Below are 57,671 nucleotides of genomic sequence, written 5' to 3'. Positions count from 1 at the left end.
TGAGCAACCGGCTTGCGATAGTGTTCCGTAAATGGTAGTTCCTACAGTACTGGTTACGCAGGTTGTAGTTGGATTAACGGTTAAAGCAATAGCACCACTGCAATTGTCATTGATTGGAGCAACAGGGGTGGTGATACAAATGTTGAAGTTCCCTCTGTAACCAGCTCCGTTTCCGTAACTGTAAACTCTTACATAGTAAGTGGTTCCGATGGTCAATCCGGTAAAAGTATTGGTTTCAGTTGCTGTTGAGCTAGTGTTGTCAATACATCCTAAACTTGTTAATCCTGAACATGTTCCTTTGTATAATTGGAATACAACGTCTGTGAGTGTAGAAGGGGTCACTGTCACAGTATGTGAAGTAGCTATTGCGACAAAGCTGTACCAAACATCGTCGTCTGCCGTTCCTGAACATCCTGCAGAAGATTGTGAGGCACCAATTGTAGTTCCGTTTGTAGAAACCATACATGTTGCCGTTGTGTTTGTTGTTAAGTTGATGGCCGTAGCACAATTGTCATTAGTAATACTTGTAGTGATTGAACCTGTAGTGTAAGCACTTTGACAACCGTTGCTGGCCAATATTCGGTAATAATAAGTTGTTCCTGCAGTTAATCCCGAAACGCTAAGGGTAGTTGTTGGATTCGCTACTGTGAACGGAGAGCCCGGAATGTTGTTAGTATATCCTGCATTAGTAGTTATTTGAACGGTATAAGTTATGGCTCCTGATGTTCCGCCAACCGGTGCTGTCCAATCTAAATTAAACGAAGTGGTGGTAATGCTTGAAGCTGTAACTCCTGTTGGTGAACCCGGACAAGTAGTGCCGCTTCCAACCAATGCTCCCGATGTATTGTAAACAGGACCTCCTGTACAGTATGTAGGGTTAGTGTAAGCATATACGTAGTAGTAATAAGTGGTGTTTCCGGTTAGTCCGGTACTTGAAATGTTATATGTACTTCCGGACTGAATAAATGTTAACCCTGTTCCTAAAGTTGCAATGTTGGCAGCATTGTATATGGTTCCGTTAACCGGTTGGCTGGGAGGTGTAGCACTGGTAGAACGAACCACTAAAAATCCATCCGCTGATCCCAAGAAAGAAGCCGGATAAGTGGAAGAAGTTATGGCTCCGTTGGTAAAGTTGAACGCTTGATTTGCAGGTGGTGTACATGGGTTAGACAAAGTGGTAACCGATCCCGTTGCAGAGGGGCTTTCACAGCCATTGTTAGCCGTGATTTTATAGTAATAAGTAGTATTGCCGGTTAAATCATCTATATCCAAAGTTGTAATCGGATCCGGTACTGTAAACGGAGAATCTAAAATATTATTGGTAAATGCTGCATCAGTAGTAACTTGGATAGTGTAACTAACTGTATTGGCATTACCTCCAATTGAAGAAGTCCAGTTTAAAGTAAAATTGTTTTGGTTTATATTGGTTGTGGTTACTGAACCTGGTACAGCCGGACAGGTTACAGCATTTCCGGTCAAAGGTCCTGAAGTATTGTATACCGGTCCTCCTGAACAAGAAGTGTTATTGTAGCTGTATATGTAATAGTAGTATTTTGTATTACCTGATAAACCTGTGCCTGCAATTGTAGTTGAACTTCCCGATTGCATGAAAGTCAATCCTGAGCCCAATGTGTTTACGGTTAAAGCGCTGTAGGTAATCCCGTTTACCGGTTGGCTTGGTGCTGTAGCGCTGGTTGAAGCAATGACTAAGTATCCGTTAGCAGTACCGGTAAATATAGCCGGTATTGAAGTTGAGGTTACGGTCCCGATTGTTAAGTTGTTTGCGGCAGGAGGAGCCACACAAGCAGCTGTTAATGTAGTAACATTGCCCGTCAAATAATTGCTAGAACAACCGTTATTGGCTACAATTCTGTAGTAATAAATGGTAAGTGGGTTCAATCCTGATACTGTGTAGGTCAAAGCTGTCCCAACGGCAAAAGGAGACCCCGTTATTGGCGTGGTGTAAGTGTTGTTGGTGTAAACTTCTAACGTATAGTTTACCGTTGCTGCAGACCCACCTGCTGATGCCGTCCAACTTACCGTAAACCCATTACCTGTAACGGAGGAATTAACCGGGGCTGTTGGTGCTGCAGGACAAGTAATAGCACTGTTTGTTAAAGGAGCAGTTGTATTGTAAACAGGAGCTCCAGTACAACCGTTGTTATAGGAGAAGATATGGTAATAGTACTGTGTATTGGCTGTTAAACCCGAATCAGTAAAGGTAACGGCATTACTGGTAACAGCACTTCCCTGAATAACCCGGGTTGTTCCCGGAGTTAAAGTAGTCAGGCCAACAGCATAAGTAGTCCCGTTTGTTAAAGTAGGAGGGGTAGCACTAGTACTTCTCACAATTAAGTAACCGCTGGGTGCCGGACTGGCAGCCGCGAATGAACCACTTAAGCTGGTACTTGTAACCGATGACAAAACCAAAGTTGTTGGTTGTGCAGCAGGTGCGGCGCAAGAGGTTGTTACCGAACCTGTAACGTAGGCACTTGAACAACCGTTATTAGCCAAAATTCTGTAATAGTATGTAGTGTTAGTGTTTAAACCCGAAGCCGAATAACTCAAAGCAGTTCCAAGGGCAAAAGGCGATCCGGCAATATTAACCGTGTAAGCAGCATCAGTGGTAATCTGAACTGTGTAAGTAGTGGTATTAGCACTACCTCCTGTCGGGTATGCCCAGTTTAGTGTAAATCCGTTTCCGGTAACACCTGAGGTCGAAACAGTGTTTGGAATAGCAGTACAAGTAACTACATTATTGGTCAACGGACTGGTAGTGTTGTAAGCGGCTCCTGAACATGAAGTGTCATTATAAGAGTAGATATAATAGTAATATTTAGTGTTTCCTGCCAAAGAGTTGTCTGTAAAAGAAGTACTGTTGTTTACCGAAACCACAGTAGCTCCGTTGATGGTGTTTCCAACATTATATGCGGTTCCGTTTACAGGACCCGGACTAGGTGCCGTGGCACTGGTGCTTCTAACTACAAGGTATTTGTTTGGAGTAGGAGAAGCTGCCGTAAAACTTCCCGATACACTAGTGGCACTTGAGCTGCTCAAAACTAAAGAAGTAGGTTGTGCGGTTGGAGTTGAACAGGCTGAGGCAGCAGTAACACACAAGCTGCTTAAGGTCATGTTTGAATTGTTAGTACCCGCATTTACAACCTTGATGTAATATAAACCATTGTTCAATAAACTTGTGATGGTTTCTGTTTGAGCTGAATTGTTGGTGTCATCATTATTAGCACAATCTACAATAGTTAGTCCTGAACAAGAACCTGAAGCGGAGATTAACATTAAAAATAAATTGCGATCTGCCGAATCTGCAGTGATAGTGATGGTTTTTGGTCCACCTGTTACGGTAAAAGAGTACCAGCGTTCTCTTTTGAAAACACCGGCCGTAGTACAACTGGCTGAACTCATTAAAGGAGAGTCTTGTGAACTGTCTGAAACAGAACCACTCAAGCAGCTTCCGTTTACAGTAATTGCAATTGCATTAGAGCAGGAAGTTTGTGAGTGTGAATCTTGTATGTTCAATATCATTACCATAATTAAACTAAGTTTAATCAAGGTTGTATTGAACAACTTGAAACTAATTTCTCTTGATGTTAAGTAAAAATTTTTCATCTCGGGGTTTGTTATATTATTTTTTTAAAATAATTTCTAATCCCATTCTGTAAATGACTTACTGTAATGTCCTCTTTTATTTTGCATAAAGACAGAATCATTAGCAATAGTTTAAATAGAATTGAAAAAGAACGTTTTGTTTATTTGACATATCAAACGTATTAGAAATATCGTTTAAGTGCAAAAAAAATCGATGAAATGCATTATTTAAGCATTTAAAGTAGTTTTTAGATTACAAATATGATGTAATTTATGTCGGAAGTTCAAAAAACATAATATTTTGAAAAAGAGGATACTTCAAAAAAATTAATCCCTATTTTTGGATTTTGTTTCTGTATCCAGTTTTATTCGGTTAATACAAACAGCATGAGGTATTTAGTGTCTGCATTGTTTTTTTTATGGTCTTATTGGGCTTTTCCGCAATCTGAATTTGCGAAGGCAGAGAAACTTTTCAACCAAGAGAAGTATACATTGGCCAAACCTTTATTTGAAAATATACTGAAAGAGACTCCCAATCATCTAAAAACATTAGAATATTTAGGAGATATAGAAGGATATAATAAATCATGGGATACTGCTATGATGTATTACGGAAAATTAAAAACTCTCAATCCGAATGAAGCTAATTACTATTATAAGTATGGTGGGTGTCTGGGAATGAAGGCTAAAGAAGGTAGTAAACTCAAAGCGCTTGGTATGATTAGCGATATTAAAGCTTCCTTTGAAAAAGCCATCCAACTCAATTCCAATCATATTGATGCACGCTGGGCACTAATCGAATTGTATCTGCAACTGCCCGGGATAGTAGGAGGAAGCGAGCGCAAAGCCGAAAAATATGCAGGAGAACTGTTGAAGATTTCACCAGTTGACGGTTATTTAGCCAAAGGCAGAATAGCAGAATACTTTGAGCGGTATAAAGAAGCTGAAAAATACTATACCAGAGCTCTGACTATTGGAGGCTCTAAAACAACGTATCAAAAATTAGCCGATTTATACAAAAACAAAATGAACCAACCCCAAAGAGCAAAATTATTATTAGAAACCTATCAGGATAAAACAAAGTCTTAATTCATGCGTACACATTTTATAGCTATAGGAGGTGCAGCCATGCACAACCTCGCGTTAGCACTACACCAAAAAGGATATCAAGTTACCGGTAGCGACGATGCCATCTTCGAACCTTCCAAATCAAGATTAGAAAAAAAAGGATTACTACCGTCCGAAATGGGTTGGTTTCCTGAAAAAATAACCTCTGACATAGAAGCCATTATCCTCGGAATGCACGCCAAAGGAGATAATCCCGAGTTGTTGAAAGCCAAAGAACTGGGGCTGAAAATTTATTCGTACCCGGAATTTTTATACGAACAATCCAAAAACAAAACCCGCGTTGTTATTGGCGGCTCTCATGGGAAAACTACCATTACTTCTATGATTCTGCATGTGATGCATTATCACAATATTGAAGTAGATTATATGGTTGGCGCACAATTAGAAGGATTTGATACGATGGTTCATTTAACCGAAAACAATGATTTCATCGTTTTGGAAGGCGATGAATATTTGTCATCTCCTATCGACAGAAGACCTAAATTTCATCTTTACCAACCTAATATTGCCTTACTCTCCGGAATAGCCTGGGACCACATCAATGTGTTTCCCACCATTGAAAATTATGTGGAGCAGTTTGAGATTTTTGTGAATCAAATTACCAAAGGCGGAATTTTGGTTTACAATGAAGAAGATCCTACAGTAAAGAAAGTGGCTGAAGAATCAACCAATACCATTCGAAGAATGCCGTATCACACGCCAAGTTATTCGGTTGAAAACGGAGTAACTCTACTGGATACTCCCGAAGGACCTATGCCTATAGAGGTTTTTGGGGCGCACAATCTCAATAATTTAGCCGGCGCCAAATGGATATGTCAAAATATGGGAGTAGATGAGGCCGATTTTTATGAGGCCATTGCCAGTTTCAAAGGGGCTTCAAAACGATTAGAGAAAATAGCCGAAGGCAAAGGAAAGGTGGCCTATAAAGATTTTGCCCATTCTCCAAGCAAAGTGTCAGCCACAACCCAAGCGGTAAAATCACAATATCCCGACAGAAAATTGGTGGCTTGCCTCGAGTTGCATACCTACAGCAGTTTAAATGCCGAATTTCTCAAACAATACGAAGGAGCATTAAACGCGGCCGATGTAGCTGTAGTATTCTATTCGCCTGATGCGGTAAAAATTAAACAGCTCGAAGAAGTGACCTATGATCAGATTGCAGAATCTTTCAAGCGCGATGATTTAATTATTTATACTAATCCATCTGAGTTTAAGGATTTTCTTTTTAGTTATGACCTGAACAATTCCGCTTTGCTGTTGATGAGTTCGGGTAATTATGGCGGATTGAATTTTGATGAAGTAAAAACACTAATTGTTTAAAATAAAATTCTTACATTTATCATTGTTTTACTTTTAAAATAAATGATGAGTGATCAAAGGTTTTCCATAAAACAATGGGCAGAAGATGATAAGCCCCGTGAAAAGCTGATGCTGAAAGGCAAAGCTTCTCTGAGTGATGCCGAGTTGGTTGCAATACTTATTGGTTCCGGAAGCCGCAACGAAAGCGCGGTGGGTCTGAGCAAAAGAATTTTAGCCAGTGTCGATAACAACCTGAATGCGTTGGGAAAATTGTCATTGAAACAATTGATGGAATTCAAAGGAATAGGAGAAGCAAAAGCCGTAACCATAGCAGCAGCCTTGGAATTGGGAAGAAGAAGAAAAACCGAGGACACTCCAGAGTTGCATAAAATAACATCGAGTAAAGCGGTTTTTGAACTGATGCAGCCTCTTATTGGTGAACTGGCTCATGAAGAGTTTTGGGTGTTGTATCTCAACAATTCGAACAAAGTGATTTACAAATCGCAATTGTCTAAAGGAGGGATTACCGGAACTGTGGTAGATATTCGATTAATTTTCAAGACCGCATTGGAACACTGTGCGACTTCCGTAATTTTGTCACACAATCATCCTTCGGGAAAATTGCAGGCCAGCGAAGCCGATAAAGAAATTACCCAAAAACTAAAACTGGCCGGAAACCAACTGGATATCAAAGTCCTTGATCACGTTATCATAACTGAAAAAGGATATCTCAGTTTTCAGGATGAAGGCATTTTTTAAACTATGAATGATACCATTACCGATGTTTTTTTTGATTTAGATCACACCCTTTGGGATTTTGATTCCAACTCAGTGCTGGCCTTTGATAAAATTTTCAAGCAACACCATCCAACCATTGAGACAAAAGATTTTATAACCGTTTACGCTCCCATCAATCAAGCTTGCTGGAAACTGTATCAGGTTGATAAGATTACTCACGAAGAATTGCGGTACAATCGGTTAAAGCTTTCGTTTGATGCCATGAATTACAGCATATCCGACGAACAAATACACAAAATTGCCCACGATTATATCGAATTTCTACCCGATAATAATCAACTGTTTGACGGAGCTCTAGAAATTTTGGACTATCTGTATCCTAAATACAACCTGCACATTATTACCAACGGTTTTGCCGAAGTGCAGCATAAAAAAATCACCAATTCGGGTATGGCCAATTATTTTAAAACCATCACCAATTCGGAAATGGCCGGCGTAAAAAAACCACATGCTTCTATATTTGAATTTGCCTTATCTTTGGCTAAAACCCAAAAGCAAAATGCCATTATGATTGGTGATTGCATCGAGGCCGATGTAAACGGTGCTATGGCGTTTGGTATGAAAGCTATTTGGTTTGATCAGCATGAAACTCACGCTCCGGATGGCGTAGTAACGATTAAGCATTTATCAGAATTAAAAGAACTATTATAACATGAAAAAAATAGCGTTGTTCCTCTTCATAGCAGTTACAGTTTCTGCATTTTCGCAAAGCATTAATGATTATCAGTATGTTATTGTGCCGGCTAAGTTTGATTTTCAAAAAGAAAACGATCAGTACCGGTTGAATATCCTGACCAAATTACTATTGCAGAAATACGGATTTAAATCCTATTTAACTACAGAGGAATTGCCGGCTGAAATAGCTGATAAGCGTTGTTCTGTGCTGTATGCCGCTTTAGAAAAAGACAACAGTTTTTTTATGACTAAAGTAAAAGTAGTTCTCAAAGACTGCAAGGAAAAAACGGTATACGAAACTGCTTTTGGCTCTAGTCGCGAAAAAGAATACGTGGTTGCTTATAACGAAGCCTTACGCGCAGCCTTTCAATCGTTTGACAACTTAAATTACAAATACAGTGGAAAAGAAGAGAAAACTGAGGTTCCACCGGTTGTGCCCGTAACACCAAAACCCGAGATGCCATCTTCAAGTGTTGAGAATACTTCCGGAGTATTCTTTTTTGCTCAACCAACTGTCAATGGTTTTCAGGTGGTAGACAACGAGCCAAAAGTTATCATGCGGTTGTTTAATACCTCACAGAAAAATGTTTTTATAGGGGTGAAAGGAACCATCAACGGGGTAGTGCTTTTGAACAATAATCAATGGTTTTTTGAATACTACGAAAACGGTAAATTGATTTCAGAACCTTTGACGTTAAAGTTTTAATTGCTCTGTAAATTCACCATTCTTAATATCCGTATTTATCTTTCCATCTGTTTTTCAGAAAAGTACGCAGCTCGTTTTCACGGGCATTATTTCCCGGTTTGTAAAAAGTGGTATTCCTGAGTTCATCCGGAAGGTATTCCTGTTCCGAAAAATTGTTGGCATAGTTGTGTGAATACTGGTATTCCTCCCCATAACCCAATTCCTTCATTAGCTTGGTAGGTGCATTGCGCAAGTGTATCGGAACCGATAAATCACCAGTTTGCTTAACCACAGCCTGTGCTTCTCCAATGGCCATGTAGCTGGCATTGCTTTTAGCCGAAGTTGCTAGATACACAGCACACTGACTCAGTATGATACGGCTTTCCGGATACCCAATCGTCGATACCGCCTGAAACGTATTGTTGGCCATGATAAAAGCCGTAGGGTTTGCGTTACCAATATCTTCGCTCGATAAAATCAGCATGCGTCTGGCAATAAATTTTACATCTTCGCCACCTTCAATCATTCGGGCCAGCCAATATACTGCTCCATTGGGGTCGCTGCCGCGTATCGATTTGATAAAAGCCGAAACAATGTCGTAATGCTGCTCTCCGGTTTTGTCATAAAGTACCGTGTTTTGCTGCACCAATTCCAAAACTTTTTCATTAGTGATGATAATTTCACCTTCAGGGCTTGCGTTTACGACCAGTTCAAAAATATTTAATAGTTTGCGTCCGTCGCCACCCGAAAGTCTGAGTAAGGCCTCGGTTTCCTTTAGTTGTATTTTTTTTGACGCAATGATTTTATCTTCCTTCATGGCCCTGTTGAGCAATGCCAGCAAATCTTCTTTCGAAAACGGATTCAGAATATACACCTGACAACGTGACAACAAAGCCGGAATCACCTCAAAGCTTGGGTTTTCAGTAGTGGCACCAATCAGCGTTACCCATCCTTTTTCTACCGCGGCCAGCAACGAATCCTGTTGCGATTTGCTGAAGCGGTGAATCTCATCAATAAACAAAATAGGATTTTTAGCCGTGAATAATCCGCCGCTCATTTTGGCCTTATCAATCACCTCGCGTATGTCTTTTACGCCACTGTTAATAGCACTCAGTTCATAAAAAGGGCGATTACTTTGTTTGGCAATAATCTGTGCCAAGGTAGTTTTGCCGGTGCCCGGCGAGCCCCAAAAAATCATAGAGGGAATTACGCCCCGCGCCATTTGTTGTGTCAACGAACCCTGTTCACCCACCAAGTGTAATTGGCTGATGTAGTCTTCTAATCGTTGCGGTCTGATGCGTTCGGCAAGTGGTGCTTCCATGGTTAATTTGAAAATGGATTGGGGTTTTCAAAAATCAATAAGGCACAAATTTACTTATATTAGATTGTTATTTTTACAATTTTCAAATTATCTCGTCTTCAAATTTTCAAATTGGTATGACAAATTAGCACTACTTTTAGTTTGGCTGTGTTTTTGAACAATCATTGCAATACAGCAATTATTATGAACGATCATCATCATTTCAAATTTACGCCTTCGGTATGGATAGTACCCGCTTTACTGCTTGTGGCCATGTGGACTGTTTTTTTTGTCGAACGAAGCTTTAACGTAGATTTGACATCACACGGTATTTTACCCCGAACGGTTACAGGATTGCAAGGCGTTATTTTCAGTCCGTTTTTGCATGCCAATTTCAATCATATTGCCAATAATTCTATTCCGCTTTTTATCCTTACGGTGGCGCTTATTTATTTTTACCGCAATATTTCGTTAAAAGTATTGGTGTATGGGATACTGCTCTCGGGCATCATTACCTGGGTTATTGGCAGGAGTTCGTTTCACGTAGGAGCGAGCAGTTTGATTTATGTTTTGGTTTCTTTCATTTTTTTTAAAGGACTCATGACGCAGTATTACCGTTTAATGGCTTTGTCGCTAACAGTGGTAATGATTTACGGTGGGCTGATATGGTATGTTTTTCCCGAGGTAGATCAACAGGTTTCCTGGGAAGGTCACTTAGCAGGGCTCATCAGCGGGTTTGTGTTTGCGGTTTATTTTAAGACCCCCGATTATGTAAAGGCTACCCAATACCCTTGGGAGCAACCCGATTTTAACCCCGAAGAAGATATGTTTATGAAGCACTTTGATGAAAATGGTAATTTTGTGAATACGGCAGAACCTGAGATGGTGGAGGAAGAAGTTCCGGCAAGCCCAATCAATTATGTGTATGTGTTTAAAGAAACGACAGACGAGGATAAGGAAACCCCATAACCGGCTCTTTAGCCCCGATTGCAGAGAAAATAAAAAAGCTTCCGGTTCGGAAGCTTTTTTATTGTAACGTAAAGCGGGAATAGGGAGGACTGATAAGTCCCAAGCCATTCGCTTCTTATTGACGTTGTCGTACAGTTTCGTAAAGAAAGGCTCCGCAAGCCACGGAAACGTTTAAGGAACCTATGCTCCCAAACATAGGTAACTTCGCTTTTTCATCTACGATTTTGAGTACTGATGGGTTAATGCCGCGGTCTTCGCTGCCCATGATTATGGCTACGGGTTCGTTTAGTGACACGTTGTATAGGTTGTCTTCGGTTTTTTCGGTGGCGGCTACGGTTTTGATTCCGCTGCCTTGTAGGTAAAAGATGGCGTCTTTGATGTGGTCTACTTTGCAAATAGGTACATTGAACACGGCACCTGCCGATGTTTTAACGGTATCGCCGTTTACGGGGGCGGAGCCTGTTTTTTGGACTATGATTCCGTCAACACCTGTACATTCCGCAGTTCTGATAATGGCTCCGAAGTTTCGGGCATCGCTGAGTTGGTCTAGGATTAAGAATAGGGGAGTCTTACCGCTTTCGATGACGCTTTCAACCAGTGTTTCGAGTTTTACAAAGATGATGGGAGCTATTGAAGCTACAGCACCCTGGTGGTTGTTGGCGGTTAGACGATTTAGTTTTTCTACGGGCACATAAGTGAAATTGATGCTGTTTTTTTTCATCGTTTTCATCAATTCCTGCATTAATTCACCTTGAGCATCGCTTTGTATGAATACTTTATCAATTTCCTTGCCGGCATTAATGGCTTCTATAATGGCTCTGATTCCGAAGATTTGATTTTCTTTTTCCATGCCGCAAAGATATAAAAAAACCACCAGTGAAGACTGGTGGTTTCTATTAGCTTGTTTTTTTAGAATTTAGTCTGCTTTTGTATAAACTGAATCTCCTTCATCACCATAACCGTTGACCCAATGGATTGATAATGTTCCATCAGGATTTACAGTTCCTGAATAGGTCACATCAGTTCCGAAAGGTTCTGGAAATACACCAGAAATTACTCCGCAAACGTCATTAAATGTGCCTTCTACTTCAAAGTCTAATCCGTAAATGTCATACCATAACATATATACACCACCGAAAGCATCTGATACAGTATAATTACCACCACCATTAGCTGTTATTGTTACAGTGTATGGGAAATCAGTTATCGGATTTTCATCAGGAGTCGGTCCTGAGTCTGTAGAAAAGCCAGAAGTTAATACTGTATAAGTACCAGCTAAATCAGATGGACAAGATACGTTGTAAGCTTGTAAAACTTTAAAAAGATTTGAATTGGATATGTCAGCTCCATAATTAGCAGAACCGTCATCATTTAAAATTTTAATAACTGTACCATTTTTAAGAGTAAGTTCAGCCGTTACTTTTAAAACGTCACCAACTGCTAAATCTTCGGGTCCGTTTAATTCTGTGAATGCATTAAAAAGATCGTTTTGCGATAAATTAAATGTTGCAGGGAAAGAAGTCACGCTGGTAGCAAAAGTTGCTTTGTAGACATTGTCTCCTTTGAAATAAAACAACATTATGTTTGCAGAAGCAACATCTCCAAATCCAATGTCAACAGTGAATCCTAAATTGATAGGTTCGTTGTCATTTACAGCCACTAAGTTAATAAAGGCATCAGTGGTAGCAATCTTTCTTATATCTGGTGTTGCACCATTAGTAGTAGAAATGACTGAATCACCACCATCCTTTTCACACGATGCAACAAACATCACGAGAAATAAGGAAACTAATATTAATTTTATTTTTTTCATTTTAATTTCTTTATGTTAATTATCCCAAAATATTTTATAGGTTGCCGGATTTTTTTGAGCAGGTGCATTTGCATTTGAATTCAACTCAGATTGTGGCCAATAGAATGATAACTGGAATGGATTGTTCTGTACTGTTTGAGAATCAATAAGTGGGAATCCATCCCCATTGTTTAATTGATATTCGGGCGATGGACCAAGAGGATTAGCTAAAACTGGATATCCAGTTCTTCTATAATCTGTATATTGATCCATAGGGTCTCCAAATGTTGCTACCCATTTTTGTGTCATAATGATTTCTAATTTTTTTGCTGCAGAAGCGGAGTTGAATTCTGTCATTATATTATCAATGAAAGTTGCTACTTCTGGGCTACCAGTTAGAATTGGAACAGCTTGATTTGTTCCGCTGTTCGCAACTACCTGATCTACTTTAGCAAAACTTGCCGTCATTGCATCTTGTAGTTTTCCAGCAACATTACCACTCAATTTTCCAACTTGAATTAATTCGGCTTGGATGTATAAAAACTCATCATAAGTTAATATTCGGTGAGGAGCCTTTCCTTTTCCACTAAATGCTGTGTTTAGTGTTTCAACTGATCCTCCCAGTCCGTCATCATATCTGCCGCCACAAGGGAATATTCCCGGATATGTATATGATTTTTCAGCACTCTTATCTCTGTCCGGACCTGTACTTCCGAAACGAATACTAAAGAAACCTGTAGATGCATCCCAATAGTCAGCACCAGGATCCCCAGTTACTGTGTTTCCTTGATCAGGAGGGAATTCACCGGCAGTTAGTTGATTATAAAAATAATAATGCATTCTTGGGTCAGGATTTCCAGTGTGGATGTTCGGATTTACACCTTTTAATATTTCATAAAACCAAGGACTTTGATATGCGCCAAATTGAGTGCTTTCGTAAGCTTCGATGAATAGCTGATTTCTTTCATTCGATGGTGAGATTGCATCATATCTATTGAATTGGAAGTCGTCTGCATTAGAACTGAAGAAATTATTCTCTGCAATTAATGCATCAAAGCCTGCTTGGTCAAAGTCAGATGTAAGTCTGGTTTGATTATAAAGTTTTAATTTGAGTGTATTTGCAAATCTAATCCATTTGTCAGTGTCTCCTCCATAGTATAAATCATCTACTCCAGGCTTTTCAGTTCCTAAATTGCTTGCAAGATTTATTTTTGCTGTTTCAATTAAATCAAATATAGCAGCATATATTTGTTTCTGGTCGTCAAATTTAGGATTAATAATTCCTGAGGTTGCCAACTGTGTTGCTTCGCTAAAAGGGACATCTCCCCATAAGTCAACAGCATATGACATAAGATATGCTTTATGCATCTGTGCTACGCCGACGTATACCATGTTTCCCGTGTCGGTACCTTGTCTGATGATGGTTTCAAAATCAGTCAAACCAAGATAAATGGCATCCCAGTCATTGTTCATATTGATATTGTTAACTTTAATACCATATTGGTCTTCTTCTTCTCTTGACGTCATTTGATGTGTGTAAGTAGAAAGAAGACGTCCTGTGTTATTATTGAAATCTCCTACTAAAGCAGTGCCTACCTGAGCATTAGTTAGTAAAAAGTTTAATGGCGCGGTTGTAGGGTAGTCGGTATCTTTATCAACATCTAAATAATTACTACAACTTAGAAAAAATGTTGAAAATAAAGATAAAACTACAATAACTTTGTTGTTTCTTATTTTATTGATGAGTTTCATTTTTATATTTATTAAAATGTTAAATTAACTTTGAATCCATATCTCTTAGCTGTTGGTGCTGCAGATGTTTCAATACCCTGTAGGGTAGTAGAACCATAACTTGTTGTTTCTGGGTCAAAATTGGTATATTTAGGAACATTAGGTGCAAAATACCATAGATTACTTCCAATGAGACTGAAACTAATTTTACCGAAAGGTGTTTTTTTCAATACAGATGAAGGGACATCATAAGTTAAACTAAGTTCTCTTAGTCTGAATACTGTTCCATCATATATAGAAGCCTCGTCCACACTATTGATACCAAAAGTGTTACCTCCGGCAGGTGAAAAATATAACTCATTCATACTTATCTGAGTTGTATTTGGAATTTGATTACCACTTCCGTCTAGTATTGGGGTACCATCATTATTACCATAATAACCCGGTATAACGAAAGTTCTTTCTCTATCTTCAGTGTCTTTAGTAACTCCTCGTCCTAACAAACTTTGAATAGTTACTGAGCTTATGTCTCCACCTTGTTTCCAATCGAATTGGGATTTTAAACTAAATCCCTTGTATGCAAAAGTATTGGTAAAACTAACTTTAAAATCAGCATTTGGATCACCAATTATACCTAATTCTGGGTCTTGAATAATACCTCCTCCGGATGGATTAATTAAATAATTTCCATTCGCATCACGGGCAAATTTTGTACCATAAAACACCCCGAATGATTGTCCAGGAATGGCATATGCTACTTGGTTTGGATCAAGTTGTATTCGGTCTAAGCCTTCTTTTAGTTCTGTCACTTCGTTTTTGTTTTTTGTGAACATGGTATATAATGTCCACTTAAAGTCATTCGCTTTAACTGGAACTAAAGTAAGTCCTAATTCAATTCCTTTGTTTTCAATAGAACCAGCATTAGTATTGTACTGTTGATAACCACTTGAAGAAGGAACAACAATAGGTGTAATCAAATCAGTTGTTTTTTTGTTGTATAATGTTAAGTCAACCACTATACGTTTGTTAAAGAATTCTAAATCAGTACCAAATTCAAATTCAGAAGAAAATTCAGGAGTTACTGATTGATCTCCTAAAGAAGTTGGATTTCCAATTACGGGATTTCCGTTATAAGCATTACCTTGCGTATATGCAATTCTCGTGAACTCTGCATCAGCATCTCTACCTACTCTGGCAAAACTGGCTCTTAATTTTGCGTATGTCAATATTTCGCTTTTCATTTGTAAAGCATCTGTTACTATCAATGAAGCACTTACTGATGGATAGAAGTAAGAATTATTCTTTTTTGGTAATGATGAACTCCAGTCATTTCTGCCGGTGGTATTTAAAAATAAGTAGTCTTTGTAATTTAATGTTAAGTCCGCAAAAACACCAACGTTTCTTTTCTGAGCACGTTCATCAACTAAATTTTTAATACTGGTTACATTTCCAAATGTGAAAATATTTGGAAGTACAAAATCTATACCTTCATTAACTTCTCTGGAAAAGTTGTTTTGTAAAACGTTATTCCCTAAAATGGCAGCAAAACTTAAGTTTTCAGTTAATTTATAGTCAAAGTTAAAAAGTAAAGACGACTCAATGTCTTCATTGATGAAGTTGTCCTTTTTCAAATCACCTAATCCGTTGTTAGCTCTTGAACCTATATCGCGAATCTCATCTCTGTTTAGGGTATATCTGTTTACTCCAATTCTGTATGAGGTAGAAATGTGATCGTTAAATTTATAGTTCAAATTTAAACCAGCCACTACTCTATTAGTTTTTGTGATAATTTGATCATGTTGCCAAGACCAAAGAGGGTGGTCAAATTGGGTTCCATTTGGAGTTACAGAAGCACCAGTTACAGGATTTGTGTAAGGTAAGTTAAAATCCCAGTTTCTTGCTAAAAACAAGGTTCTAGCAAAAGAAGAGGAAGCTCCGTCGAATTGATTTTCCCCAAAGAATCCACCAATTTGTTTTGTTTTAGAGAAACTCATGTTGGCTCCTGCTGTTAATCTGTCATTCAATTTAAAATTTCCACCTGCAGACATTGATGTTCTGTCATAAGAATTATACGGGATATAACCGTCTTGTTTCATGTCAGATATTGTTACACTAAAATTTCCATCTTGACCTGAGTAGTTTAAGCCTACAGTTCGATCTAGAACAGTGCCTGTCCTGAATAAGTCTTTGACGTTATTTGGCTTGGCAACATAAGGGACTGTTGGACCAAATTGATCAGGAAACGCAGCTAATAATGTAGGCCAAGTTGGAATAGTGGCTAATGAATCAAATCTGGGACCCCACGAACCATTAGCATTCGAATAATTAAAATTGGATCCCGCCCCATAAGTGTTTTGATAATCAGGTAAGTTTGCTATGTTTTCAAAATAAGTTCCCATACCAACATTTACACTCATTTTTTCATTTTTTCCGGATTTTGATGAGCCAGATTTTGTTGTGATAACGATAACTCCGTTCATGGCTCTCGAACCATATAGAGCCGCAGCTGCTGTACTTTTTAGTACGTTGATGCTAGCTATGTCATTTGGATCTAGAGTAGATAAAGCACTTTCATACCCCCCTCCGCCGGTTATTTGACTTGAACTAGTTATTTGATCACTGCTATAAGCAACTCCGTCAACAATTATTAAAGGCTGGGTGTTTCCAACTAATGAATTAACACCTCTGATGGTAATTTGATTAGAAGCTCCGGCAACTCCGGTAGAAAAATTCACATTAACCCCAGCTACCTTTCCTGATAGTGCTCTTGTTAAGTCAGGTTCTGCAACTTCTGTTACATCACCACTTTTAACTGAGGAAACAGCATATCCCAACTTTTTAGGATTTCTTTTGATGCCAAAAGCAGTAACCACAACTCCTTCCAATTCAACTGCATCATCCTTCATTTTTACGTTAATCGTTGCAGAAGACGCAGTAATTTCCTGTGTTTTCATCCCGACGAAATTAAAAATAAGAGTTTGATTCGGACTGGCTTTGATTGAGAACTTCCCGTCGAAATCAGTTTGGGTTCCCAGTTTAGTTCCTTTAACAAGAACGTTAACTCCCGGAATAGGTAAACCGGCGTTATCCGAAACAACACCTGTTACTACCCTCTCTTGTGCAAAAGAGATTTGCACCAACAACGCTATGAATAGCGTCAAGAATCCATTTAACTTTGTTTTCATTATTTAATTTGGTTATAATTAGTCTTTCAAAATTCTTAAAATAATCTTAAAAATCCTAATATAAGTGCAAGTTTTTAATGTTAAAGTTCATAAGTTCTTAAAAATTAGCTCTAAAACTAATGTGAACTATAGAATTGGATAGTTTAACAGCTTGATTATTTGTGCTTCCGGTGGCATAAACCATGTTAAAAAGTCCGTTTTTAGAAAGTAATCCGAAACCAAATCCCAGTCCGAGCAAGTTGGTCTTGCTGTTAGTGGTGTTGTCTTGTAGTTGGCCGTAATCAATGATGGAGTGGATGTAGAGGTTTGAGGCTAGCACGTATCTGTATTCGGTCAGTAACGAGTTGAAGATGTTGCCCTGGAGACTGTTTTCGTTGAATCCCCGTATCGAATTGATTCCGCCAAATCGCTGAAGTTCATTAACGATGTAATCGTTGCTTTGCAGATAAAAATTTTGAGTTTTGAGAGAAATTATATTTTTTTCGTTCAGGTACAGGTTGTGTTTCAGGTTCAGGCTTGCAAAAAATTGATTGTCTGAAATCAGTTTGGTGGTTCTTTTGCCAAAACCGGTTTTGAAATTCAGTGTGGTTTTTTCGGGGAATAGAAAATCATCGTTTTTTAAATCGATGAATTCCAATGAAGTGGTGGTGAACGAATTGTTAAAGTCGCTCAGGGTTGTTGTGTTTGAGTTTTGGATGTCGCTCGACTCTGTTGATTGATAGCCTAAATACAGTCGGGTATTGTAGTTGAAATAATAACCCAGATCAATTGAAGTCCGCGTATTTTGAAATGTGCTGTCTTGCTTGAAAATGTTTAATTCTGTTTTGAGTCCGATAGGGCTTTTAAAAAGATACGGGATTTCAACGTTCAGGTTGAAGGTTTTTTGATCTTGTCCGTTGCTTTTCCAATATAGTGCAAGTTTTTCGCCTGAATTCAGAATGTTATTTAAAACCAAATCAAGATACCCGCTGAAGACCATTTTTTTATTTTCGTCGTTGGTGAAACCAATGTAGCCGTCAAACGTATTGGCTTTTGTTTTTTCTAAATACACATAAACTTTGGTAGAATCCTTGGTGAAAAGGATTTCAGGATATTTACTCTGTTTAACAAATCTGAATTTATCAAAATCATTGTAGAGTTTATCCAGATTCTTTTGATTGAAAATTTTATTGCGGTAAAGGCGAAGCATGTTTTTTTTGTGTCCGTCCGGAAATTTATCATAGCCTTTTATGACAATGTCGTTCAGTGTTCTTTTGACCTCTTTCGTGACTGAAAGGTCGGCTATGATGCAGTCGTTCTTTTTTTGAAGATTTGTCAATTTGACTTTAGCCATCGAAAAACCGTTGCCTTCTAATTTTTTCAATACAGCGTTCAAAAAGTTTTCCGTTTCCTGATACGGGAGTAGTAAAGTGTCATTTTTCAATGGGTAATTTGCCGGTATATTTTCCTGAAATTTTATACCTATATATATGCGTGCATAATTTATTCGTTTTCCAAGCTCGAATTTGAACAAAAAAGTAGAGTCGTTAAGTTTGGAGTTTTCGATGATTTGACTTTCGGTAAAGCCTGTTTTTATTATCTTTTTGAGAAGTGAATTGTTTTCGTCAACAATAGATTTGATGTTTTGATGCTTTGAAATATATCCTATGCTGTCAATTATTTTTGTTTCTTGATTGTTTTGTCCGCTGATTTTGAGATAGAAATTTTGTGCCGAGAGAGTTCCGCACAGAAGGTAAAATAAAAAAAAGAAGAAAATCTTTTTCAACTGAAAGTATTGTTTGCTTCAAAATAACGCAAAAAATCTGTTTTTATTGCGGTTAATCGAATCGAAAAACAATTTGTTTGAAAATTAATTAATTACGATTTGTTTCGTTCAAAATAATTACTACATTTGCAACCCCTAAAAAAGCGGGATTTTAATAAATAAAGAAATTTTAGTATTTAATTATGCCAACAATTCAACAATTAGTAAGAACAGGAAGAACTCAAATCACTAAGAAGAGTAAATCGGTTGCTTTAGATTCTTGTCCTCAAAGAAGAGGTGTTTGTACGCGTGTTTACACTACTACTCCGAAAAAACCAAACTCAGCGATGCGTAAAGTAGCGCGTGTACGTTTGACTAACGGAAACGAGGTGAATGCCTACATCCCTGGAGAAGGACATAATCTACAAGAGCACTCGATAGTATTAGTGCGAGGCGGAAGGGTAAAAGATTTACCAGGAGTTAGATACCACATTGTGCGTGGTGCACTTGATACCTCAGGTGTAGCAGGAAGAACACAAAGAAGATCTAAGTACGGTGCTAAGCGCCCAAAAGAAGCTAAAAAGTAATTTTAAAAACTTTTAAAGAAAAGACATGAGAAAAAGACAGGCCAAAAAAAGACCTCTTTTACCAGATCCAAGGTTTAATGACCAATTGGTTACCCGTTTTGTGAACAACTTAATGTGGGACGGTAAGAAATCAACAGCTTTCAAGGTGTTCTATGATGCTATTGACATCGTAGAAACTAAAAAGAACAATGATGAGAAAACTTCATTAGAAGTTTGGAAAGATGCATTGACAAACGTTATGCCTCACGTAGAAGTTCGTTCGCGTCGTGTGGGTGGAGCTACTTTCCAAATCCCGATGCAAATCAGACCTGACCGAAAAATTTCAATGGCGATGAAATGGATGATCCTTTATGCTCGCAAAAGAAATGAAAAGTCAATGGCTGCTAAATTAGCCTCTGAAATCTTAGCTGCTGCTAAAGAAGAAGGTGCTGCTGTTAAAAAGAGAATGGATACTCACAAAATGGCAGAAGCAAACAAAGCATTCTCTCACTTTAGATTTTAATATTTAAGAAATGGCTAGAGATTTAAAATATACAAGAAATATAGGTATTGCGGCTCACATTGATGCTGGTAAAACAACCACAACAGAGCGTATCTTATTTTATACTGGTAAAACCCATAAAATTGGTGAGGTTCACGATGGTGCTTCAACAATGGACTGGATGGAGCAAGAAGCAGAAAGAGGTATTACTATTACTTCTGCGGCTACAACTTGTGAGTGGAATTTCCCAACTGTTCAAGGAAAAGCTATTCCTGAATCTAAGGCTTACCACTTCAACATCATCGATACTCCGGGACACGTTGACTTTACTGTAGAGGTAAACCGTTCATTGCGTGTTTTGGATGGTTTGGTATTCTTGTTTAGTGCGGTTGACGGTGTTGAACCTCAATCTGAAACCAACTGGAGATTGGCAGACCAATACCGAGTTCCTCGTATGGGATTCGTAAACAAAATGGACCGTCAGGGTTCTAACTTCTTGGCAGTTTGTCAACAAGTAAAAGATATGTTGAAATCTAATGCTGTTGCTATTACTTTACCAATCGGTGAGGAGCAAGATTTCAAAGGGGTAGTTGACTTAGTGAAAAATCAAGCTATCATTTGGCATGATGAAACTCAAGGGGCTACTTTTGATGTTGTTGACATTCCGGCTGATATGGTTGACGAAGTAAAAGAATATCGTTCTAAACTTATCGAAGAAATTGCTACTTACGATGAGAACTTGTTAGACAAGTACATGGAGGATGAAAATTCTATTACGGAAGAAGAAATCAACAAAGCTTTACGTGCTGCAACTATCGATATGGCTATTATTCCTATGTTGTGTGGGTCTTCATTCAAAAACAAAGGAGTTCAGTTTATGTTGGATGCTGTGTGTAAGTACTTGCCGTCTCCATTAGATAAAGAAGGTATCGAAGGTATTCATCCTGATGATAAAGATTTATTAGAGGAAGATCAAAAGAAAATTGTTCGTCGTCCTGACGTAAAAGAGCCTTTCGCTGCTTTAGCATTTAAGATTGCAACTGACCCTTATGTTGGTCGTTTGGCGTTCTTCCGTGCTTATTCAGGTCGTTTAGATGCCGGTTCTTATATCTTGAATACTCGTTCAGGAAACAAAGAAAGAATTTCTCGTATCTACCAAATGCACGCGAACAAACAAAATCCAATCGAGTACATCGAAGCTGGAGATATTGGAGCAGCAGTTGGATTTAAAGATATCAAAACCGGGGATACTATGTGTGATGAAAAACACCCAATTATCCTTGAATCAATGAAATTCCCTGATCCGGTAATCGGTATTGCTATTGAGCCTAAAACTAAAGCTGACGTTGATAAAATGGGTATGGCTTTGGCCAAATTGGCTGAAGAGGATCCAACGTTTACTGTTAGAACAGATGAGGCTTCAGGTCAAACGATTATCTCAGGTATGGGTGAGTTACACTTGGATATCTTAGTAGATCGTATGAAACGTGAATTCAAAGTAGAGGTTAACCAAGGCGAGCCTCAGGTTGAGTATAAAGAAGCGTTTACTAAAGCTGCACAACACAGAGAGGTTTATAAAAAACAATCGGGTGGACGTGGTAAATTTGGTGATATCGTATTCCGTTTAGAGCCTGCTGATTTAGTTGACGGTAAACCTTTCGTAGGATTACAGTTTGTTAATGAGGTAAAAGGAGGTAACGTACCTAAAGAATTTATTCCTGCTGTTGAAAAAGGATTTAAAGAAGCTATGAAAACAGGTCCTTTAGCAGGATATACTGTAGACAGTTTGAAAGTTACTTTATTAGACGGTTCTTACCACCCGGTAGATTCGGATGCTTTGTCTTTCGAATTAGCTGCTAAGATGGGATACAAGGAAGTAGCGAAAGCTGCAGGTGCTGTTATCCTTGAGCCAATCATGAAAATAGAAGTGATTACCCCTGAAGAAAACATGGGAGATATCGTTGGTGATTTGAACAGAAGAAGAGGACAAGTGAATGATATGGGTGACAGAAATGGAGCCAAAACAATCAAAGCTAACGTTCCATTATCTGAAATGTTTGGTTATGTAACTACGTTGAGAACATTGTCTTCGGGTAGAGCAACTTCTACAATGGAATTCTCTCACTACGAGCAAACTCCTGCAAACATTTCTGAGGAAGTAATCAAAAAAGCAAAAGGTAACGCTTAATTTTTATCAAGATGAGTCAAAAAATTAGAATAAAATTGAAATCTTACGATCACATGTTGGTTGATAAATCAGCTGAGAAAATCGTAAAAACTGTGAAAAGCACAGGTGCTGTTGTAACAGGTCCAATTCCGTTACCTACGCACAAAAAAATATTTACCGTATTGCGTTCTCCGCACGTGAACAAAAAAGCGAGAGAGCAGTTTGAGGTAAGTTCATACAAAAGATTGCTAGACATCTATAGTTCTTCTTCGAAAACTATCGATGCTTTAATGAAACTTGAATTGCCAAGTGGAGTTGAAGTAGAAATCAAAGTATAAGTATACAAATTTCTGAAATGAGTATCAGGAGTAGATTTATTTCTGATACTTATTTCTTTATTGAATTAGTAAAATAATAAACATTAAATAATTATTAATATGTCTGGGTTAATTGGAAAAAAAATCGGCATGACCAGTATTTTCGATGAGAACGGGAAAAACATTCCTTGTACGGTAATCGAAGCTGGCCCTTGTGTCGTTACCCAAGTCAGAACCAATGAGGTTGACGGGTATTCAGCTCTTCAACTTGGTTTCGATGACAAAGCAGAAAAACATGCTACTAAAGCTGACTTAGGTCACTTTAAAAAAGCCGGTACATCTGCTAAGAAAAAAGTCGTTGAATTCCAAGGATTTGAAGAAAATTACAAATTAGGTGATAACATCACTGTGGAAGTATTCAGCGAAGGAGAATTTGTTGATGTACAAGGTGTATCAAAAGGAAAAGGTTTCCAAGGGGTTGTTAAGCGTCACGGTTTTGGTGGAGTTGGACAATCTACACATGGTCAGCACAACCGTTTGAGAGCACCAGGTTCTGTAGGAGCATCTTCTTATCCATCACGTGTATTCAAAGGAATGCGTATGGCAGGAAGAATGGGAGGAGATAATGTAAAAGTTCAAAACCTTAGAGTTTTAAAAGTAGTGGCTGAAAAGAACCTACTTGTAGTTAAAGGAGCGATTCCTGGACACAAAAACTCTTACGTAATCATTCAGAAGTAATGGAAGTAAAAGTTTTAGATATCAACGGAAAAGATACTGGAAGAAAAGTACAGCTTTCGGATTCAGTATTCGGCATTGAGCCAAATAATCACGCAGTATATCTTGATGTTAAGCAATACTTAGCCAATCAAAGACAAGGAACTCACAAAGCTAAAGAAAGAGCTGAAGTAGCAGGTTCTACGCGTAAGATTAAAAAACAAAAAGGAACAGGTACTGCACGTGCAGGATCAAAAAAGAGTCCATTGTTCAAAGGTGGAGGAACAGTTTTCGGGCCAAGACCAAGAAGCTACTCTTTCAAATTGAACAAAACTGTAAAAAGATTAGCTCGTAAATCGGCCTTCTCTTTAAAAGTAAAAGAATCAAATTTAGTAGTTGTTGAAGACTTTAATTTTGATACACCAAGCACCAAAAATTTCATTAACGTTTTGAAAGCTTTAGGGTTAGAAAACAAAAAATCTTTGTTCGTGTTGGGTGATTCAAATAAAAATGTATATTTGTCCTCACGCAATTTAAAAGCGTCTAGCGTTGTAACTAATTCAGAGTTAAGCACTTACGAAATTTTAAATGCTAATAATTTAGTTCTTTTAGAGGGTTCTTTAGAAGGAATTGAAGAAAATTTAAGCAAATAATTAGACCATGAGTATCATAATTAAGCCTATCATCACTGAAAAAATCACCAAAGAAGGTGAGGTTTTCAATCGTTTTGGTTTTGTTGTTGACAAAAAAGCAAACAAAGTTCAGATTAAGAAAGCGGTAGAAGCTGCTTACGGAATTTCGGTTGTTGAAGTTAACACGATGAACTATAGAGCTGATAGAACTACTAAGTATACAAAAAGTGGTTTGATTAGCGGAAAAACAAATGCTTACAAAAAAGCAATTGTACAAGTAAAAGAGGGAGAAACAATAGATTTTTACAATAATATCTAATAACAATGTCAGTTAGAAAATTAAAACCTATTACCCCGGGTCAGCGTTTTAGAGTTGTGAATGGTTTTGACGCCATTACGACTGATAAGCCGGAGCGCTCTTTGTTAGCACCGATAAAAAACTCAGGAGGTAGAAATAGTCAAGGAAAAATGACCATGCGTTATACAGGCGGTGGTCACAAACAAAGGTATCGTATTATTGATTTCAAAAGAACAAAAGTGGGAATTCCTGCTACTGTGAAATCAATCGAGTACGATCCAAACAGAACAGCTTTTATCGCGTTATTGTGGTATGCAGATGGTGAGAAAACATATATTGTTGCTCAAAACGGATTGCAAGTAGGACAGACTGTAGTGTCTGGAGAAGAAGCAGCACCTGAAATCGGAAACACTTTGCCGTTGAGCAAAATTCCGTTGGGAACTGTAATTTCTTGTATCGAATTGCGTCCTGGACAAGGAGCTGTTATTGCTCGTTCTGCCGGAACATTTGCTCAATTAATGGCGAGAGACGGAAAATATGCTACTATTAAGATGCCTTCAGGTGAAACAAGATTAATCTTGTTGACGTGTTCGGCAACCATCGGAGCAGTTTCTAACTCTGACCACCAATTGATTGTGTCTGGTAAAGCAGGTAGAAGCAGATGGTTAGGTAGAAGACCAAGAACAAGAGCTGTAGCGATGAACCCGGTTGATCACCCAATGGGAGGTGGTGAAGGACGTTCATCAGGAGGTCACCCACGTTCTAGAAAAGGTCTACCGGCTAAAGGTTACAGAACTCGTTCTAAAGTTAACCCGAGCAACAAGTATATTGTAGAACGCAGAAAGAAATAATTAGATAGACATGGCACGTTCATTAAAAAAAGGACCTTTTGTTCACTATAAGTTAGATAAAAAAGTTCAGGAAAATATTGCCGGCGGTAACAAAGGTGTGGTTAAGACTTGGTCTAGAGCCTCAATGATTACTCCGGATTTCGTTGGACAAACTATCGCAGTTCACAATGGTCGTCAGTTTGTTCCGGTTTATGTAACTGAGAACATGGTAGGACACAAATTAGGAGAGTTTTCACCAACAAGATCTTTTAGAGGTCATGCTGGAGCAAAAAATAAAGGTAAAAAATAAGAAGCAATGGGAGTTCGTAAAAGAGAAACTGCAGACGCAAGAAAAGAGGCTAACAAGTCTATCGCATTTGCTAAATTAAACAATTGCCCTACTTCACCTAGAAAAATGCGCTTAGTAGCAGACTTGGTAAGAGGTCAGAAAGTGGAAAGAGCTTTGAATATTTTAAGATTCAGCTCAAAAGAAGCTTCACGTAAATTAGAAAAATTATTATTATCAGCTATCAATAACTGGGAACAGAAAAATACTGAGGGTAATGTAGCGGAAGCAGGCTTATTTGTTAAAGAAATCCGTGTAGACGGCGGTATGATGTTGAAAAGACTTCGTCCGGCTCCGCAAGGAAGAGCACACAGAATTAGAAAACGTTCGAACCACGTAACTATCGTGTTAGGACAATTAGATAACACACAAAGTAATTAATAAACAGTATGGGACAAAAGACAAATCCAATTGGAAATCGCCTTGGTATCATCAGAGGATGGGATTCAAACTGGTATGGTGGAAATGATTACGGTGACAAAATCGCCGAAGATTATAAAATCAGAAAGTACATCCATGCTCGTTTATCAAAAGCTAGTGTGTCAAAAGTAATCATCGAGAGAACTTTGAAACTTGTAACCGTTACTATCACTACCGCAAGACCTGGTATCATTATCGGAAAAGGCGGTCAAGAGGTAGACAAGTTAAAAGAAGAACTTAAGAAAGTTACTGACAAAGAGGTTCAAATCAACATCTTTGAAATCAAAAGACCTGAGTTAGATGCTTATTTAGTTGCAACAAGTATCGCTCGTCAAATTGAAAGCCGTATTTCATACAGAAGAGCTATTAAAATGGCTATCGCTGCAGCAATGCGTATGAATGCTGAGGGAATCAAAGTTTTGATTTCAGGTCGTTTGAACGGAGCTGAAATGGCACGTTCAGAGCAATTCAAAGAAGGAAGAATTCCTCTATCAACTTTCAGAGCCGATATTGACTATGCTTTAGGTGAAGCTCATACTACTTACGGTAGAATGGGTATCAAAGTATGGATCATGAAAGGTGAGGTGTATGGAAAAAGAGATCTTTCTCCACTTGTAGGTATGGATAAAAAACAAGCCGGTCAAGGTGGCGGAAAAAGTGATGCTCCACGTGGTGGAAAATCAAACGGAAAACCAGGCCCTCGTAAAAGAAAGTAATTTTAAACTAAAGAAAAATGTTACAGCCTAAAAGAACAAAATACCGTAAGGTACAGAAGGGTAGAATGAAAGGTGTTTCTCAAAGAGGACACGAGCTTTCTAATGGAATGTTTGGAATTAAATCAGTACATGAAACAGGAATGTTCTTAACTTCACGTCAAATTGAAGCTGCGCGTATCGCTGCAACTCGTTTTATGAAAAGAGAAGGACAGTTATGGATTAAAATTTTCCCGGATAAACCAATTACCAAAAAGCCTCTTGAGGTACGTATGGGTAAAGGAAAAGGAGCCGTTGAATACTGGGCTGCTGTGGTGAAACCAGGAAAAATCATGTTTGAAGTAGGTGGTGTTCCGCTATCTGTTGCTAAAGAAGCTTTGCGTTTGGCAGCACAAAAACTTCCAGTTAAAACTAAGTTTGTAGTTGCTAGAGATTTCGAAGCATAATCAAAGAAATATTATGAAACAATCAGAAATTATCAATCTATCTGCAGCTGAGTTGCAAGTAAAACTTACTGAGTTGAGAAAAGCTTACATGGATTTAAAATCTGCACACGCTATTTCTCCAATTGCCAATCCACTTCAAATCAGAAGTGCCAGAAGAGCTGTTGCTAGAGTAGCAACTGAGCTAACTAAAAGAGAGTTACAATAATTGTATGCTAGCTGAAAAGATGGAAAAAAGAAATTTAAGAAAAGAAAGAATTGGTGTTGTTACGTCAAACAAAATGGACAAGTCTATTGTTGTGGCTCAAGTAACCAGAGTAAAACACCCATTATATGGTAAGTTCGTGTTAAAAACTAAAAAGTTTCATGCACACGACGAAACAAACGACTGTAACATTGGTGATACGGTAAGGATTATGGAAACAAGACCTTTATCAAAAACTAAATGTTGGAGATTAGTTGAAATCATTGAAAGAGCGAAATAGTTATGGTACAACAGGAATCAAGATTAAAAGTAGCAGATAACACAGGAGCCAAAGAAGTTTTGACTATCCGTGTTTTAGGAGGAACGAAACGTCGTTATGCCTCTGTTGGAGATAAAATTGTAGTGTCAATCAAAGATGCAACACCAAACGGAAACGTGAAAAAAGGTGCTGTTTCTACTGCAGTTGTTGTACGTACCAAAAAAGAAGTGAGAAGAGCCGATGGTTCTTATATCCGTTTTGATGACAATGCTTGTGTTCTTTTGAATGCAGCAGGTGAGATGAGAGGAACTCGTGTTTTTGGTCCGGTTGCCAGAGAACTTCGTGAAAAACAATTCATGAAAATTGTATCATTAGCACCAGAAGTGCTTTAATTCATAGTAAGATGATAAAGCTAAAAATAAAATCAGGAGACGTAGTAAAAGTTATCGCTGGTGACCACAAAGGTTCAGAAGGTAAAGTTTTGCGCGTTGACCGTGAAAAAAACAAAGCTGTCGTTGAAGGTGTAAACTTGGTTTCAAAACACACTAAACCAAGTGCTAAAAACCCTCAGGGAGGAATTGTTAAGAAAGAAGCTCCTATTCATATTTCTAACTTGTCTTTAATTGATCCAAAATCAAAAAAAGCTACTAAAGTTGGAATCAAAGTAGAAGGAGATAAGAAAGTGAGATTTTCAAAAAAATCTAATCAAGTATTATAGTTATGGCTTATACACCTAGACTTAAGCAAGAATATAAGGACAGAGTAATTGCTGCCCTTAAAGAAGAATTCGGTTATAAAAACGTAATGCAAGTTCCTAAATTGGAGAAAATCGTTTTAAGCCGCGGAGTTGGAGCAGCAGTATCTGATAAAAAACTTATTGACTATGCGGTTGATGAGTTGACAAAGATTACTGGACAAAAAGCAGTATCTACAATCTCTAAAAAAGACGTTGCATCGTTCAAATTGAGAAAAGGTATGCCGATTGGAGCTAAAGTAACTCTTAGAGGAGAAAGAATGTATGAATTCTTAGATAGATTGATTACATCATCTTTGCCACGTGTAAGAGATTTTAACGGTATCAAAGCTACTGGTTTTGACGGAAGAGGTAATTACAACTTGGGTGTTACTGAACAAATCATTTTCCCTGAAATTGATATTGATAAAGTAAACAAAATTGCAGGTTTGGACATTACATTCGTTACAACGGCAAAAACAGATAAAGAAGCAAAGTCATTATTGGCTGAATTAGGTTTACCTTTTAAAAAGAATTAAGACATGGCTAAAGAATCAATGAAAGCCCGTGAGGTGAAAAGAGCTAACACAGTAGCAAAGTACGCTGAGAAAAGAAAAGCTTTATTAGAAGCCGGAGATTACGAAGGGTTACAAAAACTACCAAAAAATGCTTCTCCAGTTCGTATGCACAACCGTTGTAAATTAACAGGAAGACCAAGAGGATATATGAGACAATTTGGTATTTCACGTGTTACTTTTCGTGAAATGGCAAACCAAGGATTGATCCCGGGAGTAAAAAAAGCCAGCTGGTAATAGTTGGAATTTCAGCAGATAATTGTACATTTGCCGGATTTTTGCCGGGAACGTGCAATTCTCTGCTGTTAAAATAGTGTTTAATGGCTTCAGGTTCAAAGAGATAGTCTTTTTGAAAACCGTTGCCACAATTTAATAAATATGTATACAGATCCAATTGCAGATTATCTTACGAGAGTTAGAAATGCAGTGATGGCTAACCACAAAGTGGTAGAAATCCCAGCTTCTAACCTTAAAAAAGAGATCACAAAGATTTTATTCGATCAAGGATATATCTTGAGTTACAAATTTGATGACAGTACTGTACAAGGTACCATCAAAATCGCTTTGAAGTATGACAAAGATACCAAAGAGCCGGTAATTAAAGATATCCAAAGAATTAGTAAACCAGGTTTACGTAAATATGCAGGTGCTGCAAAACTACCTAGAATCCTTAACGGATTAGGAATTGCTATTGTTTCCACTTCAAAAGGTTTGATGACCGGAAAACAAGCTAAGCAATTGAATGTTGGTGGAGAAGTAATTTGTTACGTATACTAAAAAAAACAGTTAAACAATGTCAAGAATAGGTAAAAACCCAATTTCGATTCCTGCAGGTGTAACTGTTGAAGTAAACGATACTACAGTTACTGTAAAAGGAAAATTAGGTCAACTTTCTCAGGATTACTCAAACGTAACCGTAAAAGTTGAAGAAGGTCAAATCTTAGTTGAAAGATCTTCTGATAGCAAAGAGCACAGAGCTCAGCACGGATTGTATAGAGCATTAATCAGCAATATGGTGGTTGGTGTTTCTGAAGGATTCACAAAAGAATTAGAATTGGTTGGGGTAGGTTACAGAGCTTCAAACCAAGGACAAAAATTAGACTTAGCATTAGGTTTTTCTCACAATATTGTTTTAGAAGTTGCTCCTGAAGTAAAATTAGAAACAATCTCTGAGAAAGGTAAAAACCCAATCGTAAAGTTAACATCTCATGACAAACAACTGGTAGGTCAAATTGCTGCGAAAATCAGAGGTTTCCGTAAACCTGAACCTTACAAAGGAAAAGGAGTTAAGTTTGTTGGTGAAGTATTAAGAAGAAAAGCAGGTAAATCAGCGTAAAAATTAGCATTATGTCATTAACAAAAACTGAAAGAAGACAAAGAATTAAATTCAGAATCAGAAAGATTGTTAGCGGTACTGCTGCTAAACCAAGATTATCTGTATTCAGAAGTAATAAGGAAATCTATGCACAATTCATTGATGATGTGAATGGAGTTACTTTATTGGCTGCTTCATCAAAAGATAAAGGAGTAGATTTAAAAGGTACAAACGTTGAAATCGCTACAGCTGTTGGAAAATTGGCTGCTGAAAAAGCGTTAAAAGCCGGTATTACAGAAGTAACTTTCGACAGAGGAGGTTATTTATATCACGGTCGTATTAAATCATTAGCGGAAGGCGCAAGAGCGGCCGGACTTAAATTCTAAGAAATTATTATGTATAACGGATATAAAAACGTAGAAATAGTAAAACCTAGTGGTCTTGAATTGAAAGATCGTTTGGTTAGTGTGAATCGTGTTACCAAAGTAACAAAAGGAGGTAGAGCTTTCGGCTTTTCTGCTATTGTTGTGGTAGGTGATGAAAACGGTGTTGTTGGACATGGTTTAGGAAAATCTAAAGACGTTTCTGAAGCTATTGCAAAAGCAGTAGAGGATGCAAAGAAAAACTTGGTTAGAATTCCTTTGAGTGGTCAGTCAGTACCTCACGAACAAAAAGGGAAATTTGGTGGAGCAGCGGTATACTTAATGCCAGCTTCTCACGGTACGGGAGTAATTGCTGGTGGAGCTGTTCGTGCAGTTCTTGAATCAGTGGGTATTCACGATGTATTGTCAAAATCACAAGGTTCATCAAACCCTCACAACGTGGTAAAAGCAACTTTTGATGCTTTATTACAAATGAGAAGTGCCGCTACTGTTGCTAAGCAAAGAGGTATTTCTTTAGAGAAAGTTTTTAAAGGTTAATTCAAGGAAATTATGGCTAAATTATTAGTAAAACAAGTTAGAAGCAAAATCAACTGTCCTCTTACACAAAAGAGAGGATTGGAAGCTTTAGGTCTTCGTAGAATGGGACAAGTTGTGGAGCATGATTCAAATCCAGCTATCCTTGGAATGATAAATAAAGTTAAACACTTAGTTTCCGTAGAGGAAGTTAAATAACAAATCATAGTTATGAATTTAAGTAACTTACAACCTGCTGAAGGTTCTACACACAATCAAAATAAAAGATTAGGTAGAGGAGAAGGTTCCGGTAAAGGTGGTACTGCTGCACGTGGTCACAAAGGAGCTAAGTCTCGTTCTGGTTATTCAAAAAAGATTGGTTTTGAAGGAGGGCAAATGCCACTTCAAAGACGTGTGCCTAAGTTTGGTTTCAAAAACGTTAATCGTATAGAGTATCAAGGGGTAAATCTAGACGCACTTCAATTGTTGGTAGATAACGGAATTGTTACTGATACTGTAGATTTTGCAGTGTTGGTTGAAAACCGTTTGGCTACTAAAAATGAAGTAGTTAAAATTCTTGGTAGAGGCGAATTGAAAGCAAAATTAAAAGTAACTGCTCACAAATTTACCGCAACTGCTAAAGCAGCTATCGAAGCGGCTGGTGGAGAAGCTGTAACCCTATAATTTCTATAACAATGAAGAAATTTTTTGAATCATTAAGTAATGTTTGGAAAATAGAGGAACTAAAAAATAGAATCCTAGTTACACTCGGTCTATTGTTAGTTTACAGATTTGGTGCGCATGTAACGCTACCGGGTATAGATGCTACGCAATTGCATAGCTTGGCAGGTCAAACAGAAAAAGGTATTGGATCAATACTGGATATGTTTACCGGTGGAGCTTTCTCAAAGGCGTCAGTATTTGCACTAGGTATCATGCCGTACATTTCTGCTTCAATTGTTGTTCAGTTAATGGGTATCGCTATTCCTTACTTGCAAAAATTGCAAAAGGACGGTGAGAGCGGAAGAAAAAAATTGAATCAAATTACCCGATGGTTGACTATCGCCATCACTCTTGTTCAAGGTCCTGGTTACATCTATAACCTTTACAGAACATTACCGGGTAATGCTTTCCTTTTAGGATTTGATTCATTTTCATTCTTATTCTCTTCTGTTCTGATTCTTACTACGGGTACTATTTTCGCCATGTGGTTGGGAGAAAAAATTACGGATAAAGGAATTGGTAACGGTATTTCACTATTGATCATGGTGGGTATCTTAGCCCGTTTACCACAAGCATTGTTTCAAGAATTTACTTCAAGAATTACAAACAATAACGGAGGTCCAATGGTATTGGTTTTCGAAATCATTGTTTGGTTATTAGTAATTATAGCTTGTGTATTATTGGTGATGGCAGTTAGAAAGATTCCGGTACAATACGCACGTCGTACTACAACTGGTGATTTCGAACAAGACATGCTTGGCGGAAACAGACAATGGATTCCATTGAAACTAAACTCTGCAGGTGTAATGCCAATCATTTTTGCTCAGGCAATTATGTTTATCCCGGCAGCTGTAGCCGGACTTTCAAAATCTGAAACGTCTCAGTCTATAGCAGGTACCTTCAGTAACATGTTTGGTTTTTGGTACAACTTTGTTTTTGCAGCGTTAATTTTAATATTTACGTTCTTTTATACTGCAATCACAGTTCCAACAAATAAAATGGCCGATGATTTAAAAAGAAGTGGTGGATTTATTCCGGGTATTAAACCAGGTATTGAAACTGCAGATTTCTTAGATAAAATCATGTCTCTTATAACATTCCCAGGTTCATTGTTTCTGGCGTTAATTGCTGTGTTCCCAGCGATTGTTGTTAGTGCAGATGTTCAACAATCATGGGCTATGTTCTATGGCGGTACTTCATTGATCATTATGGTTGGTGTAGCTATCGATACTATTCAACAAATAAATTCTTATTTATTGAATAAACACTATGACGGATTGATGAAAAGTGGTAAAAATAGAAAAGCAGTAGCTTAATTTTTATGGCAAAACAATCAGCAATAGAACAAGACGGATCAATCATCGAAGCATTATCAAATGCTATGTTCCGTGTAGAATTAGAAAACGGACACGTTGTAATCGCTCATATTTCAGGAAAAATGCGTATGCATTACATCAAATTGTTACCTGGTGACAAAGTGAAGTTGGAAATGAGTCCTTACGATTTGTCAAAAGCAAGAATTACATATAGATACTAAAGCTAGTAAAAATGAAAGTAAGAGCATCAGTTAAGAAAAGAAGTGCCGAGTGCATCATTGTACGCAGAAAAGGCAGATTATACGTAATCAACAAAAAGAATCCTAGATTTAAACAAAGACAAGGATAATTATGGCAAGAATAGCAGGGGTAGATATCCCAAAAAACAAAAGAGGAGTTATCGCTTTAACCTATATCTTCGGAATTGGTAAAAGTAGAGCAATTGAGATTTTAGATAAAGCTCAAGTTAGCCACGATAAAAAAGTTCAAGATTGGAATGACGACGAAATCGGAGCAATCCGTGATGCCGTTTCATATTACAAAATTGAAGGTGAGCTTCGTTCAGAAGTTTCATTACACATCAAACGTTTAATGGACATTGGATGTTATAGAGGTATCCGTCACAGATCTGGTCTTCCGTTAAGAGGACAAAGAACTAAGAACAACTCTAGAACAAGAAAAGGTAAAAGAAAAACTGTTGCTAACAAGAAAAAAGCAACTAAATAATAAGTAATATGGCTAAAGCGACCACAAAAAAACGTAAAGTTATCGTTGAATCAACGGGAGAAGCGCATATTAATGCAACTTTTAACAACATCATCATTTCGTTAACTAACAAAAAAGGTGAAGTTATTTCTTGGTCTTCAGCTGGTAAAATGGGCTTCAGAGGTTCTAAAAAGAACACTCCGTATGCAGCTCAAATGGCAGCAGAGGATTGCGGAAAAGTAGCATTAGAAGCTGGACTTAAAAAAGTAAAAGTGTATGTAAAAGGACCAGGTAACGGACGTGAGTCTGCTATCAGATCAATTCACAACTCAGGAATTGAAGTAACTGAAATCATAGACGTTACTCCAATGCCGCACAACGGATGTCGTCCTCCTAAAAGACGTAGAGTATAATTTTTTACTGAAATCATTTCAGTATCAGTTATAAAATAATTTAGTATAACTCAAGATTGACCGAAAGATTATCGAAGGATGTGACCTGAATTCATAATCTCAATCTTAAAACAATTTAAAATGGCAAGATATACTGGTCCACAAACAAAAATTGCTCGTAAATTCGGCGAAGCAATCTTCGGAGATGACAAAGCCTTCGAAAAAAGAAATTACCCACCCGGACAACACGGGATGGCTAAAAAAAGAGGTAAAAAATCTGAATATGCTGTTCAGTTAATGGAAAAGCAAAAAGCTAAATATACTTACGGTATTTTAGAAAAACAATTCAGAAACCTATTTGAAAAAGCAGCAGCTTCTAAAGGTGTAACAGGTGAAATCTTGTTACAATTATGTGAAGCTCGTTTAGATAACGTAGTATACAGAATGGGAATTGCACCTTCAAGAAGAGCGGCAAGACAAATCGTTTCTCACCGTCACATCACTGTGAACGGAGAAGTGGTTAACATCCCTTCGTATCATTTAAAAGCCGGTGACAAAGTTGCTGTTCGTGAAAAATCTAAATCTGTTGAAGCTATCGAGCGTTCTTTAGCCAATTCTAATCATGTATATGAGTGGATTACTTGGAACAACGATACTAAAGAGGGAACCTTTGTATCTGTACCGCAAAGACTTCAGATCCCTGAAAACATCAAAGAACAATTAATCGTAGAGTTGTACAACAAATAATAATTGACAGTAAGTCTAAATTATGGCAATATTTAATTTTCAGAAGCCCGATAAAGTTATCATGATCGATTCAACCGATTTTGAAGGTAAGTTTGAATTCAGACCTTTAGAACCGGGTTACGGATTGACCGTTGGTAATGCACTTAGAAGAGTTTTACTTTCTGCGTTAGAAGGTTATGCCATCACTTCGGTTCGTATCGAAGGGGTAGAGCATGAGTTTTCTACTATTTCTGGTGTAGTTGAGGATGTTACTGAAATTATCTTGAATCTTAAACAAGTGCGTTTCAAACGTCAGATTGAAGATGTAGATAATGAAACAGTTTCCATTTCTATCTCAGGAAAAGACCAAATTACTGCTGGTGATTTTCAAAAATTCATCTCCGGTTTCCAGGTGCTAAACCCGGAATTGGTTATCTGCAACTTAGACAGTAAAGTGAATCTGAACATGGAATTAACCATCGAGAAAGGTCGTGGTTATGTTCCTGCAGAAGAGAACAAAAAACAAAACGCAGCCATCGGTACTATATTTACAGACTCTATTTTTACTCCGGTAAAAAATGTGAAATATGCCATTGAAAACTTCCGTGTGGAGCAAAAAACCGATTACGAAAAATTAGTTTTCGAAATCAAAACGGACGGTTCAATCAATCCGAAAGACGCTCTGACTGAAGCTGCCAAAGTTTTAATTCACCACTTCATGTTATTCTCTGATGAGAGAATTACCTTAGAGGCTGACGAAATCGCTCAAACAGAATCTTACGACGAAGAATCATTACACATGAGACAACTGTTGAAAACCAAATTGGTTGACATGGACTTGTCTGTAAGAGCTCTTAACTGTTTGAAAGCAGCCGAAGTTGATACACTCGGAGATCTTGTATCTTTCAACAAAAACGACTTAATGAAATTCCGTAACTTCGGTAAAAAATCGTTGACAGAGTTAGACGAGTTGGTTGCCAACAAAAATCTGACATTCGGAATGGATTTGAGTAAATATAAACTAGATAAAGAATAATCTGATCTCTTCAACGGGATAAGATTAAATTTCATAAAGCAATGAGACACGGAAAAAAAATTAATCATTTAAGCAGACAGACTGGACATAGAAAATCTATGTTGGCTAATATGGCTTGCTCTCTTATCGAGCACAAGCGTATTATCACCACTGTTGCTAAAGCTAAAGCGCTTAAACAATTCGTTGAGCCATTAGTAACCAAATCAAAAGAGGATACTACACACAACCGTCGTGTGGTTTTCGCATACATCAGAAACAAATATGCTGTAACTGAATTATTCAGAGAAGTTGCCGCTAAAGTAGGTGACCGTCCGGGAGGATACACCCGTATCATCAAAATGGGTAACCGTTTGGGAGATAACGCTGATATGTGTATGATTGAGTTGGTTGACTTCAACGAACTATACAACGGAGGTAAAAAAGAAGAGAAAAAAGCGAAAAGCCGTCGTGGTGGAAAAGCTAAAAAATCTGAAGATACTGCAGCGAAACCAGCAGTTGAAGCAGCTCCGACCCCAGTGGTGGAAGAAGTTGTTGAAACTCCTGCAGCTGAAGTTGCTGAAGCACCGGCAGTTGAAGAAACTCCTGAAGCTCCGGCAGATGAAGAAACTAAACAAGACGAAGCATAATGAATGCAGACGCTTAAATATAAAGGATAAACAGTTTTGTTTATCCTTTTTTTTTTGGACTCAACCGAACGGATTTCAAGTTTTGAAGCGAATGGTTCGTGCACTGTCTCAAATCCATATTCCCGCTGTCTGGGTTACACGGTAACTCATCCCATCGGGGCTAAAAAAGGAATCAAACGGAATGTTTATAAACTTTGATAAATCAATTTTATAATCCGTCAACAATAAATTATTTTTGCTCAACAATACAAACAACACTAAACTTACAACACACAACTAACAACATGAAATACACCACACGACCACAAGCCTTCTTACTACTGGCCGACGGCACAGTTTTCTACGGAAAATCGATTGGCCTTTCCGGAAAAACCTTCGGCGAAGTTTGCTTCAATACCGGTATGACCGGTTATCAGGAAATCTTCACCGATCCGTCTTATTTCGGACAAATCATGGTGGCCACTAATCCCCACATTGGAAACTACGGTGTCAATGCCGACGAAGTAGAATCCGGAAAAATCATGATTTCCGGACTGGTATGCAAAAACTTCAGCTTCAACCATTCGCGTCCCAACTCAGAAAGTAACCTGTACGACTATTTCGAACAACAAAACCTGATTTGCATATCCGATGTAGATACCCGTGCTTTAGTGAGTTATATTCGTGATAACGGCGCCCAAAATGCAGTTATCTGTACCGATGGTACTCCGATAGAAGAATTAAAAAGTCAATTGACTCAGGTTCCCGATATGAAAGGATTGGAACTGGCCTCAACCGTATCGGTAACTGAACCGTATTATTTTGGGAATGAGCAGGCAACTTACAAGATTGCGGCACTTGACCTGGGTATCAAAAGAAACATTCTGAGAAATTTGGCTCAGAGGGATTGTTATATAAAAGTCTTTCCTTACGATACACCTTTCGAAAGCCTGCAAGCGTTTAATCCGGATGGCTACTTTTTGTCTAACGGCCCCGGCGATCCAGAACCACTGGAGCAGGTCATACAAACTGCCAAAGCGATGATTGCCTCTGACAAGCCGGTTTTTGGTATCTGTTTAGGACATCAGATTATTGGTTTGGCCAACGGAATTTCTACCTACAAGATGTTTAACGGTCATCGAGGGATTAATCATCCGGTAATGAACGTATTGACAGGTAAAGGCGAAATCACTTCGCAAAACCACGGATTTGCCGTAAACAGAGAAGAACTGGAAAAACACCCTGACTTGGAAATTACCCATTATCACATCAATGACAATACCGTGGCGGGTATGCGTATGAAATCGAAGTCGTGTTTCTCGGTGCAGTACCACCCCGAAGCCAGTCCCGGTCCGCATGATGCCTCCTATTTGTTTGATGAGTTTGTAGCCAATATCAAAAAAGCCAAAAGCTTGCAAGAGGTATAAGGTTTCTCTTTTAGCCCCGGTTGCAGCAACTACCGTGTAGTGCGGAAAACGGGAATAAGGACAACTGACACGGCCAAACCATTCGCTCTTGACGACTAAATCGTTTGCGTTAATAACATTCAACAGAATTAATAGGCAGTTGGTATAACTTAAATATATTTGTAGTTCAAAAATTATAATCAGTAACAGCCGTTCGTTACGTTCGGGTCAACTTTTAAAATAAGAAATAATGAGTATTATCATCAAAGTACATGCAAGACAAATCCTTGATTCGAGAGGAAATCCAACCATTGAAGTAGATGTAGTAACCGAGAACGGTGTTCTGGGCCGTGCGGCTGTGCCAAGTGGAGCATCAACCGGCGAACATGAAGCGGTAGAGCTGAGAGACGGAGGCAAAGCCTACATGGGTAAAGGGGTGTTAAAAGCAGTAAAAAATGTAAACGAAAATATTGCTCCTGAACTATTGGGGGTTTCTGTTTTTGAACAAAATCATATCGACCAATTGATGATAGAATTGGACGCTACGCCCAACAAATCTAATCTTGGTGCCAATGCTATTTTGGGTGTTTCTTTGGCGGTTGCCAAAGCTGCGGCTAATGAATTGGGCTTGCCGTTATACCGTTATGTTGGGGGTGTTTCTGCCCACACTTTGCCGGTGCCTATGATGAATATCATTAACGGAGGTTCACATTCGGATGCGCCCATTGCGTTTCAGGAATTTATGATTATGCCGGTCAAATCCAAAAACTTTACGCACGCCATGCAAATGGGAACCGAAATTTTCCACAACCTGAAAAAGGTGTTGCACGACAGAAATCTCTCTACTGCGGTAGGCGATGAAGGTGGTTTTGCACCAAATTTGGCAGGAGGAACCGAAGATGCTTTAGATACTATCAAAAAAGCGGTAGAAAATGCCGGTTATAAATTTGGTGACGAAGTAATGATTGCATTAGACTGTGCGGCTTCTGAGTTTTATACTGACGGTAAATACGATTATACCAAATTTGAAGGCGCATCAGGAAAAGTTAGAACCTCTAAAGAACAAGCGGAGTATTTAGCCAATTTAGCAGCCAATTATCCTATCATTTCTATAGAAGACGGAATGCAGGAAAATGACTGGGAAGGCTGGGCATACTTAACCGAACTGATTGGAGACAAAGTACAATTAGTAGGCGACGATTTATTTGTGACCAATGTAGAAAGATTGTCAACCGGAATTGAGAAGGGCATCGCCAATTCGATTTTGGTAAAAGTAAATCAAATTGGAACTTTAACCGAAACCATTGCTGCGGTTAACATGGCGCACAATGCCGGGTATACTTCGGTAATGTCCCACCGTTCGGGAGAAACGGAAGACAACACGATTGCCGATTTAGCGGTGGCCTTGAACTGTGGTCAAATCAAAACCGGTTCCGCTTCACGTTCGGATCGTATGGCCAAATACAATCAATTATTACGCATAGAAGAGGAGCTGGGCGATACCGCATACTTCCCTGGCTTGAGAGCATTTAAGCAGAAGTAATTCTTGTAAAAATATTTAGTAAAAACACCTGACAGTTTTCCAAAACCTGTCAGGTGTTTTTTTATTAGTCTATTTGTGGCAACCGGTAAGCATGTATTCAAGAAATACAAGTTACTCCAGTATTCCGTATATTTTAAAATAAAACAATTCGGGTTGCTACTGTAATGAGTGCATTTTAAAATAAAACAATGCGGGTTGCTACTGTAATGAGTGCATTTTAAAATAAAACAGTGCAGGTTGCTGTAGTAATGAGCATATATTTAAAAAAAACAGTGCAGGTTACTGTAGTAATGAGCATATATTTATAAAAAACAGTGCAGGTTGCTGTAGTAATGAGCATATATTTAAAAAAAACAGTGTAGGTTGCTGTAGTAGTAACTTATTCTGAAAAAAAATGGTTGGATATAGAAAAGAGACTTTTTATTTTGGATGGAGAGTAGTACTTTTGCGCATGCAACACAACGTACTAATTTTAGATTTCGGCTCGCAATACACACAACTAATTGCACGCCGCGTAAGGGAATTGAATATCTTCTGTGAAATTTTCCCTTTTAATCATTTTCCTAATGATTTATCGTCCTACAAAGCGGTTATCCTTTCCGGTAGCCCTTATTCTGTTAGAGCCGAAGACGCTCCTCATCCTGATTTATCACAAATTCGCGGTAAGCTTCCTTTATTGGCCGTTTGTTACGGAGCCCAATATTTGGCCCACTTTAATGGAGGCGAAGTAGCTCCGAGTAACATTCGCGAGTATGGTAGAGCCAATCTGTCGTTCATCAAAGACGATGAAGTATTTATGGACGAAGTAGCTTTGAACAGTCAGGTTTGGATGAGTCACAGCGATACTATCAAACAACTGCCTGCCAATGGAGTGCTGATAGCCAGTACCAAAGACGTAACCAATGCTGCCTATCGCATCGAAGGCGAAAATACCTATGCCATTCAGTTTCATCCCGAAGTATACCACTCTGTAGACGGGAAACAGATTTTAGAAAACTTTTTGGTGAAAATTGCTCAGGTGCCGCAAAACTTTACTCCTAATGCTTTTGTAGAAGATTGTGTAAAAGAACTGCAGGAAAAAGTAAAGGGCGATAAGGTAGTACTCGGGCTCTCAGGAGGGGTCGATTCAACCGTAGCCGCTGTTTTATTGAACAAAGCTATTGGTAAAAACCTCTATTGTATTTTTGTCAATAATGGTTTGCTGCGCAAAAATGAATTCGAAAACGTGCTGCACCAATATAAAGATATGGGTTTAAACGTAAGAGGAGTTGATGCTTCCCAGCGGTTTTTAAAAGCACTGGAAGGAATAGAAGATCCTGAACAAAAGCGCAAAACTATCGGTAGAGTTTTTATCGAGGTGTTTGATGACGAAGCCCATCAAATTGAAGATGTGAAATGGTTGGCTCAGGGAACCATTTATCCCGATGTCATCGAGTCGGTTTCGGTTAAAGGACCAAGCGCCACCATCAAATCACACCACAATGTAGGTGGTTTGCCCGATTATATGAAACTGCAGATAGTGGAGCCCTTGCGCATGCTTTTCAAAGACGAGGTGCGCCGTGTTGGGAAAACACTTGGGATAGACGATGAGCTATTAGGAAGACATCCTTTTCCCGGTCCGGGCTTATCTATTCGTATTTTAGGAGCCATTACTCAGGAAAAAGTAAACATACTACAGGAAGTTGACGCGGTTTTCATCAATGGCTTAAAAGAACACGGGCTATATGACCAAGTGTGGCAGGCCGGTGCTATTTTACTTCCGGTAAACAGTGTGGGGGTGATGGGAGATGAACGCACTTATGAAAAAGTAGTAGCCCTGAGAGCGGTGGAGTCAACAGACGGAATGACAGCTGATTGGGTGCATTTGCCATATGATTTTTTGATGAAAATTTCAAATGAAATCATCAATAAAGTCAAAGGTGTGAACCGTGTGGTTTATGATATCAGTTCAAAACCACCTGCCACGATAGAGTGGGAGTAATACTGGTTTTCTCGACAAACGGTTAAAAAAAGTCGGTTATTTGCTTTCAAATGAAAAAGATTTGCTAATTTTAGCCATAAATAAAATAATAAGTACATGAAAAAGCGTATTCTTTTTTCAATACTTCTGACCGTTTTTTCTTTTGTGCTGACCGTTTCGGCCAAGCAGGAAAAGTATATTAAACACACGGTTAGTAAAGGTGAAACGGTTACTATTATAGCTCAAAAATACAAGGTAACACCTTTTGATATTTACAAACTCAATCCCGATTCTCAAAACGGCATTCAGTTAAACAGCGTATTGTTGATTCCGTCATCCACTATTGTTGGGGCTACAGCCTCTGTAACGCAATCAAAAGGAAATCCGCCTGCTACTCATTTGGTACAGCCAAAGGAAACTTTATACAGCATTTCAAAACAATACAACGTTACAATTGAAGAGCTAAAAGCAGCTAACGGTGACTTGTTGAATAATGGGTTAAAAACCGGTCAGAATATAAAAATTCCGGCATCTTCAGGAAATGCAACAGGAGTTGTTTCTGCTCCGGTTCCGGTTAAAGAATCGATCAAAGAAACTTTGAAGCCTATTGTGAAGGAAGAGCCCAGAGCAGCCTCCAAGGGTGAAACCACTTATCATGTCATCGAGCCAAAGGAAACCAAATACGGAGTGTCTAAACGATATGGCATGACCATAGAAGAGTTAGAACAATTAAACCCGCAAATTTTAAACGGTTTTCCTGTAGGTATGAAACTGGTGGTTTCGGGTACAGGAGCTACTGCTCACGCTGAAACACCGGTGGTTAACGGAATCAAACAAAAGGAAATCACACCTACCTCCAGCGGAAAAAAATATTTACAGGAATATGTGGTAAAACCTAATGAAACGGTTTCCAGCATTGCCAATGATTACGGCATGTCTGAAAGCGAATTGTTAGAACTCAATCCCGAATTGAAAAGAGGAGTGAAAACCGGAATGATTCTGAGGGTGCCTATCATCACTAAGAAAGAAGTCCCCGTCCCGGTTAAAGATCAAGGACAGGGAAATTTGATAAAGAAAATCAATACTAATGCGAGGAAACAACTCGCATTACTTTTTCCGTTTAATATCAGTAAAATTGAAAGTGATACGGTCAATACCACTCAGGCCCGTTTAAAAAAGGATAAATTCCTGAATCTGACTTTAGATTTCTATTCGGGAGCATTGATGGCGATTGATTCTGCCAGAGTATTGGGACTCAACATTGATATCAAGATTTTGGATTCTCAAGAAACCAAGAACAGTTCCAATGTAGCCGGTTTGGCCGAACAAAATAATTTGGCGGCTATGGATGCTGTTGTTGGACCGTTTTATCAATCCAATGCCGAAAAGTTGGCCGATTTGTTAGCGGTTTCCAAAACGCCTGTGATTTCGCCACTGTCTAAAGAAACAGGGAAGAAGTATCCTAATTTGTATCAATCAATGCCGTCTAATGACATTTTGCGCAGCACCATTTTTAACTACATGAGGGCTAAGGGAGGTAACATCCTTGTGGTGGTTGATCCTAAGAAAGGAAGTATTAAGCAATACATCCAGGAAATGCAGAAAGGTGTGCGTATCGTTGGTTTGAGTGAAAAAGGAACTTTTGTGGCGGACAGTTTGAAAGCTTTGCTTCAAAAAGACAGGCTGAATTATGTTGTCATAGCTTCTGAAAGTACCGGGATGATTTTGGCTACTACCACGGCTATGCTCAACGCACAAAAAGACTATCAGGTACAATTGGCCATCATGGAGCCAAATGAAACCTTGGATTTTGAAGAAATAGCCCTCAGTCGATTGACCAAGCTGAAGCTCCTCTATCCGTCAGTATCGCGACCAAATGAAACTCTTGAGGCCAGCCAGTTTGATGCCAAATACAAGAAACTTAACAAAATACTCCCGAATCAATACGCCATTCGTGGTTTTGACGTGACTTTTGATACGCTCCTGCGTTTGTCTCAGGATAAACCGTTTGAAGAAACTGTGTTGAGTAATCCTTCGGACCAAATAGAGAATAAGTTTGATTATGTCCTGAATGCTACTGGAGGGTATACCAACAAAGGAATTTATATATTATATTACGATACCGATTTAACGATTAAAGAAGCCTTATAATGCCAACATCAAAAGTGACCTATTTGGGCGATTTAAGAACATCGTCTGTTCATTTGCAGTCCGGGAGTGAAATTATTTCGGACGCACCGGTAGATAACAATGGAAAAGGAGCTGCCTTTTCGCCAACCGATACCGTAGCTAATGGTTTGGCTTCCTGCATGTTTACTGTTATGGGAATCAAAGCCCGTGATATGGGGATTGATTTTTCGGGAGCAACTGCCGAAGTGACTAAAATTATGGCAGCTGAGCCAAGACGCATCTCCGAAATTCACATCACATTTGACATGAACATAACGGTTGATGAAAAAACCAAAACGATTTTGGAGCGTACCGCCGAAACCTGTCCGGTAAACATGAGTCTGCACCCTGATATCAAGCGGGTAATCGTTTTTAATTGGAAGTAATTTTGAACTCCCAGCAACAACTTCTTATCAAACTGGCACATACTAAAATGCCTTTCGGTAAATACGAAGGGTATTACCTTATTGATTTGCCCGAGTATTATGTGGTTTGGTACAATCAGAAAGGCTTCCCGAAAGGTCAACTCGGTGAGCAATTACAACTTGTATACGAGCTTAAATTAAATGGTTTGGAACCATTGGTGCGTAACATCAAAAAGCAATATCCTAAGCCAATTTGAAAATGGCATGATTTGAAAATTTGAAGATGTCATAAGTGCATTTTACAATCCCAAAAAATAATAATTTTCAAATCTTCAAATAGACTAATCTTCAAATTAAATCGTATTTTTGCCTCGTTTTTTACAACAACAAATACAACAACACAACTACAACTACAATGAATCAAACACAAACAAAATACATTTTTGTTACAGGCGGTGTGACTTCTTCTTTGGGAAAGGGTATCATTGCCGCTTCTCTGGCCAAGTTACTACAGGCAAGAGGCTATCGAACAACCATTCAAAAATTTGATCCTTACATCAATGTTGATCCCGGAACACTGAACCCTTATGAACACGGAGAATGTTTTGTGACTGATGACGGTGCAGAAACCGATTTGGATTTAGGCCATTACGAACGCTTTTTGAATGTACCTACTTCTCAGGCCAATAATGTTACCACCGGAAGAGTCTATCTGTCGGTTATTGAAAAAGAACGCAGAGGAGAATTTTTGGGGAAAACCGTGCAGGTCGTTCCGCACATTACTAATGAAATTAAGGAACGTATGCAATTGCTCGGAAAATCGGGCGATTTTGATATAGTAATTACTGAAATTGGCGGAACAGTTGGAGATATTGAATCGTTGCCTTACATCGAATCGGTTCGTCAGTTAGTATGGGAGTTAGGTGAAGGCAATAGTATTGTTATTCATCTGACGTTAATTCCGTTTTTGGCCGCTGCCGGAGAATTAAAAACCAAGCCTACTCAACATTCGGTAAAAACACTGATGGAAAGTGGGATAAAAGCCGATATTTTGGTTTGCAGAACCGAACATGAATTGTCGGATGAGTTGCGCCAGAAATTAGCCTTGTTCTGTAATGTGAAACGTGAAGCGGTTATTCAATCAATTGATGCTTCCACGATATACGAAGTGCCGAATATGATGTTAGAAGAAGGATTGGATATCGTTGCTTTAAAGAAATTAAATCTGCCTAAAAAAGCGGCACCTGACTTAAAAAACTGGAATACCTTTTTGCACCGATTGAAGCATCCGAAACAAACAGTAAACGTAGGTTTGGTTGGAAAATATGTTGAATTACAGGATTCTTATAAATCTATTTTAGAAGCTTTTATACACGCAGGAGCTGCCAATCAGACTAAAGTAAATGTCATCAGTGTTCATTCTGAATATATTGATTCGACTACAGCTGCCGAGCAATTGCAAGGTTTGGACGGAATACTGGTAGCACCAGGATTTGGCGGACGCGGTATTGAAGGGAAGATAGAGACCGTTCGTTATGCCCGTGAACATAATATTCCTTTTTTCGGAATTTGTTTGGGAATGCAAATGGCGGTTATAGAGTATTCGAGAACTAAATTAGGGTTGAAAGATGCCAATTCTACCGAGATGAATGAGGAGACCAAAAATCCGGTAATATCTTTAATGGAAGACCAAAAGACTGTTACAGACAAAGGCGGAACCATGCGATTAGGAGCTTGGAAATGCGATATTAAAGAAGGGACGCTGGCACATCAAATTTATGGAAAAAACCAGATTTTGGAGCGTCATCGTCATCGTTATGAATTTAATAATGAGTACAAAAAACAACTGGAAAATGCCGGATTAATTGCTTCAGGTACAAATCCGGATACCGGTTTGGTAGAAATTGTTGAGTTGGCTGACCATCCGTTTTTTATAGGAGTACAATACCATCCGGAATATAAAAGTACAGTTGCGAATCCACACCCAATTTTTGTTAGCTTTGTGGCCGCAATGGTAAAACATAAAAAATAACGTTGTAACAATTACCAGATTGTTGCTTCTTATGACAAATAAGTAAATAATGGAAAAAAAGAAATTTGATTTTAATTCGATAATTGGATTTGGTTTAATCTTCATTGTCATCATGTGGATGATGTACAACAACAGACAAACTGAACTAAAAGAGCAACAGGAAAAAGCAAAAACAGAAAAAGAGGCAAAGGCTAAGTCGGTGGCAACTCCGGCTCAAGAAGTGGCTAAAACCATCAGCGATACTACTGTTGCAGATTCGGTTAAAATTCAAAAATTGCAGGGGACTTTAGGAAGTTTCGCTTATTCGGCAACTTTACCGTCGGCTAAAGAAGATTATACCGTTTTGGAAAACGATTTGATTAAACTCAAAATCGCCAATAAAGGAGGGTATATTGCAGAGGCTACTTTGAAGAAATTTGAAAGATTCAGTAAGAATTCCGGTAAATTGGTTGAGTTAATCAAAGACAATAACAGCAGCTTCAATCTTCAGTTGGCTACCAAAGACAATCGTGTTTTAAATACCAAAGATTTGTTTTTTGAACCTACTTTAACCAAAGTAGGAGCCAATCAAATTCTTTCGATGAAACTTAAATCAGGTGCTAATGAGTATTTGGAGTACAAATATGTATTGGCTCCAAATCAATATCTGGTTGATTTTGATATTCATTCTCAAGGTATGAATGGGGTTTTGAATACCACAAAACCAATCGATTTGCAATGGGATATGAAGACCTACCGCAACGAAAAGAGTATTTCGTATGAAAACCGTTATGCCGATATACGCTACGAATATGACGGAGGCAAAGATAATTACGTTGGACAAGGTAAAGACAAAGAGGAAACTCCTGAAAATGTTACGTTTGTAGCTTTTAAACAACATTTCTTTTCGAGCATTTTGGCTACTAAAACTCCATTTGCTACTTCAAAATTGCATTCGAATAATTTGGTAAACGACGAAAAAACGGATACTATTTACACCAAACAATTCAAAGCTAATTTGCCATTAGTAGCTACAAATGGTGAGTTGGATTATAAGATGAACTGGTATTTCGGGCCAACAGATTACAAAACGCTAAAAGACTGTGACAAAGGTTTTGATAAAATCATACCGTTGGGTTGGGGGATTTTCGGCTGGATTAATAAGTTTATTTTTATTCCGTTATTCGGATTTTTGAGTTCATACATGGCTCTTGGTATTGCCATTATCATTTTCACCATCCTGATTAAAGTGGCCATGTCGCCAATTACCTTTAAGTCGTTTTTGTCACAGGCTAAAATGAAAGTATTGCGACCGGAGATTATGGAAATCGGAGAAAAGTTCAAAAAAGATCCGATGAAAAAACAACAGGAAACGATGAAACTGTACAACAAAGCAGGGGTAAATCCTATGGCAGGTTGTATCCCGGCATTGATTCAGATTCCGTTCATGTATGCTTCATTCCAGTTTTTTCCATCAGCATTTGAATTGAGACAAAAAAGCTTCCTTTGGGCGAATGATTTATCGTCTTTTGACCAAATTGCCAAATTGCCTTTCCACATTCCGCTATACGGAGACCATATCAGTTTATTCCCGATATTGGCTGCAATAGCAATTTTCTTTTACATGAAAATGACTTCGGGTGACCAAGCTATGGCACAACCACCTCAAGACGGAATGCCGGATATGGGTAAAATCATGAAGATTATGATTTATGTTTCACCGGTGATGATGTTGATTTTCTTCAACAGTTACGGTTCCGGATTGAGTTTGTATAACTTCATTTCCAACTTAATTACCATTGGTATTATGATTGTCATCAAAAAGTATTTCATTGACAGTGATAAAATTCATGCACAAATTCAGGAAAATAAAACCAAACCCAAAGCAGAAGGAAAGTTTCAGCGAAAAATGAGAGAGATGATGGAGCAGGCCGAAGCTCAGAAACAGCTGCAAAACAAGAAAAAATAAATATTTTCATGTTATAAAAAAAGCGCGGTTATTAACCGCGCTTTTTTTTTCATAGCAATTAATATTTGTTACAAGGTTGGCAACAGTACTTTACTCAAAACGTGAATTACACCATTTGATGCTTGTACATCGGTAGCTATTATTGGACATTCACGGTTGTTGGCATCTTTTAGTCTTGCGCTGCCATTTAGTAATACTTTAAACGTTTGTGCCGGGCTTAGAATAGGAGTTATAACTTGTCCTTCGGTAAGAGTACTGGATAACACATTGGCCGGACTCACGACATGGTACTGTAATACTTTAGTCAAATTAGCTGCTGATACACCGGCAATTCCGCTTGGTGCTAATTCCGCATCTAATGATGTGAAAGCAGCATTGTTGGGTGCAAATACAGTAAAGGGTCCGGTTCCTGAAAGAATCCCTATAAAGTCAGGTTGTCCGGCACTGGTTAATGCGCCAACCAAAGAAGAGAAATTAGGGTTAGCAATTGCATGATTTACTACGGTTGGTAATCCTATGACATTGTCAACAATATGAATCACTCCGTTTGAAGCTTCAATATTTGCTGTTACTACAGTTGCACCCCCATTGGTTGCACCTCCATTTAATTTTACAGTTGAACCCACTTCTACAAACATGCTCAAGGTATTTGTAGAAGAAGCTGAACCTTTGGCTAATGTTTTTACGTAACCGGTTGTCAGTTCACTGCTGTTTAAAGAACCGGAGAGTACGTGGTTTTTTAAAATCTCTGTTAATACATTAACCGGTACAGCGTCTAAATTTGCATATCCGTTGGCCGTTAAAAATGCCTGAAATTTGTCATTTGTTGGAGCAAACACGGTGTAATCACCCGCGCTGTTGAATGTTGACGTTAATCCGGTTTTGTTTAGAGCACTTACCAAAGTACTTAAGTTTTCATTCTTAGATGCGATCTGTGCGATGGTTTCGGGAGTACTACTGCTATCGCTACTGCAGGAAATAATTGAAGCGCTAAAAGCTACAATTGCGAATGTTTTGAATAGTTTTTTCATAGTTATTATTGTTTAAGTTTACACAAATCTAAATTATTTTTGTTTAACAAAAAATATAAAAAATTAAACAAATTAATATTTATGAAAAAATTAACGCTTTTGTTTGATGTTGTTTCAGATGTTAAAAACCAGTGCTTTACGATATATATTGGTTTGATTTGTATTGGTGGTTATTTCGTGAAGTGAAAAAAAATAAACAAAATGATTTCACAATGATTGTTATCTGTTAATGCCTCAATGTAATTTTGATTCGTATTGAAATTTAGCAGCCATTGAATACACTTGTGATAAATTTATGTTCTGTGAATTAGATATTTTTGTTGAATGAATTATAAAAAAAAGGCTGTCTATAAAAGACAGCCTTTTTTAAAATTTATTAACTTGGTTTACTAGTCAGCGTTAACTGATAAAGGAAGTAAAACAGTATCTACAGTGTGAATGATTCCATTAGAACATCTAATGTCTCTGGCAGTAATTGTTGAAGAAAGATTAGCTGGAGGAGTGGCAGTGTCAAATGGATCAGGATATACAAGAGAGATAACATTGTCGTTTGGATAATTAATTGGATCCGGAACTACAACACTTGCGGTGATATTTTGACCATTCAAAGTAGTAACAGTTGCTTCGTTGGTTAAATTTGTAGAGAGTACTCTTGAAGTTAATACGTGATATTTCAATACTGAAGCCAATAATCCTGGTTTAGCGGCTTCCAAATCTTCAAGCGAAGCATATCCCAAGCTTATCAACATATTAGCAAAAGCATCATTGTTAGGTACAAAAACAGTATAGTTTCCTTCATTTTTAAAGGTATCAGTCAATCCTGCAACATCAAGGGCATCCACAAAACTACTTAGTTCGGGTGTTACGGTTGCAATCTCCGCAATTGACATTGTTTTTAATGATTTTTCGCTTTCAGCTTTTGAGCAGGAAAATGCCAAAAAAGCTACGGCTATCAGGCTGATTTTTTTCATAAAATTTTTCATCTATAGTAAGGTTTAATTTTTTTCAAATATAAAAAATAATCATTTAAATCAACAACTAAATCATAAAACACGCAAAAGTATTTGTTTGAGATATAAAACTTACTTGTTAAAAGAAAGTCAAAATTGTTTTTAACATTAGAATGGGATGAATGTTTTTTTACTTTTGAATTTATTTTTTTTTATACTAAACAAGATATTTTGTCGTTATACATAAAACAATTCGAAATGAAATACATATTAGTTTTCTTCTTTATCCATTCAGTATGCTTTGCTCAGGATTTTAATAAATTAGATGAAAATGGTAACAAACACGGTTTGTGGAAAGGTGTTTACGAAGAATCAAAAAGGCCTAGATACGAAGGTACATTTGTTCATGGAAAAGAAACGGGTCTTTTCAAGTTTTTTGATGATACCAAAGCCGGAACAGTGATTGCAACTCGTGAGTTCAATCCCAAAGACAATTCGTGCTACACTATTTTTTACAATCAAAAAAATAACAAAGTAAGCGAGGGTAAAGTGGTTAATAAACAATTTGAGGGCGAATGGAAGTATTACCACGAAGATTCTCCGCAAATCATGACATTGGAAAAATACACAAGCGGAAAGTTAGACGGAGTTAGAAAAGTGTTTTACAAAAACGGAAACATTGCAGAGGAAACCAGTTATAAAAACGGAATCAAAGATGGGCCGTATAAAAGCTACACCGAGAATGGCGTCGTGCTTGAAGAAACCACCTATAAAAACGGACAGTATGATGGCTTAGCTATTTTCAGAACGCCGCTTAATAAAATTGCAGGGAAAGGTTTTTTTAAAAACGGGAAAAAGGTTGGTATGTGGCAAGTTCTCGAAAAAGACAAACTAAAGGAAGTCAACATGAACAAACAGGGGAAGAAATTCGAAAAAAGAGTTAAACCGCTAGAACAATAATAAATAAACGAGTAATTTTGCGGCAAATTTTTTGCTGTACTAATGAAAAGAGTAGTTGTCGGACTTTCCGGTGGAGTTGATTCAAGCGTGGCCGCTTATTTGTTAAAAGAACAAGGATATGAAGTCATTGGTCTTTTTATGAAGAATTGGCACGACGATTCGGTCACCATTTCCAACGAATGTCCTTGGCTGGAGGATAGTAATGATGCTCTTTTGGTAGCTGAAAAATTGGGTATACCTTTCCAAACGGTTGATTTAAGCGAGCAATACAAAGAAAAAATCGTGGACTATATGTTCAACGAGTACGAACAAGGAAGAACTCCAAATCCTGATGTGTTGTGTAACCGCGAAATCAAGTTTGACGTTTTTATGAAAATTGCTTTAAGTCTCGGTGCCGATTACGTAGCTACTGGGCACTATTGCCGAAAAGGCGAAATACAAGTAAACGGTAAACCGGTTTACCAGCTTTTGGCCGGCAAAGATGACAACAAAGACCAATCCTATTTTCTCTGTCAACTATCGCAGGAACAATTGGCCAAATCCTTATTTCCGATAGGGGAATTAACCAAGCCGGAAGTTCGCGAAATTGCCATGCAGCTAGACTTAGTTACGGCTGAAAAAAAAGATTCCCAAGGGTTGTGTTTCATCGGAAAAGTACGTTTGCCTGAATTTTTGCAACAACAATTGCAACCCAAAGAAGGTTTGATTTATGAGATAGATGCCAACAGTTCTGTTTATCATCAGTCAATACCAATATTTAGTTCTCTGGAGGAACAATTGGCTTTCGAGTCTAAAGGGATTTCCTATACACCCGAAAACGGCAAGGTTGTAGGCAAGCATCAAGGGGCGCATTATTTTACCATTGGTCAGCGCAAAGGGTTAAATGTAGGGGGGACCAAAGAGGCTCTTTTTATCATTGCTACTGATGTAAAAACAAATGCTATTTATACCGGGCAAGGAGCCAATCATCCGGGTTTATTTAAAAAAACACTCAGAGTTCAACCGTCAGAAATTCACTGGATTCGGGAAGATTTGGCCTTGAATAATGGTGAGTCGATGCGGGTTATGGCCCGAATTCGTTACCGTCAGGCTTTGCAAAAAGCTACTTTATATCAATTCGAAAGTGGTTTGTATGTTACTTTTGATGAACCTCAATCAGCCATTACTGAAGGGCAATTTGTGGCTTGGAATATAGATGATGAATTAGTGGGTTCAGGAGTAATTTCATAAATTAGCATTTTCCAAAAGGTTAAGGCTATGAAAAAATTATTCTTTATTGCATTTTTACTGGTTAGTTCATTAGGATTTTCGCAGGAAGATGCTTGGGTTTATTTTACCGATAAACCGGAAACTCAGTTTTATTTCGATAATCCGCTGGAAATGCTTTCTCAAAGAGCTTTAGACAGAAGAGCCAATCAAAATATAGCAGTAGATAGTAAAGATGTGCCTTTGCATCAACCATACATTGATACGGTTGCATCCGCCAACGGAATTGTGGTTAAAGCCAAGTCGAAATGGTTTAACGCGCTGCATGTCAGAGGCAGCATAGCGGATATTCAAAGTTTGTCAAATCTGCCATTTGTTGATCATATTCAATTTGCTGACAGAAGTTTGAATAATACCAATAAGTCAGCTGCAGCAAAGAAAAAAGTATTGCAGAAAGTCAATAAAAATCTGGAGGTGACTACCTCATATGCCTATGGTAATTCGGGGAATCAAATCCAAATGCTCAATGCCCATCTGTTGCACCAAAATAATTTTACCGGTGCCGGAAAGATAATTGCTGTTTTAGATGCCGGCTTCCCAAATGTCAATACAGCGGTTCCGTTTCAACGCCTGCAATCGAATAATTTGATTTTGGGAGGATATAATTTTGTTGATGACAATACTAATTTTTACAGCAGAGGTTCACACGGGACTATGGTGCTTTCAGCCATGGGTGGATATGTGCCCAATCAATTGGTGGGTACAGCTCCCGATGCACAATACTATTTGTTCATAACGGAAGATATTGCTTCCGAAAATCCGGTAGAAGAAAGTTACTGGGTTGAAGCGGCTGAACTTGCAGATAGTCTGGGAGTGGATGTTATTACAACTTCTCTGGGGTATTTTCAATATGATGATCCAAGTTACAGTTATACTTATGAAGATATGAATGGCACGACTTCATTCGTTTCAAAAGGGGCCGAGGTTGCTTTCAGCAAAGGTATGGTGTGTGTGGCCAGTGCCGGAAATTCGGGAGCCGGACCCAATCCGTATATCGGTGTTCCGGCTGATGCTCAGAATGTGTTGACTGTGGGAGCCGTAAAACCAAACCGAACGTATGCATCTTTCAGCTCTATTGGTCCTTCGTTTGACGGAAGAATTAAACCCGATGTGATGGCTCAGGGGGAAAGTGCAGTGGTGTCAAATTTATCAGGGTCAATAATAACGGCTAATGGGACTTCTTTTTCTTGCCCTATTTTAGCCGGTGCCATAGCCAGTTTTTGGCAAGCTGTTCCTTGGGCAACTAATGTCCAAATTATTGATTTTGTGAAGCAATCTGCAGATGCTTTTTCAAATCCTACATACAATTACGGTTATGGAATTCCGGATTTTCAGTTGGCTTTAGATACAGCCCTTTCGGTAAGCAACAATTCTAAACCTCAATTTTTAGTGTATCCTAATCCGGCGAATGATGTTCTGTTTGTTTCTTTTCCAAATCATCTGAATCAGGCTACTATTGATTTTTACAACACTTTGGGACAGTTGGTTTTTCAAACGCAGGTAGAGGAAGCGACTTCATCGATTTCATTAAAAAAATTAAATCCCGGAATTTATTTTTATAAAATACAAAGCAATTCATTTTCGCAATCAGGCAAAATACTAAAAAATTAATACGGATAGTAATTCGATATAAATGAATAAAATTACCCAACTTTTCAATATAAAATATCCAATCATCCAAGGCGGCATGATTTGGAACAGCGGTTATAAATTGGCCAGTGCAGTCAGTAATGCTGGCGGTTTAGGATTAATAGGGGCAGGTTCTATGTATCCCGATGTTTTGAGGGAACACATTCAGAAATGTAAAAAAGCTACCGATAAGCCTTTTGGAGTAAACGTCCCGATGCTGTATCCTAATATCGAAGAAATTATTCAAATCATAATCGAAGAAGGGGTTAAGATTGTATTTACTTCGGCTGGAAATCCTAAAACATGGACTTCTCATTTAAAGCAACATGGCATTACAGTGGTTCATGTTGTGAGCAGTTCTAAATTCGCATTAAAGGCACAAGAGGCTGGTGTTGATGCGGTGGTTGCAGAAGGGTTTGAAGCTGGGGGGCATAACGGAAGAGAAGAAACGACGACTCTTACCTTAATTCCGATGGTCAGAGAAAACATTTCGATTCCATTAATAGCGGCAGGCGGAATAGCTACCGGGCGTGGTATGTTGGCGGCAATGATTCTGGGAGCTGACGGAGTTCAAATGGGATCTCGTTTTGCGGCTTCAGTGGAGAGTTCAGCACATGACGATTTCAAAAAAACAATCATTACGGTTAAGGAAGGAGATACTCAGTTGACATTAAAAGAGTTGGCTCCGGTTCGTTTGATTAAAAATAAATTTTATCACGATCTTGAGCAATTATATGCAAAATGTCCTACTCCTGAAGATTTAAAAACGCTGTTGGGAAGAGCCAGAGCAAAAAGAGGAATGTTTGAAGGCGATTTAACAGAGGGCGAATTGGAAATAGGTCAAATAGCCGGATTAATACATGAAATTAAACCGGTAAGTGTTATAATTGAAGATACAATAGCTGAGTTCAATGTTGCTTCCCGTGAGATGCAGCAGGTTTTGTTTTAAACGTTTTTGAACTAGCAATATAATTGTTAATAGGTTCCTAGTGTTGGGTAAACTTATTAACAATTTTCTTTTTTTTGAGACTTTTATTGAGTATTGATAACTTCTTTTAAATTTATTTAATTAATGTAACTTTCAATATTTCAATAAAATATAATTGATGGGCATTGTTTATTAAATGTTAATAATGTTGATTATTTTGTTTATAACATTTTAACAGCTCAAAGAGGGAGATTGTTTTTATGAGTAATATAGTAGAAGCATTTTTATTTTGGATAAAACTATAAAAACAGCATTTTTATTCTCTGTTTTACAGAGGGTTTTAGGATGTTTTAGCGGTTGAGAATTCGAATATTTCTGAAAATGTTTAAACTGAATTGCTTATGAGAATAACTACTCTTGTTAAAAAACATTTTTATAACGCTGTCTTACTACTGTTTTTGTTTGGAATAAATAACACGGTACTTGCTCAGTGTCCTACAATTGCCAATACTCATCAGTCATTTTGTGATACTCAAACGCCAACTGTAGGTAGTTTAGTGGCTACTGATAATGGAGGTGGTATCAGATGGTATACAACTTCTACTGGAGGAACTCCTTTGTCTAACTCCTTTGCATTAAATGATGGGGTTTATTATGCAGATGATATAACCGGGAGTTGTGCGGTTAGACCTTCAGTAACTGTGACTGTATATTCAAAACCGACAGCTGTTTTAGGTTCTATTCAATTTTGTCAGGCTTCAACAATTGCAGATTTAGCTCCGTATGTGATAGGGAACCAAATCAAATGGTATGCAACCCCGACAGGAGGAACCGTTCTTGCATCGTCTACACCTCTGGTAAGTGGTTCAACATATTATGCCAGTCAAACCAATCCCGACACCGGATGTGAGACTTCAAGAAAAGGTTTCTCGGTAACGATAACTATAGTTCCGACACCCACCGGTGATATGAATCCGAAGTTTTGCTCCGAATCCAATCCTTTGGTTGCTGATTTAGTTGCCAACGGAACTAATCTTTTGTGGTATCTCACGGCAACTTCGGGGATAGAGTTGGATAGTTTAACTCCTTTGGTAAACGGACAAACCTATTATGCCGAGTCAAATGTTGGTAACTGTCCAAGTGCCACTCGTTTGGCAGTAACTGTAACTATAGAAGCGCCGAATAATGCCGGTTCTTCCGGACAATTTTCAATTTGTGAAGATGTAGTTCCAAGTACTGACCCATTTGATTTATTCGACTTTCTTGGTGATGAGCCTGATAACACCGGCACATGGACAGGGCCTATTGCTACTACTAATGGCTACCAAGGAACAGTGGATGTCAGTACTATGACACCATCGGGAAGTCCTTATGTGTTCACTTATACCGTTAATACTTCAACTTCTTGTCCTGTAAATCCTCAAACGGTTACCATAACAATCATACAAAGTCCTTCAGTTTCAGTTAGTTTTAATCCGCCTGTGATTTGTGCCAACACAACTTCGACTCTGATTTTTACCGGTACGCCCAATGCAACGGTAACGTATACCATAAATGGAGGAGGCAATCAAATCATTGTTTTGAATAGTTCAGGAAGTGCTGCTTTGTCAGGTACATACGCTTCTGACACGACAGTGACATTGATAAGTGCCAAAACGGCTACCTTGCCGGGTTGTGTAAAACCACTCAGCCAAACGATAACCTTAACGGTAATTGACCCGACTGCCTCGGCAAGTTTTGCGCCAACAACTATTTGTGCCAATAGCAGTTCGAATCTGACTTTCACCGGAACACCGAATGCTACGGTAACCTATACCATCAACGGAGGAGCCAACCAAACCATCGTTTTAGATGCTTCTGGAACCGCTACTTTATCGGGGACTTATGCAGCTAATACGACCGTAGTATTGGTAAGTGTGACCACCTCGGGTTCACCAAGCTGTACCAAACCATTGAATCAAACTATAACCTTAACGGTAATTGACCCGACTGCTTCGGCAAGTTTTTCGCCAACAACTATTTGTGCCAATACCAGTTCGACTCTTACTTTCACGGGAACACCGAATGCCACGGTAACGTATACCATCAATGGAGGAACCAACCAAACCACTGTTTTAGATGCTTCTGGAACCGCTACTTTAACCAATATTTACACAACCAACACAACAGTAGTATTGGTGAGTGTGACCACCTCGGGTTCACCAAGCTGTACCAAACCACTCAGCCAAACGGTAACTTTAACGGTAATTGACCCGACTGCTTCGGCAAGTTTTGCGCCAACAACTATTTGTGCCAATAGCAGTTCGACCCTGACTTTCACCGGAACACCGAATGCTACGGTAACATATACCATCAACGGAGGAGCCAACCAAACCATCGTTTTAGATGCTTCTGGAACCGCCACTTTATCGGGGACTTACACGGTCAACACAACAGTAGTATTGGTGAGTGTGACCACCTCGGGTTCACCAAGCTGTACCAAACCACTCAGCCAAACGGTAACTTTAACGGTAATTGACCCGACTGCCTCGGCAAGTTTTGCACCAACAACTATTTGTGCCAATACCAGTTCGACTCTGACTTTCACCGGAACACCGAATGCTACGGTAACATATACCATCAACGGAGGAGCCAACCAAACCATTGTTTTAGATACTTCTGGAACCGCCACTTTATCGGGAACTTACACGGTCAACACAACAGTAGTATTGGTGAGTGTGACCACCTCGGGTTCACCAAGCTGTACCAAACCACTCAGCCAAACGGTAACTTTAACGGTAATTGACCCGACTGCCTCGGCAAGTTTTGCACCAACAACTATTTGTGCCAATACCAGTTCGACTCTGACTTTCACCGGAACACCGAATGCTACGGTAACCTATACCATCAACGGAGGAGCCAACCAAACCATCGTTTTAGATGCTTCTGGAACCGCCACTTTATCGGGAACTTACACGGTCAACACAACAGTAGTATTGGTGAGTGTGACCACCTCGGGTTCACCAAGCTGTGCCAAACCACTCAGCCAAACGATAACTTTAACGGTAATTGACCCGACTGCTTCGGCAAGTTTTTCGCCAACAACTATTTGTGCCAATAGCAGTTCGACTCTGACTTTCACCGGAACACCGAATGCTACGG

Annotated in this window: 60 protein-coding genes (1 of these 60 running past the window's edge); 51 read left to right on the top strand and 9 right to left on the bottom strand. The window is 38.4% G+C overall.

The genetic code is table 11. From position 1 onward, the window contains the following. Positions 1-3,624, bottom strand: partial view of a beta strand repeat-containing protein gene (locus EZL74_RS09185; protein WP_131476313.1) — the 5' portion only. Its footprint begins 2,964 nt before the window's first position; 3,624 of the gene's 6,588 nt are visible here — the first part of the coding sequence; the start codon lies at positions 3,622-3,624; its stop codon lies beyond the left edge, outside the window. Between the two features lie 366 nt (positions 3,625-3,990). Here EZL74_RS09185 and EZL74_RS09180 point away from each other — a divergent pair, with 366 nt between their 5' ends. From EZL74_RS09180 to EZL74_RS09160, 5 genes are read left to right on the top strand one after another with little or no spacing between them, the layout of a single operon-like run. After that, complete coding sequence (locus EZL74_RS09180) at positions 3,991-4,692, top strand: tetratricopeptide repeat protein (RefSeq protein WP_131476312.1); 702 nt, start codon at positions 3,991-3,993, stop codon at positions 4,690-4,692. A 3-nt stretch (positions 4,693-4,695) separates the two neighbouring features. Continuing rightward, complete coding sequence (locus EZL74_RS09175; protein WP_131476311.1) at positions 4,696-6,051, top strand: UDP-N-acetylmuramate--L-alanine ligase; 1,356 nt, start codon at positions 4,696-4,698, stop codon at positions 6,049-6,051. 42 nt (positions 6,052-6,093) lie between these two features. Continuing rightward, positions 6,094-6,789, top strand: a complete 696-nt coding sequence (radC, locus tag EZL74_RS09170) for a RadC family protein (protein WP_131476310.1) — start codon at positions 6,094-6,096, stop codon at positions 6,787-6,789. Between the two features lie 3 nt (positions 6,790-6,792). Then, positions 6,793-7,479, top strand: a complete 687-nt coding sequence (locus EZL74_RS09165) for a YjjG family noncanonical pyrimidine nucleotidase (RefSeq protein WP_131476309.1) — start codon at positions 6,793-6,795, stop codon at positions 7,477-7,479. A gap of 1 nt (position 7,480) precedes the next feature. Further along, the gene (locus EZL74_RS09160) at positions 7,481-8,209 is read left to right on the top strand and encodes a hypothetical protein (RefSeq protein WP_131476308.1); all 729 of its coding nucleotides are present in this window, start codon (positions 7,481-7,483) and stop codon (positions 8,207-8,209) included. A 22-nt stretch (positions 8,210-8,231) separates the two neighbouring features. On the opposite strand, the gene EZL74_RS09155 is transcribed toward EZL74_RS09160, so the two are convergent. Continuing rightward, a complete protein-coding gene (locus EZL74_RS09155; RefSeq protein ID WP_131476307.1) occupies positions 8,232-9,509 on the bottom strand; it encodes a replication-associated recombination protein A in 1,278 nt (425 codons plus the stop codon). A 183-nt stretch (positions 9,510-9,692) separates the two neighbouring features. Here EZL74_RS09155 and EZL74_RS09150 point away from each other — a divergent pair, with 183 nt between their 5' ends. Next, entirely contained in the window at positions 9,693-10,457 is a 765-nt protein-coding gene (locus EZL74_RS09150; RefSeq protein WP_131476306.1) for a rhomboid family intramembrane serine protease, read from the top strand. Between the two features lie 115 nt (positions 10,458-10,572). Here the strand turns inward: EZL74_RS09150 and rlmB are convergent, their stop codons facing one another. From rlmB to EZL74_RS09125, 5 genes are all read right to left on the bottom strand, one after another. Continuing rightward, on the bottom strand, positions 10,573-11,307 hold the full coding sequence (gene rlmB, locus EZL74_RS09145; protein WP_131476305.1) for a 23S rRNA (guanosine(2251)-2'-O)-methyltransferase RlmB: 735 nt from the start codon (positions 11,305-11,307) through the stop codon (positions 10,573-10,575). Positions 11,308-11,373: 66 nt separating this feature from the next. Next, a complete protein-coding gene (locus EZL74_RS09140) occupies positions 11,374-12,270 on the bottom strand; it encodes a hypothetical protein (protein ID WP_131476304.1) in 897 nt (298 codons plus the stop codon). 15 nt (positions 12,271-12,285) lie between these two features. Further along, the gene (locus EZL74_RS09135; protein WP_131476303.1) at positions 12,286-14,001 is read right to left on the bottom strand and encodes a SusD/RagB family nutrient-binding outer membrane lipoprotein; all 1,716 of its coding nucleotides are present in this window, start codon (positions 13,999-14,001) and stop codon (positions 12,286-12,288) included. Between the two features lie 11 nt (positions 14,002-14,012). Next, entirely contained in the window at positions 14,013-17,165 is a 3,153-nt protein-coding gene (locus EZL74_RS09130; RefSeq protein WP_131476302.1) for a SusC/RagA family TonB-linked outer membrane protein, read from the bottom strand. Positions 17,166-17,262: 97 nt separating this feature from the next. Beyond that, positions 17,263-18,930: a BamA/TamA family outer membrane protein gene (locus EZL74_RS09125; RefSeq protein ID WP_131476301.1), complete on the bottom strand. Its 1,668-nt coding sequence runs from the start codon at positions 18,928-18,930 to the stop codon at positions 17,263-17,265. A 182-nt stretch (positions 18,931-19,112) separates the two neighbouring features. Between EZL74_RS09125 and rpsL the strand changes: the two genes are divergently transcribed. From rpsL to yidC, 40 genes are all read left to right on the top strand, one after another. Then, positions 19,113-19,496, top strand: coding sequence for a 30S ribosomal protein S12 (gene rpsL / locus EZL74_RS09120; RefSeq protein WP_007136570.1), 384 nt, complete (start codon positions 19,113-19,115; stop codon positions 19,494-19,496). 25 nt (positions 19,497-19,521) lie between these two features. After that, positions 19,522-19,998: a 30S ribosomal protein S7 gene (gene rpsG / locus EZL74_RS09115; RefSeq protein WP_131476300.1), complete on the top strand. Its 477-nt coding sequence runs from the start codon at positions 19,522-19,524 to the stop codon at positions 19,996-19,998. Between the two features lie 10 nt (positions 19,999-20,008). Next, on the top strand, positions 20,009-22,165 hold the full coding sequence (gene fusA / locus EZL74_RS09110) for an elongation factor G (RefSeq protein ID WP_131476299.1): 2,157 nt from the start codon (positions 20,009-20,011) through the stop codon (positions 22,163-22,165). An 11-nt stretch (positions 22,166-22,176) separates the two neighbouring features. Next, positions 22,177-22,482 (top strand): 30S ribosomal protein S10, encoded by a 306-nt coding sequence (gene rpsJ, locus EZL74_RS09105; RefSeq protein WP_026710316.1) that lies wholly within the window; start codon positions 22,177-22,179, stop codon positions 22,480-22,482. A 99-nt stretch (positions 22,483-22,581) separates the two neighbouring features. Then, entirely contained in the window at positions 22,582-23,199 is a 618-nt protein-coding gene (rplC, locus tag EZL74_RS09100; RefSeq protein ID WP_131476298.1) for a 50S ribosomal protein L3, read from the top strand. Next, a complete protein-coding gene (gene rplD / locus EZL74_RS09095; protein ID WP_131476297.1) occupies positions 23,199-23,828 on the top strand; it encodes a 50S ribosomal protein L4 in 630 nt (209 codons plus the stop codon). Before rplC ends, rplD begins: the two co-directional genes overlap by 1 nt. 7 nt (positions 23,829-23,835) lie before the next feature. Then, on the top strand, positions 23,836-24,126 hold the full coding sequence (gene rplW, locus EZL74_RS09090; protein WP_131476296.1) for a 50S ribosomal protein L23: 291 nt from the start codon (positions 23,836-23,838) through the stop codon (positions 24,124-24,126). Between the two features lie 5 nt (positions 24,127-24,131). Further along, positions 24,132-24,956, top strand: a complete 825-nt coding sequence (gene rplB / locus EZL74_RS09085; protein WP_131476295.1) for a 50S ribosomal protein L2 — start codon at positions 24,132-24,134, stop codon at positions 24,954-24,956. Positions 24,957-24,966: 10 nt separating this feature from the next. Further along, positions 24,967-25,245 (top strand): 30S ribosomal protein S19, encoded by a 279-nt coding sequence (gene rpsS / locus EZL74_RS09080; RefSeq protein WP_007136562.1) that lies wholly within the window; start codon positions 24,967-24,969, stop codon positions 25,243-25,245. Between the two features lie 6 nt (positions 25,246-25,251). After that, the gene (gene rplV / locus EZL74_RS09075) at positions 25,252-25,662 is read left to right on the top strand and encodes a 50S ribosomal protein L22 (protein WP_131476294.1); all 411 of its coding nucleotides are present in this window, start codon (positions 25,252-25,254) and stop codon (positions 25,660-25,662) included. An 8-nt stretch (positions 25,663-25,670) separates the two neighbouring features. Then, positions 25,671-26,417: a 30S ribosomal protein S3 gene (gene rpsC / locus EZL74_RS09070; protein ID WP_131476293.1), complete on the top strand. Its 747-nt coding sequence runs from the start codon at positions 25,671-25,673 to the stop codon at positions 26,415-26,417. Positions 26,418-26,434: 17 nt separating this feature from the next. Beyond that, positions 26,435-26,860: a 50S ribosomal protein L16 gene (rplP, locus tag EZL74_RS09065; RefSeq protein ID WP_131476292.1), complete on the top strand. Its 426-nt coding sequence runs from the start codon at positions 26,435-26,437 to the stop codon at positions 26,858-26,860. A gap of 13 nt (positions 26,861-26,873) precedes the next feature. Next, on the top strand, positions 26,874-27,065 hold the full coding sequence (gene rpmC, locus EZL74_RS09060; RefSeq protein WP_131476291.1) for a 50S ribosomal protein L29: 192 nt from the start codon (positions 26,874-26,876) through the stop codon (positions 27,063-27,065). Positions 27,066-27,084: 19 nt separating this feature from the next. Further along, positions 27,085-27,342: a 30S ribosomal protein S17 gene (gene rpsQ / locus EZL74_RS09055; RefSeq protein WP_131476290.1), complete on the top strand. Its 258-nt coding sequence runs from the start codon at positions 27,085-27,087 to the stop codon at positions 27,340-27,342. A gap of 2 nt (positions 27,343-27,344) precedes the next feature. After that, positions 27,345-27,713 carry a 50S ribosomal protein L14 gene (gene rplN / locus EZL74_RS09050; RefSeq protein ID WP_007803649.1) on the top strand — a complete coding sequence of 123 codons (369 nt, stop codon included), beginning with the start codon at positions 27,345-27,347 and terminating at the stop codon, positions 27,711-27,713. A gap of 11 nt (positions 27,714-27,724) precedes the next feature. After that, positions 27,725-28,039 (top strand): 50S ribosomal protein L24, encoded by a 315-nt coding sequence (gene rplX / locus EZL74_RS09045; RefSeq protein WP_131476289.1) that lies wholly within the window; start codon positions 27,725-27,727, stop codon positions 28,037-28,039. Positions 28,040-28,041: 2 nt separating this feature from the next. After that, entirely contained in the window at positions 28,042-28,593 is a 552-nt protein-coding gene (gene rplE / locus EZL74_RS09040) for a 50S ribosomal protein L5 (protein ID WP_131476288.1), read from the top strand. A gap of 3 nt (positions 28,594-28,596) precedes the next feature. After that, positions 28,597-28,866 carry a 30S ribosomal protein S14 gene (gene rpsN, locus EZL74_RS09035; RefSeq protein WP_131476287.1) on the top strand — a complete coding sequence of 90 codons (270 nt, stop codon included), beginning with the start codon at positions 28,597-28,599 and terminating at the stop codon, positions 28,864-28,866. A gap of 141 nt (positions 28,867-29,007) precedes the next feature. Further along, the gene (gene rpsH / locus EZL74_RS09030) at positions 29,008-29,406 is read left to right on the top strand and encodes a 30S ribosomal protein S8 (protein ID WP_131476286.1); all 399 of its coding nucleotides are present in this window, start codon (positions 29,008-29,010) and stop codon (positions 29,404-29,406) included. A 16-nt stretch (positions 29,407-29,422) separates the two neighbouring features. Continuing rightward, positions 29,423-29,965 carry a 50S ribosomal protein L6 gene (gene rplF / locus EZL74_RS09025; protein WP_131476285.1) on the top strand — a complete coding sequence of 181 codons (543 nt, stop codon included), beginning with the start codon at positions 29,423-29,425 and terminating at the stop codon, positions 29,963-29,965. A gap of 11 nt (positions 29,966-29,976) precedes the next feature. Continuing rightward, positions 29,977-30,330 carry a 50S ribosomal protein L18 gene (rplR, locus tag EZL74_RS09020; RefSeq protein WP_131476284.1) on the top strand — a complete coding sequence of 118 codons (354 nt, stop codon included), beginning with the start codon at positions 29,977-29,979 and terminating at the stop codon, positions 30,328-30,330. A 9-nt stretch (positions 30,331-30,339) separates the two neighbouring features. After that, complete coding sequence (gene rpsE / locus EZL74_RS09015) at positions 30,340-30,864, top strand: 30S ribosomal protein S5 (RefSeq protein ID WP_131476283.1); 525 nt, start codon at positions 30,340-30,342, stop codon at positions 30,862-30,864. A 12-nt stretch (positions 30,865-30,876) separates the two neighbouring features. Then, positions 30,877-31,059 (top strand): 50S ribosomal protein L30, encoded by a 183-nt coding sequence (gene rpmD, locus EZL74_RS09010; RefSeq protein WP_131476282.1) that lies wholly within the window; start codon positions 30,877-30,879, stop codon positions 31,057-31,059. A gap of 12 nt (positions 31,060-31,071) precedes the next feature. Next, positions 31,072-31,524 carry a 50S ribosomal protein L15 gene (gene rplO, locus EZL74_RS09005; protein ID WP_131476281.1) on the top strand — a complete coding sequence of 151 codons (453 nt, stop codon included), beginning with the start codon at positions 31,072-31,074 and terminating at the stop codon, positions 31,522-31,524. An 11-nt stretch (positions 31,525-31,535) separates the two neighbouring features. Next, complete coding sequence (gene secY, locus EZL74_RS09000; protein WP_131476280.1) at positions 31,536-32,879, top strand: preprotein translocase subunit SecY; 1,344 nt, start codon at positions 31,536-31,538, stop codon at positions 32,877-32,879. A 5-nt stretch (positions 32,880-32,884) separates the two neighbouring features. Further along, the gene (infA, locus tag EZL74_RS08995; RefSeq protein WP_026714631.1) at positions 32,885-33,100 is read left to right on the top strand and encodes a translation initiation factor IF-1; all 216 of its coding nucleotides are present in this window, start codon (positions 32,885-32,887) and stop codon (positions 33,098-33,100) included. A gap of 11 nt (positions 33,101-33,111) precedes the next feature. Beyond that, positions 33,112-33,228, top strand: coding sequence for a type B 50S ribosomal protein L36 (gene ykgO, locus EZL74_RS08990; RefSeq protein WP_002987490.1), 117 nt, complete (start codon positions 33,112-33,114; stop codon positions 33,226-33,228). A gap of 2 nt (positions 33,229-33,230) precedes the next feature. Continuing rightward, positions 33,231-33,605 (top strand): 30S ribosomal protein S13, encoded by a 375-nt coding sequence (gene rpsM, locus EZL74_RS08985; protein WP_131476279.1) that lies wholly within the window; start codon positions 33,231-33,233, stop codon positions 33,603-33,605. 8 nt (positions 33,606-33,613) lie between these two features. Next, a complete protein-coding gene (gene rpsK / locus EZL74_RS08980) occupies positions 33,614-33,997 on the top strand; it encodes a 30S ribosomal protein S11 (RefSeq protein WP_131476278.1) in 384 nt (127 codons plus the stop codon). A gap of 120 nt (positions 33,998-34,117) precedes the next feature. Beyond that, positions 34,118-34,723, top strand: coding sequence for a 30S ribosomal protein S4 (gene rpsD / locus EZL74_RS08975; RefSeq protein ID WP_131476277.1), 606 nt, complete (start codon positions 34,118-34,120; stop codon positions 34,721-34,723). A 22-nt stretch (positions 34,724-34,745) separates the two neighbouring features. Next, positions 34,746-35,738 carry a DNA-directed RNA polymerase subunit alpha gene (locus tag EZL74_RS08970; protein ID WP_131476276.1) on the top strand — a complete coding sequence of 331 codons (993 nt, stop codon included), beginning with the start codon at positions 34,746-34,748 and terminating at the stop codon, positions 35,736-35,738. 41 nt (positions 35,739-35,779) lie between these two features. Continuing rightward, positions 35,780-36,364 (top strand): 50S ribosomal protein L17, encoded by a 585-nt coding sequence (rplQ, locus tag EZL74_RS08965; RefSeq protein WP_131476275.1) that lies wholly within the window; start codon positions 35,780-35,782, stop codon positions 36,362-36,364. Positions 36,365-36,648: 284 nt separating this feature from the next. Next, entirely contained in the window at positions 36,649-37,770 is a 1,122-nt protein-coding gene (carA, locus tag EZL74_RS08960; RefSeq protein WP_131476274.1) for a glutamine-hydrolyzing carbamoyl-phosphate synthase small subunit, read from the top strand. 229 nt (positions 37,771-37,999) lie between these two features. Further along, positions 38,000-39,292, top strand: a complete 1,293-nt coding sequence (gene eno / locus EZL74_RS08955) for a phosphopyruvate hydratase (RefSeq protein ID WP_131476273.1) — start codon at positions 38,000-38,002, stop codon at positions 39,290-39,292. Positions 39,293-39,743: 451 nt separating this feature from the next. Further along, complete coding sequence (gene guaA / locus EZL74_RS08950) at positions 39,744-41,273, top strand: glutamine-hydrolyzing GMP synthase (protein ID WP_131476359.1); 1,530 nt, start codon at positions 39,744-39,746, stop codon at positions 41,271-41,273. Positions 41,274-41,369: 96 nt separating this feature from the next. Next, the gene (locus EZL74_RS08945; RefSeq protein ID WP_131476272.1) at positions 41,370-43,403 is read left to right on the top strand and encodes a LysM peptidoglycan-binding domain-containing protein; all 2,034 of its coding nucleotides are present in this window, start codon (positions 41,370-41,372) and stop codon (positions 43,401-43,403) included. Next, positions 43,403-43,807 (top strand): OsmC family protein, encoded by a 405-nt coding sequence (locus EZL74_RS08940; RefSeq protein WP_131476271.1) that lies wholly within the window; start codon positions 43,403-43,405, stop codon positions 43,805-43,807. The genes EZL74_RS08945 and EZL74_RS08940 overlap by 1 nt, the downstream gene beginning before the upstream one ends. After that, positions 43,798-44,043, top strand: coding sequence for a DUF3820 family protein (locus EZL74_RS08935; protein WP_394345862.1), 246 nt, complete (start codon positions 43,798-43,800; stop codon positions 44,041-44,043). Before EZL74_RS08940 ends, EZL74_RS08935 begins: the two co-directional genes overlap by 10 nt. 158 nt (positions 44,044-44,201) lie before the next feature. Further along, on the top strand, positions 44,202-45,818 hold the full coding sequence (locus tag EZL74_RS08930) for a CTP synthase (RefSeq protein ID WP_131476270.1): 1,617 nt from the start codon (positions 44,202-44,204) through the stop codon (positions 45,816-45,818). 49 nt (positions 45,819-45,867) lie between these two features. After that, positions 45,868-47,766 (top strand): membrane protein insertase YidC, encoded by a 1,899-nt coding sequence (gene yidC, locus EZL74_RS08925; RefSeq protein ID WP_131476269.1) that lies wholly within the window; start codon positions 45,868-45,870, stop codon positions 47,764-47,766. A 68-nt stretch (positions 47,767-47,834) separates the two neighbouring features. On the opposite strand, the gene EZL74_RS08920 is transcribed toward yidC, so the two are convergent. Both EZL74_RS08920 and EZL74_RS08915 read right to left on the bottom strand, forming a co-directional pair. After that, a complete protein-coding gene (locus tag EZL74_RS08920; protein ID WP_131476268.1) occupies positions 47,835-48,797 on the bottom strand; it encodes a fasciclin domain-containing protein in 963 nt (320 codons plus the stop codon). 389 nt (positions 48,798-49,186) lie between these two features. Next, positions 49,187-49,780 carry a fasciclin domain-containing protein gene (locus EZL74_RS08915; protein ID WP_131476267.1) on the bottom strand — a complete coding sequence of 198 codons (594 nt, stop codon included), beginning with the start codon at positions 49,778-49,780 and terminating at the stop codon, positions 49,187-49,189. Positions 49,781-50,005: 225 nt separating this feature from the next. Here EZL74_RS08915 and EZL74_RS08910 point away from each other — a divergent pair, with 225 nt between their 5' ends. The 5 genes from EZL74_RS08910 to EZL74_RS08890 form a co-directional block, all read left to right on the top strand. Next, positions 50,006-50,707 carry a toxin-antitoxin system YwqK family antitoxin gene (locus EZL74_RS08910; protein WP_131476266.1) on the top strand — a complete coding sequence of 234 codons (702 nt, stop codon included), beginning with the start codon at positions 50,006-50,008 and terminating at the stop codon, positions 50,705-50,707. Between the two features lie 42 nt (positions 50,708-50,749). Continuing rightward, complete coding sequence (gene mnmA, locus EZL74_RS08905; protein ID WP_131476265.1) at positions 50,750-51,937, top strand: tRNA 2-thiouridine(34) synthase MnmA; 1,188 nt, start codon at positions 50,750-50,752, stop codon at positions 51,935-51,937. 27 nt (positions 51,938-51,964) lie between these two features. Further along, a complete protein-coding gene (locus EZL74_RS08900; protein WP_131476264.1) occupies positions 51,965-53,584 on the top strand; it encodes a S8 family serine peptidase in 1,620 nt (539 codons plus the stop codon). Positions 53,585-53,606: 22 nt separating this feature from the next. Continuing rightward, a complete protein-coding gene (locus EZL74_RS08895; RefSeq protein WP_131476263.1) occupies positions 53,607-54,551 on the top strand; it encodes an NAD(P)H-dependent flavin oxidoreductase in 945 nt (314 codons plus the stop codon). Positions 54,552-54,931: 380 nt separating this feature from the next. Further along, on the top strand, positions 54,932-57,671 hold a 2,740-nt coding region (locus EZL74_RS08890), incomplete at its 3' end, for an Ig-like domain-containing protein (RefSeq protein ID WP_131476262.1).

Source organism: Flavobacterium silvisoli (assembly GCF_004329815.1).
GTDB classification, from domain to species: Bacteria; Bacteroidota; Bacteroidia; order Flavobacteriales; family Flavobacteriaceae; genus Flavobacterium; species Flavobacterium silvisoli.
The sequence above is the reverse complement of the archived record's forward strand: the minus strand, read 5'-3'. Positions and strand labels throughout refer to the sequence as shown.

Excerpts from the sequence above, each read along its gene's own strand:
- EZL74_RS09180 (WP_131476312.1), top strand. The coding sequence starts at position 3,991 with ATGAGGTATTTAGTGTCTGCATTGTTTTTTTTATGGTCTTATTGGGCT.
- EZL74_RS09175 (WP_131476311.1), top strand. The coding sequence starts at position 4,696 with ATGCGTACACATTTTATAGCTATAGGAGGTGCAGCCATGCACAACCTC.
- radC (WP_131476310.1), top strand. The coding sequence starts at position 6,094 with ATGATGAGTGATCAAAGGTTTTCCATAAAACAATGGGCAGAAGATGAT.
- EZL74_RS09165 (WP_131476309.1), top strand. The coding sequence starts at position 6,793 with ATGAATGATACCATTACCGATGTTTTTTTTGATTTAGATCACACCCTT.
- EZL74_RS09160 (WP_131476308.1), top strand. The coding sequence starts at position 7,481 with ATGAAAAAAATAGCGTTGTTCCTCTTCATAGCAGTTACAGTTTCTGCA.
- EZL74_RS09155 (WP_131476307.1), bottom strand. The coding sequence starts at position 9,509 with ATGGAAGCACCACTTGCCGAACGCATCAGACCGCAACGATTAGAAGAC.
- EZL74_RS09150 (WP_131476306.1), top strand. The coding sequence starts at position 9,693 with ATGAACGATCATCATCATTTCAAATTTACGCCTTCGGTATGGATAGTA.
- rlmB (WP_131476305.1), bottom strand. The coding sequence starts at position 11,307 with ATGGAAAAAGAAAATCAAATCTTCGGAATCAGAGCCATTATAGAAGCC.
- EZL74_RS09140 (WP_131476304.1), bottom strand. The coding sequence starts at position 12,270 with ATGAAAAAAATAAAATTAATATTAGTTTCCTTATTTCTCGTGATGTTT.
- EZL74_RS09135 (WP_131476303.1), bottom strand. The coding sequence starts at position 14,001 with ATGAAACTCATCAATAAAATAAGAAACAACAAAGTTATTGTAGTTTTA.
- EZL74_RS09130 (WP_131476302.1), bottom strand. The coding sequence starts at position 17,165 with ATGAAAACAAAGTTAAATGGATTCTTGACGCTATTCATAGCGTTGTTG.
- rpsL (WP_007136570.1), top strand. The coding sequence starts at position 19,113 with ATGCCAACAATTCAACAATTAGTAAGAACAGGAAGAACTCAAATCACT.
- rpsG (WP_131476300.1), top strand. The coding sequence starts at position 19,522 with ATGAGAAAAAGACAGGCCAAAAAAAGACCTCTTTTACCAGATCCAAGG.
- fusA (WP_131476299.1), top strand. The coding sequence starts at position 20,009 with ATGGCTAGAGATTTAAAATATACAAGAAATATAGGTATTGCGGCTCAC.
- rpsJ (WP_026710316.1), top strand. The coding sequence starts at position 22,177 with ATGAGTCAAAAAATTAGAATAAAATTGAAATCTTACGATCACATGTTG.
- rplC (WP_131476298.1), top strand. The coding sequence starts at position 22,582 with ATGTCTGGGTTAATTGGAAAAAAAATCGGCATGACCAGTATTTTCGAT.
- rplD (WP_131476297.1), top strand. The coding sequence starts at position 23,199 with ATGGAAGTAAAAGTTTTAGATATCAACGGAAAAGATACTGGAAGAAAA.
- rplW (WP_131476296.1), top strand. The coding sequence starts at position 23,836 with ATGAGTATCATAATTAAGCCTATCATCACTGAAAAAATCACCAAAGAA.
- rplB (WP_131476295.1), top strand. The coding sequence starts at position 24,132 with ATGTCAGTTAGAAAATTAAAACCTATTACCCCGGGTCAGCGTTTTAGA.
- rpsS (WP_007136562.1), top strand. The coding sequence starts at position 24,967 with ATGGCACGTTCATTAAAAAAAGGACCTTTTGTTCACTATAAGTTAGAT.
- rplV (WP_131476294.1), top strand. The coding sequence starts at position 25,252 with ATGGGAGTTCGTAAAAGAGAAACTGCAGACGCAAGAAAAGAGGCTAAC.
- rpsC (WP_131476293.1), top strand. The coding sequence starts at position 25,671 with ATGGGACAAAAGACAAATCCAATTGGAAATCGCCTTGGTATCATCAGA.
- rplP (WP_131476292.1), top strand. The coding sequence starts at position 26,435 with ATGTTACAGCCTAAAAGAACAAAATACCGTAAGGTACAGAAGGGTAGA.
- rpmC (WP_131476291.1), top strand. The coding sequence starts at position 26,874 with ATGAAACAATCAGAAATTATCAATCTATCTGCAGCTGAGTTGCAAGTA.
- rpsQ (WP_131476290.1), top strand. The coding sequence starts at position 27,085 with ATGGAAAAAAGAAATTTAAGAAAAGAAAGAATTGGTGTTGTTACGTCA.
- rplN (WP_007803649.1), top strand. The coding sequence starts at position 27,345 with ATGGTACAACAGGAATCAAGATTAAAAGTAGCAGATAACACAGGAGCC.
- rplX (WP_131476289.1), top strand. The coding sequence starts at position 27,725 with ATGATAAAGCTAAAAATAAAATCAGGAGACGTAGTAAAAGTTATCGCT.
- rplE (WP_131476288.1), top strand. The coding sequence starts at position 28,042 with ATGGCTTATACACCTAGACTTAAGCAAGAATATAAGGACAGAGTAATT.
- rpsN (WP_131476287.1), top strand. The coding sequence starts at position 28,597 with ATGGCTAAAGAATCAATGAAAGCCCGTGAGGTGAAAAGAGCTAACACA.
- rpsH (WP_131476286.1), top strand. The coding sequence starts at position 29,008 with ATGTATACAGATCCAATTGCAGATTATCTTACGAGAGTTAGAAATGCA.
- rplF (WP_131476285.1), top strand. The coding sequence starts at position 29,423 with ATGTCAAGAATAGGTAAAAACCCAATTTCGATTCCTGCAGGTGTAACT.
- rplR (WP_131476284.1), top strand. The coding sequence starts at position 29,977 with ATGTCATTAACAAAAACTGAAAGAAGACAAAGAATTAAATTCAGAATC.
- rpsE (WP_131476283.1), top strand. The coding sequence starts at position 30,340 with ATGTATAACGGATATAAAAACGTAGAAATAGTAAAACCTAGTGGTCTT.
- rpmD (WP_131476282.1), top strand. The coding sequence starts at position 30,877 with ATGGCTAAATTATTAGTAAAACAAGTTAGAAGCAAAATCAACTGTCCT.
- rplO (WP_131476281.1), top strand. The coding sequence starts at position 31,072 with ATGAATTTAAGTAACTTACAACCTGCTGAAGGTTCTACACACAATCAA.
- secY (WP_131476280.1), top strand. The coding sequence starts at position 31,536 with ATGAAGAAATTTTTTGAATCATTAAGTAATGTTTGGAAAATAGAGGAA.
- infA (WP_026714631.1), top strand. The coding sequence starts at position 32,885 with ATGGCAAAACAATCAGCAATAGAACAAGACGGATCAATCATCGAAGCA.
- ykgO (WP_002987490.1), top strand. The coding sequence starts at position 33,112 with ATGAAAGTAAGAGCATCAGTTAAGAAAAGAAGTGCCGAGTGCATCATT.
- rpsM (WP_131476279.1), top strand. The coding sequence starts at position 33,231 with ATGGCAAGAATAGCAGGGGTAGATATCCCAAAAAACAAAAGAGGAGTT.
- rpsK (WP_131476278.1), top strand. The coding sequence starts at position 33,614 with ATGGCTAAAGCGACCACAAAAAAACGTAAAGTTATCGTTGAATCAACG.
- rpsD (WP_131476277.1), top strand. The coding sequence starts at position 34,118 with ATGGCAAGATATACTGGTCCACAAACAAAAATTGCTCGTAAATTCGGC.
- EZL74_RS08970 (WP_131476276.1), top strand. The coding sequence starts at position 34,746 with ATGGCAATATTTAATTTTCAGAAGCCCGATAAAGTTATCATGATCGAT.
- rplQ (WP_131476275.1), top strand. The coding sequence starts at position 35,780 with ATGAGACACGGAAAAAAAATTAATCATTTAAGCAGACAGACTGGACAT.
- carA (WP_131476274.1), top strand. The coding sequence starts at position 36,649 with ATGAAATACACCACACGACCACAAGCCTTCTTACTACTGGCCGACGGC.
- eno (WP_131476273.1), top strand. The coding sequence starts at position 38,000 with ATGAGTATTATCATCAAAGTACATGCAAGACAAATCCTTGATTCGAGA.
- guaA (WP_131476359.1), top strand. The coding sequence starts at position 39,744 with ATGCAACACAACGTACTAATTTTAGATTTCGGCTCGCAATACACACAA.
- EZL74_RS08945 (WP_131476272.1), top strand. The coding sequence starts at position 41,370 with ATGAAAAAGCGTATTCTTTTTTCAATACTTCTGACCGTTTTTTCTTTT.
- EZL74_RS08940 (WP_131476271.1), top strand. The coding sequence starts at position 43,403 with ATGCCAACATCAAAAGTGACCTATTTGGGCGATTTAAGAACATCGTCT.
- EZL74_RS08930 (WP_131476270.1), top strand. The coding sequence starts at position 44,202 with ATGAATCAAACACAAACAAAATACATTTTTGTTACAGGCGGTGTGACT.
- yidC (WP_131476269.1), top strand. The coding sequence starts at position 45,868 with ATGGAAAAAAAGAAATTTGATTTTAATTCGATAATTGGATTTGGTTTA.
- EZL74_RS08920 (WP_131476268.1), bottom strand. The coding sequence starts at position 48,797 with ATGAAAAAACTATTCAAAACATTCGCAATTGTAGCTTTTAGCGCTTCA.
- EZL74_RS08915 (WP_131476267.1), bottom strand. The coding sequence starts at position 49,780 with ATGAAAAATTTTATGAAAAAAATCAGCCTGATAGCCGTAGCTTTTTTG.
- EZL74_RS08910 (WP_131476266.1), top strand. The coding sequence starts at position 50,006 with ATGAAATACATATTAGTTTTCTTCTTTATCCATTCAGTATGCTTTGCT.
- mnmA (WP_131476265.1), top strand. The coding sequence starts at position 50,750 with ATGAAAAGAGTAGTTGTCGGACTTTCCGGTGGAGTTGATTCAAGCGTG.
- EZL74_RS08900 (WP_131476264.1), top strand. The coding sequence starts at position 51,965 with ATGAAAAAATTATTCTTTATTGCATTTTTACTGGTTAGTTCATTAGGA.
- EZL74_RS08895 (WP_131476263.1), top strand. The coding sequence starts at position 53,607 with ATGAATAAAATTACCCAACTTTTCAATATAAAATATCCAATCATCCAA.